Source organism: Pseudooceanicola aestuarii, assembly GCF_010614805.1.
In the GTDB taxonomy this organism is placed as follows: Bacteria; Pseudomonadota; Alphaproteobacteria; order Rhodobacterales; family Rhodobacteraceae; genus Pseudooceanicola; species Pseudooceanicola aestuarii.
This window is the reverse complement of sequence record NZ_JAAFZC010000001.1, coordinates 2,726,022-2,766,521: the sequence shown is the minus strand read 5'-3', so window position 1 is coordinate 2,766,521 and position 40,500 is coordinate 2,726,022. Positions and strand designations below refer to the sequence as shown.

At 66.2% G+C, this 40,500-nt stretch carries 34 protein-coding genes (1 of these 34 cut by a window edge); 25 read left to right on the top strand and 9 right to left on the bottom strand.

Going from position 1 to position 40,500, the window contains the following annotated elements:
• Nucleotides 1–2,122: BapA/Bap/LapF family prefix-like domain-containing protein (locus G5A46_RS19650; protein WP_204318735.1), on the bottom strand; the 2,122-nt coding region annotated here is incomplete at its 3' end.
• A gap of 471 nt (nucleotides 2,123–2,593) precedes the next feature.
• On the opposite strand from G5A46_RS19650, the gene G5A46_RS13050 reads away from it, so the two are divergent.
• Complete coding sequence (locus G5A46_RS13050; RefSeq protein WP_163849805.1) at nucleotides 2,594–4,423, top strand: ATP-binding response regulator; 1,830 nt, start codon at nucleotides 2,594–2,596, stop codon at nucleotides 4,421–4,423.
• A gap of 219 nt (nucleotides 4,424–4,642) precedes the next feature.
• Nucleotides 4,643–5,284 carry a response regulator transcription factor gene (locus tag G5A46_RS13045; RefSeq protein WP_163849804.1) on the top strand — a complete coding sequence of 214 codons (642 nt, stop codon included), beginning with the start codon at nucleotides 4,643–4,645 and terminating at the stop codon, nucleotides 5,282–5,284.
• Nucleotides 5,285–5,347: 63 nt separating this feature from the next.
• Here G5A46_RS13045 and G5A46_RS13040 read toward each other — a convergent pair whose 3' ends face one another.
• On the bottom strand, nucleotides 5,348–5,536 hold the full coding sequence (locus tag G5A46_RS13040; protein WP_163849803.1) for a hypothetical protein: 189 nt from the start codon (nucleotides 5,534–5,536) through the stop codon (nucleotides 5,348–5,350).
• A gap of 359 nt (nucleotides 5,537–5,895) precedes the next feature.
• Here G5A46_RS13040 and G5A46_RS13035 point away from each other — a divergent pair, with 359 nt between their 5' ends.
• The 17 genes from G5A46_RS13035 (at nucleotide 5,896) to G5A46_RS12955 (ending at nucleotide 26,812) form a co-directional block, all read left to right on the top strand.
• Entirely contained in the window at nucleotides 5,896–6,486 is a 591-nt protein-coding gene (locus G5A46_RS13035) for a hypothetical protein (protein ID WP_163849802.1), read from the top strand.
• 491 nt (nucleotides 6,487–6,977) lie between these two features.
• Nucleotides 6,978–8,018, top strand: coding sequence for an RcpC/CpaB family pilus assembly protein (locus tag G5A46_RS13030; protein ID WP_163849801.1), 1,041 nt, complete (start codon nucleotides 6,978–6,980; stop codon nucleotides 8,016–8,018).
• Entirely contained in the window at nucleotides 8,012–9,304 is a 1,293-nt protein-coding gene (locus tag G5A46_RS13025) for a CpaE/TadZ family protein (protein WP_163849800.1), read from the top strand. The genes G5A46_RS13030 and G5A46_RS13025 overlap by 7 nt, the downstream gene beginning before the upstream one ends.
• On the top strand, nucleotides 9,297–10,754 hold the full coding sequence (locus tag G5A46_RS13020) for a TadA family conjugal transfer-associated ATPase (RefSeq protein ID WP_163849799.1): 1,458 nt from the start codon (nucleotides 9,297–9,299) through the stop codon (nucleotides 10,752–10,754). The genes G5A46_RS13025 and G5A46_RS13020 overlap by 8 nt, the downstream gene beginning before the upstream one ends.
• On the top strand, nucleotides 10,755–11,801 hold the full coding sequence (locus G5A46_RS13015) for a type II secretion system F family protein (RefSeq protein WP_163849798.1): 1,047 nt from the start codon (nucleotides 10,755–10,757) through the stop codon (nucleotides 11,799–11,801). It abuts the gene before it with no gap.
• Nucleotides 11,802–11,811: 10 nt separating this feature from the next.
• Complete coding sequence (locus G5A46_RS13010; RefSeq protein WP_163849797.1) at nucleotides 11,812–12,723, top strand: type II secretion system F family protein; 912 nt, start codon at nucleotides 11,812–11,814, stop codon at nucleotides 12,721–12,723.
• 55 nt (nucleotides 12,724–12,778) lie between these two features.
• Nucleotides 12,779–15,157, top strand: coding sequence for a hybrid sensor histidine kinase/response regulator (locus G5A46_RS13005; protein WP_163849796.1), 2,379 nt, complete (start codon nucleotides 12,779–12,781; stop codon nucleotides 15,155–15,157).
• 483 nt (nucleotides 15,158–15,640) lie between these two features.
• A complete protein-coding gene (locus tag G5A46_RS13000) occupies nucleotides 15,641–16,228 on the top strand; it encodes a TetR/AcrR family transcriptional regulator (RefSeq protein ID WP_163849795.1) in 588 nt (195 codons plus the stop codon).
• A gap of 91 nt (nucleotides 16,229–16,319) precedes the next feature.
• Entirely contained in the window at nucleotides 16,320–17,300 is a 981-nt protein-coding gene (locus tag G5A46_RS12995; RefSeq protein ID WP_163849794.1) for a zinc-binding dehydrogenase, read from the top strand.
• Between the two features lie 605 nt (nucleotides 17,301–17,905).
• Nucleotides 17,906–18,598 (top strand): sugar transferase, encoded by a 693-nt coding sequence (locus tag G5A46_RS12990; protein WP_163849793.1) that lies wholly within the window; start codon nucleotides 17,906–17,908, stop codon nucleotides 18,596–18,598.
• An 85-nt stretch (nucleotides 18,599–18,683) separates the two neighbouring features.
• Entirely contained in the window at nucleotides 18,684–20,831 is a 2,148-nt protein-coding gene (locus G5A46_RS12985) for a GumC family protein (protein WP_239520810.1), read from the top strand.
• A gap of 230 nt (nucleotides 20,832–21,061) precedes the next feature.
• Nucleotides 21,062–22,579 (top strand): ABC transporter substrate-binding protein, encoded by a 1,518-nt coding sequence (locus G5A46_RS12980; protein WP_163849792.1) that lies wholly within the window; start codon nucleotides 21,062–21,064, stop codon nucleotides 22,577–22,579.
• Between the two features lie 62 nt (nucleotides 22,580–22,641).
• Nucleotides 22,642–23,595, top strand: a complete 954-nt coding sequence (locus G5A46_RS12975; protein ID WP_163849791.1) for an ABC transporter permease — start codon at nucleotides 22,642–22,644, stop codon at nucleotides 23,593–23,595.
• Entirely contained in the window at nucleotides 23,592–24,452 is an 861-nt protein-coding gene (locus tag G5A46_RS12970; RefSeq protein ID WP_163849790.1) for an ABC transporter permease, read from the top strand. Before G5A46_RS12975 ends, G5A46_RS12970 begins: the two co-directional genes overlap by 4 nt.
• Nucleotides 24,452–25,261 carry an ATP-binding cassette domain-containing protein gene (locus G5A46_RS12965; protein ID WP_163849789.1) on the top strand — a complete coding sequence of 270 codons (810 nt, stop codon included), beginning with the start codon at nucleotides 24,452–24,454 and terminating at the stop codon, nucleotides 25,259–25,261. Before G5A46_RS12970 ends, G5A46_RS12965 begins: the two co-directional genes overlap by 1 nt.
• The gene (locus tag G5A46_RS12960) at nucleotides 25,258–26,016 is read left to right on the top strand and encodes an ABC transporter ATP-binding protein (protein ID WP_163849788.1); all 759 of its coding nucleotides are present in this window, start codon (nucleotides 25,258–25,260) and stop codon (nucleotides 26,014–26,016) included. Before G5A46_RS12965 ends, G5A46_RS12960 begins: the two co-directional genes overlap by 4 nt.
• Before the next feature lie 7 nt (nucleotides 26,017–26,023).
• Nucleotides 26,024–26,812: a DUF1684 domain-containing protein gene (locus G5A46_RS12955; protein ID WP_163849787.1), complete on the top strand. Its 789-nt coding sequence runs from the start codon at nucleotides 26,024–26,026 to the stop codon at nucleotides 26,810–26,812.
• A gap of 387 nt (nucleotides 26,813–27,199) precedes the next feature.
• Here G5A46_RS12955 and G5A46_RS12950 read toward each other — a convergent pair whose 3' ends face one another.
• From G5A46_RS12950 to G5A46_RS12920, 7 genes are all read right to left on the bottom strand, one after another.
• The gene (locus G5A46_RS12950; protein ID WP_163849786.1) at nucleotides 27,200–28,324 is read right to left on the bottom strand and encodes a RuBisCO large subunit C-terminal-like domain-containing protein; all 1,125 of its coding nucleotides are present in this window, start codon (nucleotides 28,322–28,324) and stop codon (nucleotides 27,200–27,202) included.
• Nucleotides 28,325–28,335: 11 nt separating this feature from the next.
• On the bottom strand, nucleotides 28,336–29,340 hold the full coding sequence (locus tag G5A46_RS12945; RefSeq protein ID WP_163849785.1) for a transketolase family protein: 1,005 nt from the start codon (nucleotides 29,338–29,340) through the stop codon (nucleotides 28,336–28,338).
• Nucleotides 29,341–29,352: 12 nt separating this feature from the next.
• Nucleotides 29,353–30,279, bottom strand: coding sequence for a transketolase (locus G5A46_RS12940; protein ID WP_163849784.1), 927 nt, complete (start codon nucleotides 30,277–30,279; stop codon nucleotides 29,353–29,355).
• Nucleotides 30,280–30,373: 94 nt separating this feature from the next.
• The gene (locus G5A46_RS12935; protein WP_163849783.1) at nucleotides 30,374–30,817 is read right to left on the bottom strand and encodes an RbsD/FucU family protein; all 444 of its coding nucleotides are present in this window, start codon (nucleotides 30,815–30,817) and stop codon (nucleotides 30,374–30,376) included.
• 58 nt (nucleotides 30,818–30,875) lie between these two features.
• Nucleotides 30,876–31,916, bottom strand: coding sequence for a substrate-binding domain-containing protein (locus tag G5A46_RS12930; RefSeq protein ID WP_163849782.1), 1,041 nt, complete (start codon nucleotides 31,914–31,916; stop codon nucleotides 30,876–30,878).
• A gap of 28 nt (nucleotides 31,917–31,944) precedes the next feature.
• Nucleotides 31,945–32,958: an ABC transporter permease gene (locus G5A46_RS12925; protein WP_163849781.1), complete on the bottom strand. Its 1,014-nt coding sequence runs from the start codon at nucleotides 32,956–32,958 to the stop codon at nucleotides 31,945–31,947.
• The gene (locus G5A46_RS12920) at nucleotides 32,958–34,478 is read right to left on the bottom strand and encodes a sugar ABC transporter ATP-binding protein (protein ID WP_163849780.1); all 1,521 of its coding nucleotides are present in this window, start codon (nucleotides 34,476–34,478) and stop codon (nucleotides 32,958–32,960) included. The genes G5A46_RS12925 and G5A46_RS12920 overlap by 1 nt, the downstream gene beginning before the upstream one ends.
• 145 nt (nucleotides 34,479–34,623) lie before the next feature.
• Between G5A46_RS12920 and mtnK the strand changes: the two genes are divergently transcribed.
• From mtnK to G5A46_RS12890, 6 genes are all read left to right on the top strand, one after another.
• The gene (gene mtnK / locus G5A46_RS12915) at nucleotides 34,624–35,883 is read left to right on the top strand and encodes an S-methyl-5-thioribose kinase (RefSeq protein WP_163849779.1); all 1,260 of its coding nucleotides are present in this window, start codon (nucleotides 34,624–34,626) and stop codon (nucleotides 35,881–35,883) included.
• Nucleotides 35,880–36,989, top strand: coding sequence for an S-methyl-5-thioribose-1-phosphate isomerase (gene mtnA, locus G5A46_RS12910; RefSeq protein WP_163849778.1), 1,110 nt, complete (start codon nucleotides 35,880–35,882; stop codon nucleotides 36,987–36,989). The genes mtnK and mtnA overlap by 4 nt, the downstream gene beginning before the upstream one ends.
• A 13-nt stretch (nucleotides 36,990–37,002) precedes the next feature.
• The gene (locus G5A46_RS12905) at nucleotides 37,003–37,983 is read left to right on the top strand and encodes a sugar-binding transcriptional regulator (RefSeq protein ID WP_163849777.1); all 981 of its coding nucleotides are present in this window, start codon (nucleotides 37,003–37,005) and stop codon (nucleotides 37,981–37,983) included.
• Nucleotides 37,980–38,639 carry a class II aldolase/adducin family protein gene (locus G5A46_RS12900; RefSeq protein WP_163849776.1) on the top strand — a complete coding sequence of 220 codons (660 nt, stop codon included), beginning with the start codon at nucleotides 37,980–37,982 and terminating at the stop codon, nucleotides 38,637–38,639. The genes G5A46_RS12905 and G5A46_RS12900 overlap by 4 nt, the downstream gene beginning before the upstream one ends.
• Nucleotides 38,640–39,026: 387 nt before the next feature.
• Nucleotides 39,027–39,518, top strand: a complete 492-nt coding sequence (locus tag G5A46_RS12895) for a MarR family winged helix-turn-helix transcriptional regulator (RefSeq protein ID WP_163849775.1) — start codon at nucleotides 39,027–39,029, stop codon at nucleotides 39,516–39,518.
• Nucleotides 39,515–40,500, top strand: partial view of an efflux RND transporter periplasmic adaptor subunit gene (locus G5A46_RS12890; protein ID WP_239520801.1) — the 5' portion only. 76 nt of this gene lie beyond the right edge of the window; the window shows 986 of its 1,062 coding nt (coding positions 1–986); the start codon lies at nucleotides 39,515–39,517; its stop codon lies off the right edge, out of view. The genes G5A46_RS12895 and G5A46_RS12890 overlap by 4 nt, the downstream gene beginning before the upstream one ends.

Here is a 40,500-nt window from a genome sequence, read left to right as displayed (position 1 = left end):
CCTCGCCCCCGAGAACACCGCCCAGCAGACCGTCGTCACCAAGCAGACCACCGAGAAGGCCGTCGTCGCCAGTCACGCCGCCCAGCAGGCCATCCTCGCCCCCGAGGACGCCGCCCAGCAGACCGTCGTCACCGGTCAGACCACCGAGAAGGCCGTCGTCGCCAGTCACGCCGCCCAGCAGGCCGTCCTCGCCCCCGAGAACACCGCCCAGCAGACCGTCGTCACCAAGCAGACCACCGAGAAGGCCGTCGTCGCCAGTCACGCCGCCCAGCAGGCCATCCTCGCCACCGAGGACGCCGCCCAGCAGACCGTCGTCACCAAGCAGACCGGAGAGCAGGCCGCCATCACCGCCGAGCAAACCGCCGAGCAGGGCGTTTTCGCCGTCGACACTGCTGGTACCTTCGACGCCCAGCAATCCTTCGAGCGCCCCGTCAACCAGATCTTCCACAGCGCCCAGGACATCGCCCTGGCCCAGCTCATCGAGCGCGCCGTCAACACCGTCCAGCGCACCTTCCAGCAGGTCGTCGACCCCGTCCAACGCACCTTCGACGATGGCACCACTGCCCAGGACCGCGTCGGTCGCGCCGCCCAGAAGGTCATCCAGGGCACCGCCCAGATCACCCTGTTCCAGAGCGGCAAACCCGTCCTCAAGCCCTTCGGCCAGAGAGGCGCCCCCGGTGGACAGGCCACCGTCAAGCTGGCCCGCCAGGCCGTCGGCATTCGCGCCGTCGCTGACCAGCGCACCATCCACGACACCGCCCAGCAGCTGGCCGGTCCCGGTCAGAACCTCGCCATTTCCGGCGGATTCGGTGAAATCCTCGATGCCGGTGCTGACACCGTCCAGAAGCTCTTCCACCCCGGTTTCGACACCGTCGAGCAGACCGCCCTCGCCGTTCAGAATGCCGTCGACAGTCGCCAGCAGATCATCGACCGCACCCCCGATATCGCCGTCATTCAGGCTGTCGAGCGCTGCCCCGGCACCGCTTTCGGCCGTGCCACCTGCGCCTTCGGCCCCGTTCAGGGTCTCGTTGGTCAGGCTGGAGTCTTCGGGCTCCGAAGGAGTGGTCGGATCCGTGGGATCGGTTGGATCCGTGGGATCGGTCGGATCCGTGGGATCGGTCGGGTCAGTAGGGTCGGTCGGGTCCGTAGGATCGGTCGGGTCCGTGGGATCGGTCGGGTCCGTCGGGTCCGTGGGATCGGTCGGATCCGTGGGGTCGGTCGGGTCCGTCGGATCGGTCGGATCCGTGGGATCGGTCGGGTCAGTAGGGTCGGTCGGGTCCGTAGGATCGGTCGGGTCCGTGGGATCGGTCGGGTCCGTCGGGTCCGTGGGATCGGTCGGGTCCGTGGGATCGGTCGGATCCGTGGGATCGGTCGGATCCGTGGGATCGGTCGGGTCCGTAGGATCGGTCGGGTCCGTGGGGTCGGTCGGGTCCGTCGGATCAGTCGGGTCAGTAGGATCGGTCGGATCCGTGGGATCGGTCGGGTCCGTCGGATCAGTCGGATCCGTGGGGTCGGTCGGGTCCGTCGGATCAGTCGGGTCCGTAGGATCGGTCGGATCCGTGGGGTCGGTCGGGTCCGTGGGATCGGTCGGATCCGTGGGGTCGGTCGGATCCGTGGGATCGGTCGGGTCAGTTGGGTCGGTCGGGTCCGTGGGATCGGTCGGATCCGTGGGGTCGGTCGGGTCCGTCGGATCAGTCGGATCCGTAGGATCGGTCGGATCCGTGGGGTCGGTCGGGTCCGTGGGATCGGTCGGGTCCGTGGGATCGGTCGGGTCGTCATCCGAACCGCCGCCACCCAGGGCAGCCGCAACGGCACCGGCGCCGCCGACACCCAGAATGCCCAGCATCTCATCGTCTACGGCAAAGGCAGCCTCTTCACCCGCGACGGTTCCCGCCATCGATGTCTGCCCGGTCACACCGCTAGGGCCGCCATCGGCCAGAACCAGAGAACTTACCTCCCCCTCGGGCCCGGTGACGAAGAAATCGGTGATGCGGTATTCATCCCCGTTCTTCAGTCGCACGACAAGGTTATCGCCTTGCTTCACATATTGCAGAACGTCGTCCTGCATGGCCTCGATCCGAAAGACCGAGGGTTCCTCGGCAATGATTTCCGTAACGCTCATTTGTGCTGTCCTCCAACAAGTGTTCCTGCTCGCTTCCGGTCGCGGCCCCGTCGCGTCGCGCAGCGGGAAAACTTTCAGCGGGGCATAATCTACATTCGATACATACTTTCGATATTCAAGTATCTTACGTGAATCAAGTCAATTGCGCCGGCGCAAGACCGGTGAAAAATCGAAATCTTTCTTGCAAGCTGTTGTTTTTGAAAAGAAAGAGGTGTGCAGTGATTGTTATACCTGTCGTCGATCAGGCAACATTCACCGCATCGCTCGGGGATTGTTCACGAGTTCCGAAATTTCACCTCTGGGCAGAAACGGCTGAACAGCACCGCAAGCCGGGTCCGGACTGCTATCAAAGGACGGTGATTCGGATGGACCTCCCGCTGGGCGGCCTTAGATGATAGCCCTGCTGCCGAATGCCGCACCGCCTGACCGGTCGGGCGCACAGAGAATGGAACAGGAAAGCGAGCCCGCCAGATGGCACGACACGACAGCGACCCCGACACCGGCGGCCCCCGCAGCGCCACGCGCATGACGCTTTTGACCCGGCTGCTCAGTCGGCGGGGCGATCCCGTCCTGGTTCTGGACGAGACCGGCATGGCCCTGACCGGATCTGCGCCGGGGCTGGACCTGCTGCCCAGAGCCACGAAAATCGCCGCCGACCGACCCTGGTCCGAGCTGCGCGCCGCCTGCCCCGACGCGCCCGAAGCCCTGCGCCTGACTCTGCACATGGCAGACCAGCGGCTGGCCGCCCATCTGTCGCGCCTGGACACCACCGGGGGCAAAACGCTCTACCTGCTGGAACCGCGCGCTGAGCGCGTCAACCGCGTCAACCTTTTTGCCACCATCGCCCACGACCTGAAGACCGAGTTGCAGGGCATCATGGCGGCCAGCGACCTGCTGGCCACCGCTCCGACGACAGAGGCCCCGGCGCTGCGCGACACCATCCTGCGCGCCGCGCGGATCGCGCTGGAACAGGTGGATCAATGCCTGCAACTGGCCCGGATGGATCATGGCGAGGCCCACCAGCAGGCCACCTTGCTGGCGCCGGACCAGATCTTTCGCGACACGACCGAACGCCTGCGCCCGCTGGCCGCCGCCAATGGCAACCGCCTGCATTACCAGGGCGAGGTGCGGCCCACCCAGGTCATCGGCCAGACCCGGCTGGTCAATCCCATCCTTCTGAACCTGTTGGGAAATGCCATCAAGTTCACCCATAACGGCGATATCCGCATCTCTCTGCACGGCGCGCCCCTGCCCGGCGAGCGTCGGCGGTTTACCCTGGAGGTGCAGGACAATGGCGCCGGCATCGACGCGGGCGATCGGGCGCGCTTCCTCAATCTGTTCGACACCGGGTCCGAGGACGGCGCGGCCGCGAAGGGCACCGGCATCGGCACTTTCGTGGTCCGCGAGGCGGTCACCGCGATGGAAGGAGAGCTGAGCTTTCGCGACACGCCCGGCGGCGGCACGACCTTCACCGCCAGTTTCATCCTGCCCTTGCCGCAGACCCTGCCCGACGATCCCCACACCCTGCCCCGTCCCGAGGACACCGCCCCCGACCTGCTGGCCGGGCGCCGCATCCTGATCATCGAGGACAACGCCACCGTCGGAGCCTTGCTGCGCAGCACCCTGACGACGGCAGGCGCGCGGGTCGATCTGGCGGCCACCGGGCGCGCCGGGCTGGCGGCGCTGCGCGGCTCTGACCATGATATCGCGCTGATCGACATGAACCTGCCCGATCTGGACGGGATCAGCCTGGTCAGTCACCTGCCCGCCCCGCAGGACCGCGCCGCAACGCCGCGGCTGGTCGGGCTCAGTGCGAATACCAGCGGTGATTGGGATGCGGCCTGCCGTGCCGTGGGCATCACCGAATTGCTGCGCAAACCGATGCCCCCGGCGGAATTGCGGCGCCGCCTTGCGGGGCTTCTGGCCACCCCCCCGGTCCCTGCACCGCGCCCGGCCGCCCCCCTGGGCGAGGCCCATCGCCACCTGCACGAAGAAATGGGCGCCGATATGACCCGGCGCTATGTCACCGGCGCATTGGAGGAGGCCGAATCGCTGGTTGGCCGAATCGAGCAGGCCGGCCTGACGCCCGAGGGCCGGGCGGATCTGCACGCAGCCCTGGGATCGGCGGGGATGACCGGCCTGACACAAATCGAACAAGGGTTTCGGCGGCTGCAAGCGATCACGAAAGTGTGTCCGGAAAACAGCGATGCGGTAAGAATATCCCTAAAAATATTGCGAGATGCCGTCACAACCACTAGAAATTGTGCCCTAGGTGGCGAGAATGCCGGTATACAAGAGTAACAACCGTGGTTCCGCGGGGCGGGCCGGACGCCAATTAGCGTCGGACCCTCCATCCCGTCAAAGGCCCGGGCGCGGCAGGACGTCTCCTGTTTCCGCCCGGATTCGCGAAGGGTCGCCAAACGGGGAACCTTATTTGTTTGCCTCCGTTCAGCATTGATCCAGATCAACAACCAGCATTTGGGCTGCATGTAAAATGCCAGAAGAATAACGGGACATCGAATGACCAACGCCGCCCCTTCCCTGAACTCCCTGCGCGTCCTTGTCGCGGATGATCACGAGATGCTTCTCGAGATGATCGACATGCACCTGTCCGGCCAGCCGGATATGGAGGTAACGACCGCCAAGACACTGGGCGAGGCGCTGGACGAGGTCGCGTTGGCCGGCGGGTTTGACTTGGTTCTGCTTGATCTCAACATGCCCGGAATGAACGGCATGACCGGCCTGCCCAAGATGATGGCCGCCAACAAGGGCAAGCCCGTCGCCATTTTCACCGGCAATCCGCCCCTGCGCATCGTCGAGGAAATCGTGGAGGCCGGGGCCTCCGGCATCGTGCTGAAAACGACGCCCTTGCGGACGCTGGCCAACGCCATCCGTTTCATGGCGGCGGGCGATCAATACATCCCGCGCGAACTGACCTTCCGCCGGGCCGACGAGAAACCGCAGAACGATACCACCCTGTCGGTCAAGGAAATGGAAGTTCTGGGCTATTTGGCGGAAGGGCATTCCAATCGTGACATCGCCTCCGCTCTCAGCCTCGCGGAACCGACGATCAAGATGCATGTGCGCGCCATCTGCACCAAGCTGGGCGTGAAGAACCGCACCCAGGCCGTGGTCACGGCCAAGGATCTGGGTATCGCCTGACCCCTGCCGGGTGACCGCCGCACAGCCCGTGCGCCTTTGATGGGCAGGCGGGCCGCCCCCGGATCAAAGACGCCGGATCCTGCGCGCGTTGCGCCGACGACGGCGCAGGTGCAACACCCCAGCCAGCAGCAGCAGACCGCAAATCGCCGCCGCACTGGCAAGGGCGGCGATATGCAGCGGCAGGCTGACGGCCAGCAGAAACCCCCAGAGGATCAGGCCCAGCAGACCAGCCAGGCAGATCGCAAGCGTCATCTCCGCCTCCTTTCAACACCGGCGCGGCATGCAGGCATAGCCCATACTTTAGGATATATAGCAAGTCATCGGATAGAGAATCAGCCTGAACCTGTCAACGGAGCCACCGAAATGGCGCAGGAATTTGCCGAAACCTCCTAGCCCAGAGGGCAGTACAGGTCGCAAATCATGCAGAACGAATGGTCATAAAGCATTGTTATACAGAGTAATTTTGTGATTGCTCCCTGAGGGTTCCGCACGGAGCCCTCACTCCACGAAAACCGCTGGAATCTTTATATTGACCACCCATACTTTGGGATGTATCAATATCTCACAGAAGCGGCCATCCGGCGTGGCGGCCCGAGTGTGAAGGAAACGAAATGTCCATTTTCGAACGGAGCTTCGGCCTGAATTCCGCAAAGGTCATGACGCCGGCCCCTGGGGTCCCCGCTTCGGCAACCCCAGCTTTCCCCCCTCTGCAAGATGCGGAAATCGCGCGGGTCGACGCCTTGGCGGCCGAACTCGCGCAGGATCGCATCTTTCGGAACGGGCTCGCCCTGTACTGCGGGCCTGCCGACACCGAACTGGCCCGTTACCGTGAATGCGTGGCGCGCCTGGGCGGCAATCTCGTGGCGCTGACGGATGCCGAACCCCCGTTGGACTGGATCGAACGGCATGCGGATGCCTGTGACCTGGTCATCATCGACGCGGAATTCTACGGCGATCTCGAAGCCACGATCGACATCGCACTCTACCTGCGCCGGGCCGCACCCGGTTTGCCGATCATCATGATTTCAAGTGATGTCGGCGGCGATGACTTTACTGCTGAGCGTATGATGGCGTGTGACGCCACTCTTAAGTCCCCCTGCAATCGGGCACGTCTTGAACAAGCGTTCAGGGCCGCCTTGGACAATAACGCTCATTACTGTGAGGCACGTGGTGTTGCTGTCCCAAGGGCATCACGCGTCTAACTGAGGTGCCGCGAGCGCGTTCACCCTAATATCGCTCGCGGCACCATTTTTCTGATCCCTCCGGCACCGGGTCTCTCTCCCCGGTGTCAGCGGATCGGGCCATGAAGGGCGGGTGTTCTCCCTGATTCTTTCTTGCCCCTCTATCTGTCGTCAAGGATTTTGCGTCGATTTCGACCTATACCATATGAGTAGTTGCAATCATAAGATTAGCTCGTCTATCAAAAGACTAGTAAATTTTTGTCGCCGGGAAGACGGCGTGGTGACAGTGGAATGGGTCGTATTGACGTCCGCAGTTGTAATTCTGGCGACAACCGTCGGGGCCATTCTGCTGGAGGACGGTGAGGGCAGTCTTATTGATGCTGTCCGGGAGCTGATTTCCAGGGCGGCAACTTCCGCCGCGGACGATTTGAGCTGAGACACAGCAAGGCCCGCTGTCCCCCCCTGACGGATCACCCGCACGATGTCGTGCCCGGCCAGCTGAGAGAGGTGCCATGCGCCGCAATGTGATCACTTTTCTGGCCACCGGCCTGGTATTGACCGCGCTGTCGGGCGCAGGGACCTATGCGCTTTTGTCCAATATGAACGGGCGGTTGCAACAGGCCCAGACCCGGCTGGACGCCTATGGCCAGGCCCCTGATGTGCCCGTGCTGGTGGCTGATGTGGCCCCGGGCGCGCCCCTGACCCCGGATCTTTTCCGGATGGAAACGATCGCCGCCGAATACCTGCCCGCCAGCGTCATCCGCAATCTGGATCTGCTGGACGGCACCGCGCCCCGCGCCACCCGTGCGCTGACCGCCGGGGCGTTCCTGCTGGCCTCTGACCTCAGTATCGCGGCGGATCGCAACTGGGGCGAGGTGATGGTCCCCTTCGGCCAAAGCGCGCTGGCTCTCGCCCCGCATAACCTGGCCGATTTCGCGCCGTCGCTGACCCCGGGCGACCGGATCGACGTGTTCTGGCGGGGCCCGCAGGAGGCGGCGGAGACCCGCGTGATCGCAACCGCGATCCGCGTCGCCGGGCTGTCCCGGCCGGAGAGGTCAGGCGAGGCCCCCGATCCCGTGGACGGCGCGGGCAGCGCCACGGCTCAGCCCGTGGCGCTGGTCGTGACCGCCCCGTCGGAAACCATGGCCCGGCTGGTCGCCGCGCAGCAGGAGGGCGACATCTTCATCGCGCCGTCCAACCAGCCGCTGGACCTGAACGCCCCGACGATTCAGGCCACCCGCACACAGATCGACGCGATGCCTCATCTCCAGGCGCCGCGCCAATGGCAGCGTGTGACCACCCGGACCGCACCGGCGGAGGCACCGCTGGGCCTGCCCTCGCCGCCCTCGCTCCGGCGCGCAGACGTGGCCGCGCCCGACCTTGCTCCCGACCTGCGCTCCGACAGCCCCGACGCCCCCCAGCTGGAAGGGCGCGAGGGCACCGACACCCTGCGCGAATTCCTTCAAGCCTTGCCGGCCCGGCCGATTTCCGGCACCTGCCAGCTGACCGTCGTGCGGTCGGACCGGAAGTCCACCGTGGAAGTGCCATGCTGACCGACCCGGCGCTGCGGGTCTGCACCCTGGCCGACGGGGTCGAAACAACGCTGCTTCTGGCGGAGGCCCTGGCCCTGCTGCCCCCGCACCGCCGCGAGGATATCGGGATCGGGGACGATCAGCCCACGGGCGCGGACCTGCCCGAATACGACCTGGCCCTTGCCGCGCTGGCCCCCACCGACGCGCAGATGCGCCCCGAGGCCGAGGACACGCTGACCCGCCTGGCCGCCCGTGCCCGCCTGCTGGTGCTGCTGGCCGATCCGGTCACCGCCGGCGCGTTGTCCCTGCCCCCCGGCTGCAAGGTTCTCCCCCCCCAGGCGCTGGCCGGGTTGCCGGCGCTGGTGATGGCGGCGCAGGCACCGGCCGACGCGCCGGCCACCGGCGGTGACCGCGCCGATCCGGACCGCACCCGGCGCCGCGCCGCGCCGATCCGGGCGCTGGTCTCGCGGCTGAAACCCGGACGTGCGCCCGCCCCCGCCGCCGCGCCGCAGGGCGCACGCCTGGCCGATGTGCTGGCCCGCCCCGACAGCCTGATCGCGGTGCAGGGACTTTCGGGCGGGGTCGGCGCCACGACGCTGGCCGTCAACCTGGCGGTTCAACTGGCCGAGGCCCGCCCGCACGAAACCACCTGCCTGATCGACGCCAACCCCCAATTCGGCACCGTCGCGGCCTATCTCGACCTGGCGGAAAACCACCGCGTCACCGATGCCTACCTGAATCCGGGCGCGCTGGATGACGAATGTTTCGAACAATGCCTGACCCCGTGCGGTCCGAACCTGATCGTACTGCCCGCGCCGGACCAGATCCTGCCTCCCGACGCCTTGTCGGGGCCGGAGATGCGGCACTTGCTGCGGCTGGCCCGCACCGCCGCGACCCATGTGATCGTCGACATGCCGCACACGGTAACCGACTGGACCGGCGAGGTTTTCAGCACGGCTGAGGCGGTCCTGGCCGTCGCCACCCTGCAAATCAGCGCGGCGCGCAACGCCAGGGCCCTGCGCCAGCTTCTGGCCGAGAGCGGCGTGACCGGCCCACCGGTGCATTACATCCTGAATCGCGCCCCCCGCGAGCGTGACACGGATTGGCAAGACCGCCGCGAGGTGTTCGAGACTGGTCTGGGCACAACGCTGTCGCTGGTCCTGTCCGACGGCGGAGCCGAGGTCGCCCGCTGCGGCGATCTGGGCGCACCGGTGACCCGCCAGGCCCCGCGCAACCCGCTGTCGCGCGACCTGCGCCAACTGATCGACGCCGCGCGCCGCAGCACGGCACAACCCGCCCATGTTTGACAAGTTCCGCCAGTCCCGCGCCCAGCTGACAGGTCAGCCCGCGCCGCATGACGCCGCTGCCCCGCCCGCGCGCGCAGAGAATGCGGGGCCGCCCCCTCAGGCGGCACCGGCCGGCGCCGCCCCCGCGCAGGCAGCCCCCTCCGCCCCGGCGGAGCCACCCGCCAACGCGGGCAACGCCCGGCGCCGGGAGACGCTGACCCAGGTTCGGCGCGAGGTGCACGAAACCTTGTTGCGCACGCTCAACCTGTCAGCGCTGCAAAACGCCTCCGAGGCCGATATCCGCCAGGAAATCGCCGATATCGTCAAGGAAATCGCGCCCAGCCAATCCATCGTCCTGTCGCGCAGCGACCGGGACGAGATCGTCGACCATCTCTACTACGAGGTCATGGGCTTTGGGCCGCTGGATCTGTTGATCAAGGACGACACGATCTCCGACATCCTGATCAACGGCCCCGAAAAGATCTATGTCGAGAAGGACGGCGTGCTGCGCAAGACCGACATCCAGTTCACCGACGAGGCCCATCTGCGCCGCATCCTGAGCAAGATCGTCTCGCTTGTCGGGCGGCGGGTCGACGAGATGAACCCCTATGTCGATGCGCGCCTGCCAGACGGCTCGCGCATCAACGCCATGATCGCACCGGTGGCGGTGGACGGCACGCTGGTGTCGATCCGAAAGTTCCGCCGCGACAGCCTGACCCTGGACCAGCTGGTGGCCTTTGGCGCGCTGTCGGACAACATGGCGCGCTACCTGCGGGCGGCGGTGGCCTGCCGCTTGAACATCGTGATTTCCGGCGGCACCGGCTCGGGGAAAACGACCCTGCTGAACGCCCTGTCCGCCCATATCAGCCCGCGCGAGCGCATCCTGACGGTCGAGGATACGGCGGAATTGCAGCTGCAACAGGACCACGTCGGCCGCATGGAAAGCCGCCCGCCCAATATCGAGGGCAAGGGCGAGGTCACGCAGCGCGACTGCCTGCGCAACGCGCTGCGGATGCGCCCCGACCGGATCATTGTCGGGGAGACCCGTGGCGACGAGGTGATCGACATGTTGCAGGCGATGAACACCGGGCACGACGGGTCGATGACCACCGTTCACTCCAACTCTGCCCGCGATGCCGCCAGCCGGCTGGAGAACATGGTGGCGCTGGCCGGGATCGACATTCCGCTGCCGGCACTGCGGCGGCAGATCGCCTCCGCCGTCAACCTGATCGTGCAGGTCAGCCGATTGCAGGACGGCACGCGGCGGCTGGTCTCCATTACCGAGGTCACCGGCTGCGAAGGCGATATCATCTCCATGCAGGAGCTGTTTGCCTTCGAACACCAGGGCGTCGACCCCGATGGCCGGGTAGAGGGGCAATTCGCACCCAGTGGCGTGCGGTCGCATTATTCCGACCGGTTCCGCCGCTGGGGCAGCGAATTGCCCGCCGATATCTATGGGGGGCCGGTCTGAATGGGCCCGCTGGCCGCCCTGCCGCTGTTGATGTGCCTGGGCGCGGGCTGCATGGTCTATGCGCTGGTCCTGCACCTGCGGCAGGGCGCGGCAGATCGGCGGCGGCGCATCCTGGAACGTTATGCCGCGGCCGGCCTGCCCCGGCCACAGACCAGCAAGGCCGGGCGGACCACGGCGGATAGCACGCCCATCCCTCCCCCCCGCGAAGGGCCCGGCAGCGCCGCCACGGCCCGCGCGGCGGGTGGCGGCCTGCGGCACCGGCGCCCGGCCCTGCGGTTTCTCAGCCAATTGAACGGCGGCACGGGCCTGGTCCGGTGGCAGGACCTCCGGGAGGTGCCGCGACTGCTGAAACGTCGTGATGCGCTCCTTCTGCTGTGCGGGGGGACGGCGATCGCCGTGACCCTCGCCGTGGTTATCGACCTGCCGGTCGGGGTGACGGCCCTGGCCGGGGCCGGGCTGGGACTGGCGATCTTTCGCATCCTGCACCATGTCCGGCGCCAGCGTGAACTGACCACCATCGCGGAGGACGTGCCCGATGCGCTGGAAAGCATCGTGCGCGCCCTTCGCGTCGGATCGCCCATCAACAAGGCCCTGGCCATGGTCGCGGAAGCCGGGGATGGCCCCATCTCCCGCGAGTTCGGCGAGACGGCCCATGCGATCAGCTATGGTCAGGACGTCGTGACCGCCCTGCATGACCTGGCCGCGCGCTGCGCCAACCATGATCTTCTGTTTCTCGCCACCGCCGTGGCCATCCAGAACAACAGCGGCGGCAACCTCGCCCAGGTGATCGAGCGGCTGTCCCGAATCTGCCGCAGCCGCCAGCAGCTGGATCGCAAGGTCAGCGCCATCACGTCCGAGGCCAAGTGGTCCGGCAATTTCCTGTCGGTCTTTCCCGGTCTCGCCGGCCTCTGCCTGCTGATGTTGAACCCCAATTATTTCGATGAGGTTTACGGCACCCCGATTTTTCTGCCCATGATCACGTTGGTCGGCGCGCTATTGCTCGCCAACCTGGTGTTCATGCGCCGCCTCGTCCGCCTGAAACACTGAGATCGTCGCCATGTCGCCCCTGGACAGCACCATGCCCGCCCTCCTGTCATTGACCACCGCCATCGGCATGGCCTGCCTGATGGTGGGGCTGTGGCTGGCCTTGCGCCGGATCCTGGCCGGGCCGGTAGTCGCCCGGCAGGCCGGTCTGCGCCATGCAACGCCGGGGCCGTCGCGCTGGCGCGACCTGGTGGGCGGGCTGATGCAATCGCGCTCCGAAGAGGCCCGCGCGGCACAACGCAAGATGCTGATGCAGGCCGGGCTGGACGGGCCCAACGCCCTGTTCTATCTGGCCCTGGCCAAGCTGGTGCTGGCCCTGCTCCTGGCCCTGATCTGCGCCGTGGTGATGACGCTGGACTGGGTACAGCTGCGCCTGTCACCGACGCGCCAGGGGGTGGTGATTCTGCTGGTGGCGGTGATCGGCTTCATTCTGCCGTCGATTCTGGTGCGCAATGCCGCCGACCGTTACATCGACCGGATCGCCCGCGCCCTGCCCGATGCGCTGGACCTGATGCTGGTCTGCGTGGAGGCCGGGCAATCGCTGGATCAGGCGCTGGTGCGGGTAGCGCGCGCGATGCATGGCATTCACCCGGACCTGGCCGAACGTTTCGCCGCCACCGCCGAGGCGCTGAAAGCCGGCGAAGATCGGCGCGCCGCCTTCGACCGGCTGGCCTGGTCCACCGACAATGCCGATCTGAAATCCTTTGCCGCCGTGGTGCTGCAAGCCTCTGCCATGGGCACCCCGGTGGCCGAGACGTTCCGCGTCTATTCCGCCGATCAACGCGATCGCCGGTATCGCCGGGTGGAGGAACAGGCCAACATGCTGCCCACCAAGATGACGCTGGGCACCATGGTGCTGACCGTGCCGCCGCTGCTCCTGTTGCTGCTGACACCGGCGATGTATCGCATCCTGAATTCTTTCTGACATGGACCGCATTGGCGCCCCCCAGCGGACAGGCCCCGGATCGCCGGGGTCAGCCGTGCCCGCCCGCAGCGTTGCCTCGGCGATCTGCCTGCTGTGGTTCTGTGCGGCGGGCGGCTGGTTCGGCGCTGGCCGGGCGCTGCCTCTCATTCCCGCAGAGGCCCCGGCCCTGACGCTGATCCTTGCCGCCGGGCTGTCGTTGGGCTGGCGCGGCGGCCTCTGGTCACGGCTGCCGCGCCTGGTGCAGATCCTGATTGCGGGCGCGGCCGGAACGGCGGCGCTGCTGGGCGCGGGATTGCAAAGCCCCCTGCCGCTGATGCCCCTGGCGGCGCTGACCCTTGCGCTGGCGGCAGAGGGCGCGCGGACGATCGCCGCCTCTCTCCCCGGCCGGGCGCGGCGTCCGGTGTCGGGCCTGGCACCGGCGGCGGAGATGGCGGCCCAGCTGGCGGTTCTGCTGACCCTCGCCCGCTGGATCGACGCGCCGTTGCCGGGATCGCCGGGCGGTGTGGCGCGGGCGGTGGTGCTGATCGGATTGGCCCAATTGTTGCTGAGATTGGGATTGCGCGCCCAGACGGCCACCCTGCCCCGGCCCGGATGGCTGCTGGCGATCGCAGTGCTGGCGATCCTGGCGGTCACGCTCCTTTCGGGCGGGTGGCCGAATTTTCCGGGTGCACTGTTGTTGCCGCTTGCCGGAGGGCTGATCCTGCTGGGCCTGGGGCTGCGTGGCGCCTGGCCCGCCGCCACCGCGCTGGCGGGGATCGCGGGGCTGTCGCCAGCTCTGGCCGGGGCGGTCCCGGTCCTGCCCCCCGGCCCGACGCTCTTGCTGGCCGGCATTGCTATCGTGTTGATCCTGCTGGAGGATCAGGCCCGCACCGGGGCCGATATCTACCGTGACGCAGCGCGCCTTGCCCACCTGCGCGACCGGCTGGACGATTTGGACACCGGGTCCGACGGCGCCGCGCTGACCGGCGGACGGCTGGTCCATGTCGACGTGGCCCAGCGACGGGTCTGCCTGCCCGCCGGCGGACGGCAGGTCAGCTTTGCCCAGCTTTTCGCCGAGACGCCATCGGCGCAATTGCTTGACCTGCTGGATCGGCTGCACGGCGACGCCGCCGATCCTGCTCCAGACGCGCCGCTGGAGCTGCCCTTGCGCGGCGGCCTGCTGTCGGGGGCGCAGGATGCGCCCGCCACCCCGCACCGGCTGATCATCCTTGAGCGGAGCAGCCAGGGCGCCTGGATCGGCCTGCAACAGATCGCGGAACTCGCCGTGCAGAAGTCCCGCGCGGACCGTTTGGAAACCCTGCTGACCGGCACCCTGCTGCGCGAGGAACGCCTTCTGTCCGTCGCGTCGCATGAATTGCGCACGCCTGCCTCCGTCCTCGACATGCTGGCCGAAGAGCTTGAGGACGGCACCCCCTGGTCCGACGTCGCCGACACCTTCGGGCAAAGCCTGCGCCGCATCCTGTCGATCCTCGACGATCTGCGCCTGCAAGGTGGTCCGCAGGAGATGCAGGGCGGCCAACCCGATTTCACCCTGCGCGAACTGGCCCTGCACCTGGACGACACATTCCGCGCCGCCGCCCGCGCCAACGGCATCACCCTGCGCCTGTCCCTGTCGCCGCGCACCGACACGCTGATCCGCTCCGACTACGCGCGGGCCTATGTCGCGTTGTCGAAGCTGCTGCACAATGCGATCGTGCATTCCAAGGCCACCGAAGTGGTGCTGAGCGCCTTTCTCACCCGCAGCAGCGGCACCGCCTGTAGCGTCACATGGGAGCTGCGCGACAATGGCACCGGCATCCCCGCCGACCGCGCGCCGGGGCTGTTCGCGCCTTTCGACACGCTGGGCACCGGCCGGGGCACCGAACAGCCGGGCCTGGGCCTGTTCACCGCGCGCAAGGCCTTGCGCATGATGGGCGGCGACGTGGTATTGAAAACCGCCAGCGCCCCGTCCGAGCAAGGCGGCGGCTGCACCTTTGTCGCCACTCACCCGGCGCAGCTGGCACAGGCGGAAAAATACCGCACCTACCCGCAGGAGGACCCGATGGACGGACATTCGAAACCCTATCCCGACCGCACGATCCTGCTGGTGGAAGACAACCAGATCGTCGGCGAAATCACCGCCACGCGGCTGAACCGTCTGGTGGGCAAGACGGTCTGGGCCACCTCCGGGACGGAGGCCCTGGAGGCCTGGCGCGCCGACCCGCCCGATCTGATCCTGGTCGACCAGCTTTTACCCGGCCTGCTGGGCTCGGAGCTCATCACCCGCATCCGGGCGGCCGATGGCGAGGTGCCCATCGTGGGCGTCACCGCCTCCGCCATGGGGACCGAATGCTTGCAGCTAGAGCGTGCGGGGGCGAATTACGCCGTGGAGAAGCCGCTGTCCTTTGTGCAATTGAAGAAGATCACCAGCGAATTCTTCCCCGACCCCGAATAGCGGCCAACCGCCCCTGTTGGTGGCCGAGCCTCGGGCCCATCCCTTCTTTCCATTCGTTTCATCTGCTTTGCGTTTCATCCGCCGCCGGGCCTGCCCCCTGCCCCTGCTGCAATACTGGGTCGGGCCTGACCGGGCTGGGCCGGCAACGGATCATGCGCATTGATGTTGCGGCAAGATAACGCGACGGCCGCGCTCAAGCCGGCAGTCACAACCCGCCGTCGCGGCTATTCCTCCCCCCTCCCTCCGGGTGCATCGTCCCGGCCGTGCCTCCCGGTCCTTCGTCCCGCGCCTCGGCCTCCTCTCTCTCCGTTCCCGCCACCTGCCTGATCGCACCTCACCACGGCGCCATCCCGCGTCAGGGAAGCGCGCACCAAGATCTTTTCCCATCTTCGCGCGCCTGCGCACAGATCCCGCGCCGGCCGTGCGCGCTGTCTGAGGCGCGAAACCTAGACGATCGGTCTAAAGGTACCTACCTCCAGCTACATGAACGAACCGGCCAAATCAGATCTCACCCGCCGCCGCATCCTGTCCGCAGGGCGATCCCTGGTGATTACCCACGGGTTCGGCAGCCTGGGCCTGTCCCGGATCCTGTCCGAAAGCGGCGTGCCCAAGGGCTCCTTCTACTATTACTTCACCTCCAAGGAGGCTTTCGGCCTGGCTATGCTCAGCGATTATGTCGCTGACTACCTCGAACGTTTCGATGCCCTCGCCGACAGCCCGGAGAGTGCCGGGGATCGGCTTCTGCGGTTCTGGTCCGCCTGGATCACGGCCGAGGACGGAGGCATCGCCAGCCAATGCCTGGTGGTCAAGCTGGGCGCCGAGGTCGCGGACCTCTCTGACGGGATGCGCCGCATCCTTGACGACGGCGTCGGCCAGTTGGTTCATCGTATCGCAGCCCTTCTGCGCGAAGGGGCCGATGACGGCTCCCTCCGTCAGGTGGACGATCCCGAGACCGCCGCCCAGATGCTGTACGCCCGGTGGCTGGGGGCTGCGATCCTGTCGAAACTGGCACGGAACGACCAGGCGCTGCACAACGCCCTGAAGGAGACGCGGCAAACGTTTTGCCCCTGATCCGCCAATCGCCCTGACCATGATGTCGTGACGAAGCACTCTCCTTGTCATCGTTGCGGCACCGATTCTCACATGAAAAAGGAAACAAATCATGAAATCCGCCCTGCACGACAAATTCGGCGAACCAACCGATGTTCTGACCCTGCGCGACACAGATCGCCCGACCCCCGGCCCGAACGAGGCGCTGGTGCGCATGGTGCTGTCACCGATCCACAATCATGATCTTTGGACAATTCGCGGCAATTACGGCTACAAACCGCCCCTGCCCGGTGCCATCGCCGGGTCCGAGGCCCTGGGCATCGTCGAGGCCGTGGGCCCCGCAGCCGACGCCACCCTGGTTGGCAAACGCGTTTCCGTCGCCGGTGTGCACGGCACCTGGGCGGAGTTCTTCACCGCCCCTGCCGACGGCCTCCTGCCGCTGCCCGATGCGATCTCAGACGTGGCCGGCGCCCAGCTGATTGCCATGCCCTTCAGCGCGATCTCGCTGCTGGAAACGTTGCAGGCGCGCAAAGGCGACTGGATCATTCAGACCGCGGCCAACGGAGCTGTGGGGAAAATCATGGCAATTCTCGCCAAATCCCGCGGAATCAACCTGTTGAACCTGGTGCGGCGCCCTGATGCGGTGGCGGAGCTGGAAGGGCTGGGCATGGACAATGTCCTTTCCACCTCGGAGCCTGATTGGCTGGACGCCGCGCGCGCCATTCTGGGTGAGGCTGGCGCCACCTCCGCCATCGATTCTGTCGGCGGCGCGATCTCCGGTGACCTGGTCAGCCTGCTGGGCCGCGACGGCGAACTGGTCGTCTTCGGCACCGCAACGGGCGCCCCGATGACCTTGTCCTCCGGCGACCTGATCATGAAGCATATCTCGGTCAAGGGGTTCTGGGGGTCTCGCGTGTCCGCCGACATGGCCGCCGAGGACCGCAAGCGCCTGCTGACCGAACTGGTAACGCTGGTCGCCACCGGCGAGATGGAGCTGACAGACGGCGGCACATTCCCTCTGTCCGACGTAACCCAGGCGCTCACCTCCGCCCTGACCCCCGGTCGCAGCGGCAAGATCATGTTGCGCCCCTGAGCGGCGCTCTCCCCCCGGCGCATAAGACCGCCGGGGGCGAAGCCATATGGCAAAGTAGCTCCAATTGCGCAGAAGAGTCCGGTGGCGGAATCTGGAATTCCTTTCCAGATTCCGCCACATATCATTTCCGAAAATCGGTCTACCCATCGGAGGAATGAATTTCCGAATGTATCGAAACACATTCTCCGAAAATGGGCCGGCCAATATGAATGGATCACGGTACGGCTGTCCGTGATCTTTCGTGGCCCGACCTGGAGAGACCGACCGAACAGTTGAAAACACCAGCGTCACCAGCGTGTTTTCCAGGAAATCGTGAATGTGACATTTCGATGACCGGGTCGCGAGAGTTTTGCAATTTCCCACTACTGTGCTCCAAATTCCCGGCCCGCCGCAATCTTGGGCGCCCCGGAGGTCACATTGGCAAGATATCGCCTAATTCAGGACTGTGCCGTTGCCAAACCCACCGGTAATGACGCATCTGAAACATGGGGATTGCAACCGATTTTCATACTTTACTCACAAAGCGCTCTCTCCTAGGAATACTTTAAGTGTCGTCACGCTGCCAGTCGACATGGTCATGACACAGATGCTCGGGGATATCCGGTATGACCCAAATCAGTACGCGCTGGCGGTCCGAGGCGCGGGCGGCGGAACAGACTTGCGCCAAGGATGCCTTGCCCCGGCTGGCCCGCGCGCCTGTGCCTGCCGTGGCGGCCCGTCCGGGCGTAGTGAAACGCGCGGCGGATATTGCGCTGTCGCTGCTGCTTCTGCCTCTGCTGGCTCTGGTGTCGCTTTGCCTTCTGGCCCTCAACCCGATGTTCAATCCCGGAAGGCTACTCTTTCTTCAGATCCGCATGGGCCATCGTTGCGAGCCCTTCGTGATCTACAAGTTTCGCACCATGACCGATGTCGCCGAGATCCGGCGCAGCGCCGATGATCCGCTTGAGGTCGACCGGATCACCCGGCTGGGCAGCCTGCTTCGCAAGACCCGGCTGGATGAACTGCCGCAGATCATCAACATTCTGATAGGGCAGATGTCCTTTATCGGGCCACGCCCGGACAGCTATGATCACGCTATGGTCTACCTCGACAAGATCCCCGGCTACCGGCGCCGCCATGATGCGGTTCCCGGCATCACCGGTCTGGCCCAGACCGAAGTCGGCTACGTACAGGGCATCGCGGCAACCCGTCGCAAGGTTGCGGCGGATGTGTTCTACATCCGTAACTCCGGTTCCCGGATGGAGATGTGGATCCTGTGGCGCACTTGCGTCACGGTTGTGATGGGTCGCGGAAAGTGACCTTTCGGCCAGTTCGGATCCGCGACTTGCCTTGATCGGTCCAGTGTGAAATGTCCCAGATCGTGAACAGACAAGTACGGTGGTCATGCGCGTGAAAGATGATGTCCGGCCCGGCATGGGTGGCGCCCACGAACGTATCGAAGATGACGAGATCGATCTTCTGGAAATCGTCCGGACGTTGTGGCGCGGCAAGCTTCTTATCCTCTTGGCGATGCTGGCCGCTCTGACAGTTGGCGCAACTTATGCGGTCGTTCTGGCAGTGCCGAAATACGCCACCTCCACCACATTGATGCTGGAAGCCCGGGGCGATCAGATCGTGGATCTGCAAAGCGTCGTCTCCGGCGTCTCCGCCGAGACGGAAAGCATGAACACGGAGCTGGAGGTGATCACCTCCCGTGGCCTGATCGCCAAGCTGGTGCGCGCGCTGGACCTGACCATGGATCCGGAATTCAATCCTTCGCTGCGGCCAGAGCCGGCGATCTCTTTGGGTAAGATCATCGCTGCCACCAAACGCCTTGTGGGAGTGCCGGTCACTTCGGAAGATGCGCCGAGCGAACTGAATATCTTCAACAATACCGTGGCCAGGGTTCGACAGGCCGTGACGCCCAGCGTCCAGCGCAACACCTATGTTTTCACCATCCGGGTCGAAAGTTGGTCGCCGCAGAAATCGGTGTTGATCGCCAACACCTTGGCGGAACTCTATATCGAAGATCAGGTCGACGTGAAATTCCGCAAGACCGAACAGGCGGCCAGTTGGCTCTCCGATCGGGTCGTCCAGCTGGAACAGGAGCTGAAGGACAAGGAAGAGGCGATCAGCCAGATGCGCGGCTCGTCGGAATTCGTCGATCCCTCGGGTCTGACCGCTCGCAACCTACAGCTGAGCGAAGCGCGGCAACGGGCGTCCAACCAGGTGGCCGAACGCGCCCGAAGCGAAGCGCGGCTGGACAGCCTGCGCTCTGCCCGCGCGGCCAATGATCTGGAGGCGATGCTGGAGGCCGCCGATGATATCGGGCTGCGCCGCATCGCCGAACGCGCCCAGGGTGACGCCGTGCTGACCGAAGGCTCCGCCTTCCTGCAACGCTACGACCAGATCGTCGACCGCGCCGAAATCGACCTGCAACGCGCCAGCAGCCAGGCCGAGGCGTTGGCCGGTGCCGTCGACCGCCTGCAAGAGGATTTCGCCCGTCAATCCGACAAGCTGACCGAGTTGCAGCAGCTGGAGCGGGATCTTCAGGCCACCACGGTCCTCTACGAGACCTTCCTGACCCGGCTGAAGGAAACCACCGTTCAGCAGGGCATCCAGGGCGCCGATGCGCGGGTTCTGTCGGAATCCGTCAATGGCCGGAAGGTTGCGCCGCGCACCGGCAGGGTCCTTGCCATGTCCGGGGTTCTCGGACTGATGATCGGTGCCGGGATCGTACTGCTGTACGAGATGACGCGCCGGGGCTTCCGCAGCACGGACGAGCTGGAGGCCGCAACCGGCTACCCCGTGCTGGGCCAGGTGCCCAAGATCGCGCTGAAGGCCCGGCGCAACCTGATCAACTACCTGCGGACCAAGCCGACCTCCGCCGCAGCGGAGGCGGTGCGCAACCTGCGAACGTCCATCCTGCTGTCGGATCTCGACAATCCGCCGCAGGTCATCATGTCAACGTCCTCCGTCCCGGGTGAGGGCAAGACGACACAGGCGGTCAGCCTGGCGCAGAACCTTTCGGGTCTGGGCAAGAAAGTCCTGCTTTTCGAAGGGGACGTGCGCCGCCGTACCTTGAACGAATATTTCACCACCGAGGCCACAGCCGGTTTCATTTCCGTGCTCAGCGGTGATGTGGATTTCCGCGACGCCATCCAGCGATCCGATGAGCTGGGCGCCGATGTCCTGCTGGGGCAGAAGTCGAATGTGAACGCCGCCGATCTCTTTGCCTCCGACAGGTTCCGCGAGTTCCTTGAGTTCCTGCGGAAGCATTACGACTACATCATCATCGACACCCCGCCCGTCCTGGTGGTGCCTGATGCCCGGGTCATCGGCCAGCATGTCGATGCGATCATCTATTCCGTCGCATGGGACCGGACCAGTCGCAACCAGGTCACTGACGGGCTGCGCGCGCTGAGTTCCGTCAACTTGCGGGTCGCGGGCACCGTGCTGGCGCAGATCGACGCCAAGGGCATGAAGCGTTACGGCTATGGCGGCCGCTATGGCGCCTATTCGCAATATGGCAACCGGTATTACGACAATTAGGCTGCCGCCCCATCCCATGGCCAGCCGGCGATCCTGAGGATGACCGACATGCCGCGTACCCGGTTTGATCTTGTGCAGGCGCGGCCGACATGAGACTAACCTTGCGTCGCACCTGATCCTCGGGTTCCCTGCCCCGCCGTATTGGCCGGCGCGAACCGGGCCCGAGGGCCGTGTGCCTGCGCGGGTGCGCGGGTGCGGTGCAGTCCAAGAAACCGAACAGGGATTTTCCGATGACACCCATTGCTTCCCCGCTGCGCGGCGCCTCCCGCAGGTCCGCTGTCACCCTTGCCGCCACATCTGTCCTCGCGCTGTCGGCCGCGGCCGGATTTGCCCAGGATTTCAACCCCGAAGCGGTGGTGAACATCGGCTCTCTCTACGAGCCGCAGAACCTGGACAACACCGCCGGCGCGGGCCAGGGCATCAACGAGGCGTTCAACGGCAATGTCTACGAGGGGCTTTTCGTCCTGACCGACGCCGGTGATGTCGAACCCCGCCTGGTTGAAGATTACACCATCTCCGAGGATGGTCTGACCTATACCTTCACCCTGAAGGACGGCGTGACCTTCCATTCCGGCGATCCGCTGACCGCCGCCGATGTCAAATCCTCGATCGAGCGGGTAACGGCCGAGAATTCCGCCAGCTCGCGCAAGCGGACGCTGGCGGTGATCGACGCGATCGAGACGCCGGACGACCGGACCGTGGTGATCACGCTGAAATCGCCCTCCATCTCGCTGCCCTACAACCTATCCTACGTCTGGATCGTCAACGATGCGGCCACGGATATCAGCGCCTCCGAAGACGGCACCGGCCCCTATGTGCTTCAGGAATGGCGTCGCGGCTCCGCGCTGGCAATGGTCCCGTTCGAAGGCTACTGGGGCCCCGCCCCCAGCAACGGCGGCGTGATGTTCCAGTATTTCACCGATGCCACGGCGCAGAACAACGCGCTGCTGACCGGCGCGGTGGATATCATTACCTCGATCCAAAGCCCGGACGCCCTGGGCCAGTTCGCCGACAATCCCGATTTCACCGTTTCCGAAGGCGCCTCCACCACCAAGGAGCTGATGGCCTACAACGACCGGATCGAACCGTTCAACGATCCCATGGTCCGCTCCGCCCTGGCGCGGGCGGTGGACAACGAGAAACTGTTGAACGCCATCTGGGGGGATTACGGCACGCTCATCGGCTCTTTCGTGCCGCCCACCGATCCCTGGTACATCGACCTGACCGAGGTGAACGCCTACGACCCCGAAAGCGCCAAGACCATGCTGGCCGATGCGGGCTATGCCGACGGCTTCTCCTTTACGCTGGACACGCCCGATTACGACCCGCATCCCGTGGTTGCGCAATTCGTGCAGAACGAACTGGCCAAGGTCGGCGTGGAGGTGAAGATCAACATCATCACCGCCAACGAATGGTACACCAAGATCTACAAGGCCCAGGATTTCGAGGCGACGCTGCAAGAGCACGTCAACCACCGCGATATCGTCTTCTACGGCAACCCCGATTTCTACTGGGGCTATGATAACGCGGAAGTCACGCGCCTGATCGCGGATTCGGAGAATGTGTCCTCCATGGAGGAACAGACCGAGATGCTGGCCCAGGCCAACCGCATCATTGCCGAGGACGCGGCCAGCATGTGGCTGTATCTTTATCCGCAGATCGTTGTGTCCACTTCCAACGTCTCGGGCTACCCGCTGAACGGGCTGAACTCCCAGTTCTTCGTCGCGGACATCAAGAAAGCCGATTGATCGGCTGACCGCGCGGCCACCCACAGGGTTGGCCGCGCGCACCAGGACGGGGCATTTCCATCATGCTGGGTTATCTCCTGCGGCGTCTGGTCATCCTGGCGCTGTCTTTGTTCATCGCGGCCGTTGTGCTGTTCGTGCTGCTGCGCCTGTTGCCGGGGGATCCGGCGGCGGCGCTGGTGGGTGTCGGCGCCACGCCTGAACAGATCGCGGCGGCACAGGCGCAACTGGGATCCGACCAGCCGCTGGGTGTGCAGTTCGTCAGCTACCTGGGCGATCTGGCGCGGTTCGACCTGGGCCAGTCCTTTGTGTCCCGCGCGCCGGTGATCGACGAGATCGGGCGCCGGCTGGGCGTCACCCTGCCCCTGGCGCTGGCGGCCTTCGTGCTGGCGCTGATGATCGCCATTCCGCTGGGCATCCTGGCCGCCGTGCGCGCCGATGGCTGGCTGGGGCTGCTGCTGTCGGTGGTCTCGCAGGTGGGGATCGCGGTGCCGGTCTTCTGGCTGGGCATCCTGCTGGTCTATCAATTCGCACTGACCCTGCGCTGGCTGCCCTCGGGCGGGTTTCCCCTGCGCGGCTATGCCGATCCGGCCCGCGCGCTGGAAAGCATGGTTCTGCCGGTGCTGACCATCGCCATCATCATGGCCGCCTCGTTGATGCGTTATGTCCGGGCGGCGATGCTGGAGGTTCTGAAATCCGATTTCCTGCGCACCGCGCGTGCCCTGGGCGAAAGCCACACCGCCGCGCTGCTGCGCCACGGTATCCGCAACGCGGCGGTGCCGGTGGTGTCGGTCTTCGCGATCGAGCTGTCGACCACCTTCCTGGGCGCCGTTGTGGTGGAGCAGGTGTTTTCCCTTCCCGGCATGGGGTCGATGCTGTTGCTGGGCATCCAGCAGCGGGATTATCCGAATATTCAGGGGGTGCTGATCGTGACGACCCTGCTGGTGCTGCTGACCGGTTTCCTGTCCGACATCCTGCAACGGCTGCTGGACCCACGCCTGCGGGAGGGCAAGCGATGAGCACCCCGAGCGACACCTCCCCGCCCGCTTCTGCCCCGCGCCGTCCGCGCGGCAAGCCGGTGCATTGGCTGGGCCGGATCCTGGTCGGCGTGATCGTCCTGGCGGGGCTGCTGTCGTTCTTCTGGACGCCCTATGCGCTGTCCGACATGGCCGGCAGCCGGCTGGAACCGCCAAGCGCCAGCCATTGGGCGGGCACCGACCGGCTGGGCCGGGATCTGTTCACCCAGCTGATGATCGGGGCGCGGATCGCGCTGGTCGTGGGCTGCGGCGCGGTGGCCATCGGCGGCACCATCGGCATCGTCACCGGCCTGCTTGCGGCTTTTGCCACGCGCTTTGTCGATGATGCGCTGGCCGCGCTGTTCGATATCCTGATCGCCTTTCCCACGCTGCTGATCGCCATGCTGGTTGTCGCCGCCCGGGAAGAGGCCAGCCTTTCCACCGCCATCCTGGCCCTGGGGATCGGGCTGTCGCCCATCGTGGGCCGGGTGACGCGGATCCTGACGAAACGTGTGCTGGGCCAGGATTACATCACCGCCGCGCGGGTCTCGGGCACGGGCTGGGGGGCCATCGTCTTCTGGCACGTGCTGCCCAATATCGCCCCCTTCCTGGCGGTGAATCTGGCGCTGCAATTCGGCCTTGCCGTGATGGCGGAGGCCTCGCTCTCCTACCTCGGGCTGGGGGCGCCGCCGCCCAATGCCTCCTGGGGGCGCATGTTGCAGGAGGCGCAGGGCACCGTCTACACCGCGCCCTGGGGCGCGCTGCTGCCGGGGCTGGCGCTGTTTGCGCTGGTGATCGGGGTCAACCTGATGGCCGACAGCCTGCGCGACCGCTTCGATCCGACGCAAAGGGGGGCATGATGGCCGATCTGCTGACCATCGACGGGCTGACCCTGGCCACCGCCAACAAGGTGCTGGTGCACGATCTGTCCCTCTCCATCGCGCCCGGCGAACGCTTTGGCCTGATCGGGGAAAGCGGCTCGGGCAAATCTCTGACCTCTCTGGCGGTGACGGGGCTGCTGCCCGGTGCGATCCGCGCCACAGGGGCGATCACTCTGGACGGCACCCCGATCCTGACCGCGTCAGAGCGGCAGAGGAACCGCCTGCGCGGCGCCGCCGTCGCCACCGTCTTTCAGGAGCCGCTGACCGCGCTGGACCCGCTGATGCCGCTGGGCCGCCAGATCGCCGCGCCCCTGCGCCGCCGCCTGCGGCGCGAGGGGGCCGATGCCGGGCGGTCGGCGGTGCGGGCCGGGGTGCGGGCGCTGATGGAACAGGTGCGCCTGCCCGATCCCGACAGGCTGGTCGCGGCCTACCCGCACCAGGTTTCGGGCGGGCAGCGCCAGCGCGTGGCCATCGCCATGGCCCTGGCCTGCCGCCCCAAACTGCTGATCGCAGACGAGCCGACGACCGCGCTGGACGTCACCACCCAGGCGGAGATCGTGGCCCTGATCAACCAGCTGGTGGCCGAGCTGGGGCTGGCGCTTCTGTTCATCTCCCACGATCTGGCCGTGGTGGGTCAGGTGGCCGAACGGGTGCTGGTGCTGCGCCATGGCCGCGCAGTGGAGGAAGGTCCGGCCCATCAGGTGCTGACCGCCCCGCAACAGCCCTACACGCGGGAGCTGCTGACCGCAGCGCGCCGCTTTGACACCGCGCTGGAGGGAGGGGAATGACCATGATGTCGCTTCGCAATGTCGGTTTCTCCTACGGTGGGCCGCGACCGGTGCTGGACGACATCACCTTTGATGTGCCGCGGGGCGCCAATGTCGGGCTGATCGGCGAAAGCGGATCGGGCAAATCCACCCTGCTGCGCCTGATGCTGGGGCTGGACAGCCCCCAGAAGGGCGAGATCCTGTTCGACGGCCAGCCGTTGGCCGCGCGCGACCGGCGTTTCATGCGTGATTATCGCCGGCGGGTGCAGGCGGTGTTCCAGGACCCCTATTCCTCTCTCAACCCCGCGCATCGCATTCTGCGGATCGTGACTGAACCGCTGCGCTCGCTGAAGATCGACGGAGATCACCACCAGATGGCGGCCGAGGCGATCACCGCCGTGGGCATGGAGGCCGACAGCCTGCATCGCTATCCGCACCAGTTCTCCGGCGGGCAGCGCCAGCGGATCGCCATTGCGCGCGCCATCGTCGCCCGGCCCGACCTGCTGCTGGCGGACGAGGCGGTCAGCGCGCTGGACCTGTCCACCCGCGTGCGCGTGGTGAACCTGTTCGACCGCATCGCCAGCGACATGACCATGGTCTTTGTCTCCCACGACATGGGCGTCGTCGCCGCCCTGTGCGACCGGATGGTCGTTCTGGACCGGGGCCGCATCGTCGAGGCAGGGCCGACCGCGCAGATCCTGCGCGACCCGCAGCACGCCTATACCCGATCGCTGCTCTCCAGCATTCCCCGCCTTCCGGCGGCTCAATCCACATGAGGTTTCCATGAGCGTTTCCCCCGATTTCCAGACCGCCCACGACGCCTGGCGCGCCACCCGCATGGCCAAGCTGACGGCCCCGGACGGCTGGCTGAACCTTCAGGGCCGCTGGTGGATCGCGCCGGGCCAGACCCTGACCATCGGCAACGGTGCGGATTGCGACGCGCGGCTGGCGGAGGGCCCCGCCCTGCTGGGCCGGCTGGACCTGACCGGGCTGGAGACCGCCCGGTTCACCGCCGCCGACGGCACCGTGCAGGAGCTGGACCGCGCCACCGGCGGGTTCAGCTGGTCCGCCGACCGCTTCCTGCTGGAGATCACGGCGCTGAACGACCTGCGGTCACTGCGCATCCGCGACACCGGATCAGAGGCCCCGGCACAACGTGGGCCGATCCCCTTCTTCCCGTTGAACCCGGAACTGCGCCTCACCGCGCGGTGGGCGCCCCTTCCCGCGCCGATCAGCCTGACGGTAGACACGATGATCGGCATTCCCACCAAGGTGCCGGTGACCCACAGCGCCACGCTGACGGTGGGCGGGCACGAGATGCAGCTGTTGCCCACTTATGGCAGTGCCGATCGCCCGCAATTCGTGATCCGCGATCTGACCTCGATGGACGACACCTATGCGCATTCGCGGTTCATCTTCGGCGAGGACGTGACGGCAGACAGCGTCGTGATCGATTTCAACCGGGCGGTGAACCCGCCTTGCGCCTTCACCAGACATGCCGTCTGCCCCCTGCCCCCGCGGGAGAACCTGTTCCCCCTGCGGATCGAGGCCGGAGAGCGGCGGCTGGGCTGACCCCGGAGCGATCATTTCAGGACGACATGACAGCGGGCGCGTCCAGACAGGCCGCGCCCGTTCTGCTGTCCATGCGGAGCTGTATCGGGGGTAATGTTTCGCGGACCTGCCGGGCATGTCCGAAGCGAACCGGCATACCGAGAACGAAGGAGCGCTGACTAGGCCGGCGGATGGGCACCGGCGGACAGGACGGGCATCGGCATGGGAACCGGGGATCGACAGGCAGCCCTGCCGCAAGGAGCGCGCAAAGCCCGAAAGCAGGAGGCCCTGACCTGCGGCCTGCGCCGCGCCGGGAAAACCTCAAATGCCCCCCGCCACGGCCGACCGCCGCGCCGGGGGGGCTCCCAACCGCAGAGGCCCTCTCCCCTGCGGTCAAGGCATCAGGCGTCAGCCGTCCAGCGCGCTTCGCATTTCCCGGATGGCATCGCCGATCCGGTCACCGTAGCGCAGCAGGCTTCCGCCCAGAAGATAAACGCAATCCTCACCGTAGAGACGCATCATGTCGGGCAGCCGGTCCAGGCTCATCCCGCCGCCGGGGCTGGGCAGGATCGCCGCCCCCGGTCCCGGACCACGGCAGGCCTGCACGATCTCCTCGCATTGTGCGAGGGAGAACCCGAAGCGCCCGCCATGGTTCGGAAAGACCGAGATATCCGCCCCCGCCAGCCGCATCAGGGTGCCGAACAGCATCCCATGCGCATAGCCGTGATCAGGCGAAAGCACATAGGGGCCCAGATGGCTGGGATGGGCCATGATCGGCAGGGTGAAATCGGGATCCCGCGCCAGCCGGTTCATCGCATCGAAGCCGTAAAGACCGGGGATCAGCAGCACGCCATGGGCGCCCGCCTCCTGCGCATGCAGGGCCATCTCGCGCACCTGATCGCCATGGCCACCAAGGTTCGCGAAATAGAGCGATCTTGTCGCCTCTCCTGCATCGGCGCGTTCGGCATTGGCACGGTTCACCGCCTCGGCACATTGCCGGACTCGTTCGGCAAAGGGCGCGGCATCCTGGTTGGCCAGGCCGTGATCCTCCTTGACGATGTCGGCCCCCGCCCGCGCGGTCAGGTAACACAGCCGCGCCAGCGTCTCTGCGCTGGAGCCCTGCGGCTTGATCACCGGGCAGACGTAGCCGCCGCTGTCCCGCCCGGTCAGGCGGCGCAGCCCCGCGACGCCGAATTGCGCACCGGGAAAGCGATCCAGCACATCGGCATTGGGGGTGATCGACAGCGCCTTCACCCCGGCAAGGATGGAGGCATTGCCCAGCACCACGTTCAGGAATTGCGGCAATTCCCGGCCCACCGCGTCGATGTGATAGGCCACGCGCGCGCGAAAGACGTGATCGTCCTGCTGCACGACCTCCTCCACCCGGCCCAGCACCACATCCTCGACATAGCCGCTGGGCACCACGTCGCGGGGGATTTCCACCGTGTCTTCCAGCGCGATGTTGGCGGCGCGGCTTTCCGCATCCGCCATGTCATCCGCCACGATCCGGTAGGTGACGGAAAAGCGATCCATCGACGCCTCCATCACAGGGCCTCGGCCTTCACCAGGGAATGCACATCCTCGACCCGGGCGGCGTCCAGATCATCTTCGGAGATGCCGAAATCCTGCCCCATCAGATCCTCGATCCCACGCACCAGCGCCAGTGCGTCCAGCCCGTAATAGCGCATCAGATAGGGGCGCGATCCGCCGTGGGCATAGGTGTCCTTCAGCCCCAGCCGGACCAGACGTTTGCCCACGCCCGCATCGGCCATCGTCTCGGCCACCAGCGAACCGATGCCGCCTTCGGTCACGTGGTTTTCCAGCGTCACGACACCGCCCCTGACCGAACCGATGTGGTCCAGCAGCTGCTTGTGATCGAAGGGCTTGATCGTGTGCAGATGGATGTGCCGGATGGACAGGCCGGCCTTGGACAGGGCGGACCGGGCGCGCATCGCCTCCTCCGTGGTGATGCCCGAGGTCACGACCAGGATGTCGTCCCCTTCGGACAGCACCCGCATCTCCCCCACCTTGATCGGCGTGTCGAACAGGCGCGGCACGGACCCGCGCAGCACACGGCACCAGACCGGACCGTCAATGCTGTCGGCGGCTTCGCAGATGCTTTCCACCTCGGTCGCGTCGCCGGTTTCCAGGATGGACATGTTGGGGATCGACCGCATGACCGAGATATCCTCGATCGACTGGTGCGTCATGCCGCCGGGGGTGGTGATGCCGGGCAGGAAGCCCATCAGCCGTACCTTGCGCCGTGGATAGGCGACCGAGGCCATCAGCTGATCGTAGGGCCGGCGATACATGAACACGCCGAAAGTGTGGATGAAGGGCCGGAACCCGGCCAGACCCAGCCCCCCGGCAAAGCTCATCATGTTCTGTTCGGCCATCCCCATGGAGATGAACTGATCCGGATGCCGGTCGCGGAAACCGTCGATCTCGCAGGAGGAGGTCAGATCGGCCGACAGGCACAGGATGTCGGGATTGCCGGCGGCGAATTTCTCGAAGGCCGAGGCATAGGGGCGGGAAACCATTTCAACCATGTCGCGGGCTCCTCAATGGGCGTAGTCGATGGGATCGACGCCAAGATCGGCGGCGATGGAGGTGTTGAAGCGCGCGCGCTCGTCCTCGGACTTGAAGCGCACGTAATGCAGCCGGGGGAACCGCTCCTCCAGGATCGACATCGTGTGGAAGGGCGAGGTGCGCGCCAGGATGATCAGTGGCCGGCCTTCATGCGTTTCCTTGGCCGCATCGCGGATGGCGGACAGGTCATGGCCGTCAACCTCGACGCAGCGGGCGCCGAAATTCTCGAACTTGGTGCGGATGTCGCCGACTTCCATCACCGAATCCATGGCGCCGTCACATTGCTGATCGTTGACGTCCATGATGGCATACAGGTTGTCGATCCCGTGATGCGCACAGGCCTGCACGGCCTCCCAGGTCTGACCCTCCTGGACCTCGCCGTCGGACATGAAGACCCAGGTGCGCCCCGGTTCGCCGCGCCGCTTGCGGCCATAGGCCAGGCCCGCGCCGGTAGACAGGCCGATGCCCAGGGTGCCGTTGTGCACCTCCATGCCCGGCGAATGTTCCGCGCCGATCATCTCGACGCTGGAGCCGTCCTTGTTGAACATCTCCAGCCCCTCGGGTGCCATGCGCCCGGTTTCGATCAGCGTGGCATAGGCGACCAGCGCGTAATGCGCGGGCGCGATGAACAGCCTGTCGAACTCCGGGGCGAAGGGGCCGTTGTAGCCCGCGCCGGTGTGGTAATCGGGATTATCGGCCGAGGGCACACCCTCGAACGGTTTGGGCACGGCGGGCAGCGTGGGCGCGCCCAGCTTCAGCTCCTCGTGATACAGCCAGGCCAGCTGTTCAGCCGCCGAACAGGCCTGGCTGAGATAGCCGCCGTTGTTCCGCATCGCGTGTTCGAACACGCGCCGCCGAATACCGAGCGCCACGTCCTCCGTCGTCTTGTCATTGCGCATCGCAACACTCCGTTGTTTCCCGCCGCCAGTCGGGGCGCGGGGGATTGCCGTTGGTCCGGGCCCGCGCGGCACGCCGCCGGGCAGGTTCAGGGGATCAGAAGACGACCCCCTTTTTCAGGATGAAGCAGCCAAAGGGCCGGGTTTCCGCCGTCTGCACCACGGCAAAGGCGGTTTTCGCGTGATCGTAGAACCGGGGGCGGGGGCAATTGGTCAGCTGTCCGCCCTCGGGCAGGCGGGGGCGCAGGACCGCCCAGGCCTGGTGGTGAACCTCGCCCATCTCCTGCGCGTCGCCGTCGATTTCCATCCGCAGCGCGGCGAAATCGCCGAACCCGTCGAGGGGCAGCAGGCCGGTGATGACGTCGATGGCCTGCACCGCATCAAGCCCGGCCAGCGGGATGGGGCGGTCCACCACGCAATGGCGCGCGGTGCTGTCGGCGGCAAAATTGGCATCGGCGATGACCAGATCGTCGCCATGCCCCATCCGGGCGAGACAATGCAGAAGGGTCGGGGTGATCCGTCCGTCGATACCGTTCAGCATTGTGTCGCGTCTCCTGTCAGAAGCGGCCCGCCCCCGCGTGGGGACGGACCCGTGAAGCTTAGCGTGCCGGAAGCGGCATCCACTCGGCCATGGCGACGTCGGCATGTTGGAACTGCGGCATCTTGGCGCCCAGCTCTTCCATGTTCTTGACGTCGTTCTCGTTCAGGAAATCCTGGGTGATCAGCGTCGGCGGCACGACGATGCTTTCGCCCGGCATTTCACCCGCCAGCATCAGCGCCAGCGCCCGGACGGAGACTTCGCCCACCACGGAGGGGTTGGTGGCAACGGTGGCCACCCAGGCGCTGTCCGGCTCCCGCATGGCCGAGATGTCGGCAGTGGAGACATCGGCGGAATAGATGTCGATGTCCTGGGTCAGCCCGGCCTCGTCCACGGCAATCTTGACGCCCTTGGCGAATTCGTCGAACGGCGCGAACATGACGTTGATCATCGGATTGGCCTGAAGGACGGACCGCGCCTGGTTGGCGACCGAATTGGCGATCGGGTTGTCCAGCGTGCCGAATTGCGCGGCTTCGGTGATGTCGGGGTTGGCTTCCTTCACCTCTTTCCAGGCGACGTCACGACGGTCCAGTGGCGCGATGCCGGGGACGTAGACATAGCCGGCGGTAAAGCCGTTGCCATGATCCTCGATCGCCTGGTCCAGCGCCAGCTTGGCCAGCAGGTAGTCGGATTGCTCCACCTGGGGGATGGCGTCGTTTTCGACATCGACGTCAAAGGCCACGACCTTGATGCCCGCATCCACCGCGCGCTGTGCGGCCGGCTTCATGGATTCGGTCAGCCCGTGCTGGATAATGATCCCGTCCACGCCCAGGGCGATGGCCTGATCGACCATATCGGCCTGAAGCGCGGCATCCTGGCGGCTGTCCAGCACCCGCAGATCCACGCCGATGGCGGCGGCCTGCTGTTCCACGCCAGACAGGTAGGATTGGAAGAAATCGCCGGTGGAGAGATAGCGCACCAGCGCGATCTTCACCTCGCCCGCATTGTCGAACGGCGCGGGCATGTCCGCAGCCGCGACCGGAACGGCCGACAGCGCGATGGCGGCAGCGCCGGTGAATTTCAGAAAGTTGCGTCTGAACATGTTGGGTCCTCCCTTGGTTCCCCTGAGATCACTTGCCCGTCGCGCCACGGCGCGAGGACAGGTAGAACGTGAAGACAAGCGCGATGACCAGCACCGCCCCCTTCACGAAATCCTGCGTGTAATAGGGCGCGTTCATCATCGTCAGACCCTGCAACAGGATCCCCACGAACAGCGCGCCCGTCGCGGTGCCGAAGGCATTGGGCCGCGCAGCGCCCAGCACGGCAAAGCCGATCAGCGCGGCGGCCACGCTGTCCAGCAGCAGGTTGGTCCCCGAGGCGATATCGCCCCGGCCCAGCCGTGCGGCCAGCAGCATCCCCCCGATGGAGGCCATGACCCCCGAGATCATGTAGGCCATGACCTTGTAGCGGTTGACCGGCGCCCCCACGAGGCCCGCCGCCCGCTCGTTCGAGCCGATGGCATACATCAGCCGCCCCTGCCGCGTGAACCCCAGGAACAGCCAGACGCCCAGGGCGATCAGCAGGAAGATCACCACCGGAACGGGCAGCAGGTTCTCCAGGAAGAAATCCATCCGGTGCCGGCCCAGCCACAGGAACGCGGGCGAGAACGTGCCCTCGGCGTTGGATCCGTCGGGCAGCGACATGCCGGTGGCGATGGAATTGCCCTGCGTCGGGATCCGTTGCAGGCCGATCAGCAGGAACATCATCCCCAGCGTCGCCAGCAGGTCGGGCACCCGGAACTTCACGATCAACAGCCCGTTGACCAGCCCCACGGCCGCGCCCATCAGAAGGCACAGCAGGATCGCCATGCCCGCCGACATTTCCAGCACCACCATGACATAGGCCGACAGCATCAAGGCCGAGGTCGCGACCGCGCCGATGGACAGGTCGAACCCGTCCACCACCAGCGTGCAGGTCACGCCAAGCGCCAGGATCCCGGTGATCGCCACGGATTGCAGGATGAACACCGCCGAGCGTGGCGAGGCAAAGCCATTGCTGTTCAGGCTGAAGTAGACGACAAGCGCCGCCAACAGGATCAGGAAGCCATACTTGATGGCGAAATTCAGCAGCCGTTCGTTGCCCATTATCGTCCCTCTGCCCCGACGCTCTGCCCCGCCGGTCCCGAAACCTGGGAGACCAGCGCGGCAAGGTCGATGTTCTGATTGATATGTTCTCCGGCGATCGCGCCTTCGTTCAGCACGATGATGCGGTCGGCGATTTCCAGCGCCTCGTCGATTTCGGCGACGAAGACGATCGTGGCCCGGCCCTTGGCCGAGTTGCGGATATGGCGGCCGATGTCGCGGCGTGCGCCGATGTCCACGCCCTGGAACGGCTCGTCCAGCAACAGCACCCGTGCCGGCTCGATCAGCCAGCGACCGATCATCACCTTCTGCTGGTTGCCCCCAGACAGGGTCAGGATGCTGTCGGTGCCGCCCTGGCAGACGATGCCGATGCGGGCGATCATCTCGTCCGTGACGCGCGCCTGCCGACGCGGGGTCAGAAAGGACAGACGGCTGAACGCGCCCAGAAACGGCAGCGTCATGTTGTCGGCAATGTCGAAATCAGGGATCACCGCGTTGGAGCCGCGATCCTTGGGCGACATGAAGACGCCCCGTCCCACCGCCTCGCGCGCGGATCCGGGGGCATAGGCGGCTCCGTCGATCTGCATGGTGCCCGCCACCGGCTGCGCCAGGCCAAAGAGGATCTCCGCCAGCCGCGTCTTGCCGCTGCCCAGCAGCCCGGTGATCGCCACAACCTCGCCATCGCGGGCGGTCAGATCGATGGCCGCGCTGTCGACCTTCAGCTTCAGCCCCGTCAACTCCAACACCGGGGTTGTGCCGGGCTGCGGATCGATGTCCACATCGGTCATCCGGTGGCCCAGCATGGCCGAGACCGCGCCTTCGTAATCCAGCGGCGCCTCGGAAAACAGGCCGGAGATCGCGCCGTCGCGCATGCACACGATCCGGTCCGCCACGCGGCGGATATCGGACATGCGGTGCGAAATGTAGAGGATCGCGACCCCCTGCTCCCGCAGACGGTCAATCAGCTGGAACAGCCGCTCCGCCTCCGTCGCGGAAAGGGAGGAGGTCGGCTCGTCCAGGATCAGGATGCGCGGGGCGCGGGCCATGGCGCGGGCGATGGCGATCATCTGGCGATCCGCCACGTCCAGATCGGCAACGCGGGTGCGCACATCCATGGTCAGGCCCATGCCCTCGGCCACGCGGGTGGCCTCCCGGCGCAAGGCGCGGTCACGCACGAACAGCCGTGCACCCGACCCTGTCAGACGGTCCAGGGTCAGGTTGGTCGCCACGTCCAGATCGGGGATCACGCCGTCGTTGATGTTCTGGTGCACCGTCACGACGCCCTTGCCGATGGCATCGGCGGCATCCACGGGCTCATAGGGCTGGCCGCCCAGCTCGATCGTGCCGGCGTCGCGGCCGTGATAGCCGCACAGCACCTTGACCAGCGTGGACTTGCCCGCGCCATTGGCCCCCATCAGGACGGTCACCTCTCCCGGGTGCAGGTCCAGATCGATTCCGCGCAGAACATGATTCTGGCCGAACGATTTCTTCAGATCCCTGATTTTACAGGCTGTATCCGTCATTCCCCCTCCGGGCCCCCTCCAGGTATCGCGGCCCGAAACAGGGGCTGCGACGCCCTATATTCCGCCCCGACTGTCGTTTGTCAATTGGATTGACTATTGTAGAACGTGATGGAATGTTCGCGAAAAACCGGAGGAGAATCGTCGCATGACAGCCAAGGATGCGTATGAACCGCTGACGGCCGAAACGCTGGGCGCGCGGCTCGCGGGGATCGACCTGCTGGCCGGAAAGGTCGGTCCCGATCCCACGCAATGGGACGTGCAGGAGGTCGGCGACGGCAATCTGAACCTTGTGTTCATCGTCAAGGGGCCGCAGGGCGCTGCCATCGTCAAACAGGCCCTGCCCTACGTGCGGCTGGTGGGCGACAGCTGGCCGCTGCCGCTGTACCGCGCCTTCTACGAATACCACGCCCTGACGCGGGAGGCCGCGCGCGATCCCGGCGCCGTACCCGAGGTCTGGCATTTCGACGAGACGCAGGCGCTGGTGGTGATGGAATTCCTGTCCCCGCATCGCATCCTGCGCCAGAAGCTGATCGCCGGCGAACGCGTCGACGGGCTGGCCGAACGGCTGGGCCTGTTCTGCGCCCGCACCGGCTTTCGCGGGTCGGAACTGTCGATGAAAAGCGCGGACAAGAAGGCCGATGTGGGCCTCTTCTCCGGCAATGTGGAAATCCCCGCCATCACCGAGGGGCTGGTCTTCACCGATCCCTATTTCGAGGCAGAGCTGAACAACCACACCCCCGGTCTTGACCCGGTGATCAAGATCCTGCGCGACGATCCGGCGCTGAAGGCGCGGGCGCAGCGGATGCTGCTGAAATTCTCCGCCAATACCGAAACGCTGCTCCATGGCGACCTGCACAGCGGCTCTGTCATGGCGACCGAGGATGACGTGCGCGTCATCGACCCCGAATTCGCGCAATACGGCCCGCTGGGCTTTGACATCGGGATGCTGACGGCGAATTACCTGATGGCCTATTTCAGCCAGCCGGGCCATCGCGGCGATGATCTGGCCGCCTATCAGGATTGGCTGCTTGAGGTGATCGAGGGCACCTTTGCTGCCTATGAGGCCGAATTCACCCGCCTGTGGGACAACGAGCGGACAGGGATGCTCTACCCCGCTGCCCTGTTCGAGGATCAGGGCCACAGCTCGGCCGCCGCGCGCACCGAACTGCTGGCCGAGATCTGGCAGGATGCGGTGTCCATCTGCGGGATCGAGATGCACCGCCGCTGCCTTTCTCTCGCGCATAACGCCGATTTCGAAGAGATCGCCGACCCCGCCATTCGCGCCCCGCTGGAGGCGCGCAACCTGATGATGGGGCGCGATCTGATCCTGAACGCGGCCAAGATCGACAGCCCGCGCGCCCTGACGGACCTGGCGCGCCAGCATAACGGAAAGGACGTGCTATGAAGGTCAACGGAACCCCCTATCGTTCCCTGTGGTGGGACGCGGACAAGGGCGCGTTGCAGATCATCGACCAGCGCTGGCTGCCGCATGAGTTCCGCATCCAGCAGGTTGACACGCTGGAAGATTACGCCACCGCCATCGTCGAGATGCGAGTGCGGGGCGCACCGCTGATCGGCGCGACGGCGGCCTATGGCATGGCGTTGGCCATGGCGCAGGACGCTTCGGATGCCAATCTGGACCGGGCCTGGGATTTCCTGCACGAAACGCGGCCCACGGCGATCAACCTGAAATGGGCGCTCGACCGCTGCCGCGCCGCCCTGCGCCCGGTGGCCGAGAGCGACCGCGCCGCCACGGCCCTGACCCTGGCGCACGAGATCGCCGACGAGGATGTGGAGATCAACCGCCGCATCGGGCAGCACGGGCTGGAGATCATCCGCAAGATCGCCGCCGCCAAACCGGCCGGCGAACCTGTGCGCATCCTGACCCATTGCAACGCCGGCTGGCTGGCCACTGTCGATTTCGGCACCGCCACCAGCCCGATGTACCAGGCCCATGACGCCGGCATTCCGCTGCATGTCTGGGTGGACGAGACCCGGCCGCGCAACCAGGGCGCCCTGACCTCGTGGGAGCTGGGCAGCCACGGCATTTCCCACACCTATATCGTGGACAATGCCGGCGGGCACCTGATGCAGCACGGGCAGGTCGATCTGGTGATCGTGGGCACAGACCGCACCACCCGGCGCGGCGATGTCTGCAACAAGATCGGCACCTACCTCAAGGCGCTGGCAGCCAAGGACAACGGCGTGCCTTTCTATGTCGCCCTGCCCTCGCCCACCATCGATTGGACCGTCACCGACGGCGTGGCGGAGATCCCGATCGAGGAACGCAACGCCACCGAGACGACCCATATCCAGGGCATCGGACCGGACGGGAAATTCGCCAGTGTCCGCGTCTCTCCCGAGGGCACGCCCGGCGGCAACCCCGCCTTCGACGTCACGCCCAACCGTCTGGTGACCGGGCTGATCACCGAACGCGGGGTCTGCGAGGCCACGCCTGAAGGTCTGGCCGCGCTGTTCCCCGACATGGCCGGCGCGACGGCGGCGGAGTGATCGGGTGAGCCCGATGTCCACCTCGCGCGGGCGTCCGGTCTCGGACCCGGACGGCCGCGCCGCGCGGCAGGACGAGGCCATCGTCGAAGCCGCCTGGTGCTATTATCACGAAGGGCTCAACCAGAACGACATCGCGCAGCGGCTGGGGGTCAGCCGCGCCTCGGTGGTGAATTATCTGGCCGAGGCGCGGCGCCGCCACTACGTTCGGATTTCGCTGGATACCGCGATCTTTCGAACCAGCGCGCTGGCCAACCGCCTGAAGGCCGCCTTTGATCTCGACGACGCGCTGGTGGTGCCCGCAGGCGATCCCGATCGCGCCGTCACACGCGTCACCCGCGCCGCCGCCGACTGGTTGCCCGAACTGCTGGAACCCGGCGACCGGCTGGGCGTCGCCTGGGGCGAGACGATCTACAACCTGGCGGAGGCCGCGCCGCAGGTCGCTGTCGATGACCTGACCGTGGTGCAATTGCTGGGCTCCCGCCCCGCCTCCCTCGGCTTCGCCGCCGAGGCCTGTTCGGCCACGCTGGCGCTGCGCTTCAGCGCGCTGTGCATCAACCTGCATGTGCCGCTGCTGCTGTCGGATCGCGACCTCTGCACCCGATTGAAAGCCGAACCGGTGGTCGCCGAACAGCTGCGCGCCGTGGCCGAATGCAACAAGGTCGTCTTTGCCGCCGGCACCTGCACTGATGACAGCCATATCGTGCGCACCGGCCTGCTGGATGCCGCGGGCCTGGCACCGTTGCGCGCACGCGGCGCCACCGGCGTGATCTGCGGGCGGCTGATCGACGCGCAGGGGCAGCCCATGGTCTCGGGCAACGAGGATCGCCTGATCGGCGTCACGCTGGACCAGATGGCGGCGAAGTCCACCGCCCTTCTGGTGGCCGCCGGAGCCGATCGCGTCGCCGCCACCCGCGCCGCCCTGCGCGGCGGCTATGCCACCCACCTTGCCACCAGCTCCGATATCGCTGCCCAACTTCTGGATGATCCCGCGTGACCACCGCCTATGCCGATACCACCGCCACCCGCCAAGAGATCATCGACGCCTGTCGCTGGATGAACGCGCGCGGCATCAATCAGGGCACCTCGGGGAACATCTCCGTCCGGGTGGCCGACAGCCTGTTGATCACCCCCTCCGGCGTGCCCTATGACGTGATGACCCCCGACATGATCGTGCGTTTGCCGACCGAGGGCGCGGCGCAACCGCAGGGCGATCTGACTCCCTCCTCCGAATGGCGGTTCCACCAATCGGTGATGGCCGCGCGGCCCGACATGCATGTCACGGTCCATGCCCACCCCGCCCATGCCACCGCCGTGGCGATGCAGAACCGTGCCATTCCGGCCTGCCATTACATGGTGGCGGCCTTTGGCGGCGGGGATGTCCCGCTGGCCCCTTATGCGCTGTTCGGCAGTTCCGAGCTGGCCGCATATGTCGCCACCGCCATGGCCGACCGCCACGGCTGCCTGATGGCCGGGCATGGCGCCACCGTCGTCGGCGAAAGCATCGCGCGCGCCCTGTGGCGGATGGAAGAACTGGAGAACCTCGCCCGCGTCTTCCTGCTGTCGCAGACCGGCGGCGCGCCGGTGATCCTGACCGACGCGCAGGTGGCGGAGGTCGTCACCGCCTTTGCCGGCTACGGTCCGCGAAAGTAGCCCGCCCCCGCCGCCAGACGGCACCTGAGCCAGCGCGGCGGACAGCGCGATCGTGCCGCCGGACACTCTGAGCGGCCGGGCGACCCCGGGGCCCGGCCGCCGGGCAACGGGCGGCATCCGGCCGGGGCACTCAGCCCCCCTGTCGGGGCTGTCGCGCAGGGTCACGTCGCAGGGCCACGGCGCGGGGCCAGGATCGGCCATTCCACCCTTCCCCTTGCTTGATTTTCAGGTTTTCCACCGGTTCTGTGCACAGGCGGCAAGATAGGTGTGCGCTTTTGAACGCTGCACTGCGGCAGAATTCGTGGAATAATCAGTTTCATGCATTGAATATTTCAGTTTCCGAAGTATATCGCCATTTCCCCCCCGATCCGGAGACCGGAAACCGACATGGCGACTGCCCCCACCAACTTCGTGGCTGACCTGCCCGATGGCCTCCCTGCCGAGCTGTATGCCCTGATGGGCATCTTCCTGACGTTCTGGAAGACGGAAGAACGGGTCGAAGCCATCGAGGTGCAGCCCCCCCTGACCAAGAACGAGCGCATGATGCTGTTTTTCCTGGGCACACAGCACCGCATGGGGCAGCTGGCGACGGACATGCAGATGCTGCCCTCGGCGGTCACCGCGCTGGCCGACACCCTGCAGAGCAAGGGGCTGGTCGCACGCGTCCGTGATCCCGACGACCGCCGGGCCTGGCGCCTGGACCTGACCCGGGAAGGCCACGAGGTACGTTGCGCGCTGATGACCTCGGCCTGCCGGATCTTTCAAGAGGTCGCCGGGCTGTCGGCCAAGGAAACGGAAACAATCGCGGCGCTGATGCGCAAGGTCGCCCGCAATATCAAGGCCAGCGGCCTGCCCGAAGGAGCAAAGAAATGCGAATGAACAGAAAACTGGCGCTGGCCGCCGTGACCGCTCTGGTGCCGCTGATGGCCAGCCCCTTGCCCGGCTGGACCCAGACGCCGCTGAAACCGGTCAAGACGTTGGTAGCCGACAGCAGCGCCGACAAGGTGTCGCGGCAGTTCTTCGGCCAGGTGGTGGCCCGCCAGACCGTTGACCTGGCCTTTCAGGTCGGCGGCCAGCTGGTGCGCTTTCCGGTGATCGAGGGCGCCACCCTGTCGGAGGGCGACCTGGTCGCCCAGCTGGATCTTGAGACCTTCCAGCTTTCGCTGGATCAGGCGACGCTGCAACGCGACCAGGCGCAGCGGACGCTGGACCGGCTCAAACGGCTGGAGGGGCGGACCACCAGCCAGGTCAGCGTCGATGACGCCACGACCCAGTTGCAACTGGCCGAAGTCGCGGTGCGCAACGCTGAATATGCCCTGAAACACGCCACCCTGTCGGCCCCGTTCGACGCGCTGGTCGCCGCGCGGGAGGTGGCGAACTTTACCACAATCAGCGCCGGCACCCCGGTGGTGCGGCTGCATGACATGTCTGAAATCCGGATCGAGGTCGACATCCCCGAGGTTCTGCTTCTGCGCAGCAGCACCCAGGAAAAGGCCGACCTGAACATCGAGGCGCGGTTCCCCTTCTTCAACGAGGTCTTTCCCCTGGAGATGCGCGAATTCAACGCCGAAACGACGCGCGTCGGGCAATCGTTCCGCGTGACCCTGGCCATGGACCCGCCGGAAGATGTGGAGATCCTGCCCGGCGCCTCTGCCACCGTCACCGTGGCGCTGGACGCGCCGCATGAAAACGCCATCCGCGTGCCCAAACCCGCCGTCTTCATCGAACCCGACGGCACCACGGCGGTGATGGAATTCACCCCCGGCGACGGCGAGGAAGGCACCCTGACCAAGCGCAGCGTCAAGGTCGCGCCCGCCCCCGATGGCAGCCTGCTGGTGACCGAGGGCCTGACCCGCGGCAC

Bases quoted from the DNA above. Each gene is read 5' to 3' on its own strand.
- G5A46_RS12895 (WP_163849775.1), top strand. From the start codon at position 39,027: ATGGCGACTGCCCCCACCAACTTCGTGGCTGACCTGCCCGATGGCCTC.
- G5A46_RS12935 (WP_163849783.1), bottom strand. From the start codon at position 30,817: ATGCTGAACGGTATCGACGGACGGATCACCCCGACCCTTCTGCATTGT.
- G5A46_RS12905 (WP_163849777.1), top strand. From the start codon at position 37,003: ATGTCCACCTCGCGCGGGCGTCCGGTCTCGGACCCGGACGGCCGCGCC.
- G5A46_RS13025 (WP_163849800.1), top strand. From the start codon at position 8,012: ATGCTGACCGACCCGGCGCTGCGGGTCTGCACCCTGGCCGACGGGGTC.
- G5A46_RS12985 (WP_239520810.1), top strand. From the start codon at position 18,684: ATGCGCGTGAAAGATGATGTCCGGCCCGGCATGGGTGGCGCCCACGAA.
- G5A46_RS12970 (WP_163849790.1), top strand. From the start codon at position 23,592: ATGAGCACCCCGAGCGACACCTCCCCGCCCGCTTCTGCCCCGCGCCGT.
- mtnK (WP_163849779.1), top strand. From the start codon at position 34,624: ATGACAGCCAAGGATGCGTATGAACCGCTGACGGCCGAAACGCTGGGC.
- G5A46_RS12995 (WP_163849794.1), top strand. From the start codon at position 16,320: ATGAAATCCGCCCTGCACGACAAATTCGGCGAACCAACCGATGTTCTG.
- G5A46_RS12940 (WP_163849784.1), bottom strand. From the start codon at position 30,279: ATGCGCAATGACAAGACGACGGAGGACGTGGCGCTCGGTATTCGGCGG.
- G5A46_RS12965 (WP_163849789.1), top strand. From the start codon at position 24,452: ATGGCCGATCTGCTGACCATCGACGGGCTGACCCTGGCCACCGCCAAC.
- G5A46_RS12990 (WP_163849793.1), top strand. From the start codon at position 17,906: ATGACCCAAATCAGTACGCGCTGGCGGTCCGAGGCGCGGGCGGCGGAA.
- G5A46_RS12960 (WP_163849788.1), top strand. From the start codon at position 25,258: ATGACCATGATGTCGCTTCGCAATGTCGGTTTCTCCTACGGTGGGCCG.
- G5A46_RS12950 (WP_163849786.1), bottom strand. From the start codon at position 28,324: ATGGATCGCTTTTCCGTCACCTACCGGATCGTGGCGGATGACATGGCG.
- G5A46_RS12920 (WP_163849780.1), bottom strand. From the start codon at position 34,478: ATGACGGATACAGCCTGTAAAATCAGGGATCTGAAGAAATCGTTCGGC.
- G5A46_RS12980 (WP_163849792.1), top strand. From the start codon at position 21,062: ATGACACCCATTGCTTCCCCGCTGCGCGGCGCCTCCCGCAGGTCCGCT.
- G5A46_RS13020 (WP_163849799.1), top strand. From the start codon at position 9,297: ATGTTTGACAAGTTCCGCCAGTCCCGCGCCCAGCTGACAGGTCAGCCC.
- G5A46_RS12975 (WP_163849791.1), top strand. From the start codon at position 22,642: ATGCTGGGTTATCTCCTGCGGCGTCTGGTCATCCTGGCGCTGTCTTTG.
- G5A46_RS13045 (WP_163849804.1), top strand. From the start codon at position 4,643: ATGACCAACGCCGCCCCTTCCCTGAACTCCCTGCGCGTCCTTGTCGCG.
- G5A46_RS12930 (WP_163849782.1), bottom strand. From the start codon at position 31,916: ATGTTCAGACGCAACTTTCTGAAATTCACCGGCGCTGCCGCCATCGCG.
- G5A46_RS13035 (WP_163849802.1), top strand. From the start codon at position 5,896: ATGTCCATTTTCGAACGGAGCTTCGGCCTGAATTCCGCAAAGGTCATG.
- G5A46_RS13010 (WP_163849797.1), top strand. From the start codon at position 11,812: ATGTCGCCCCTGGACAGCACCATGCCCGCCCTCCTGTCATTGACCACC.
- G5A46_RS13040 (WP_163849803.1), bottom strand. From the start codon at position 5,536: ATGACGCTTGCGATCTGCCTGGCTGGTCTGCTGGGCCTGATCCTCTGG.
- G5A46_RS12925 (WP_163849781.1), bottom strand. From the start codon at position 32,958: ATGGGCAACGAACGGCTGCTGAATTTCGCCATCAAGTATGGCTTCCTG.
- G5A46_RS13000 (WP_163849795.1), top strand. From the start codon at position 15,641: ATGAACGAACCGGCCAAATCAGATCTCACCCGCCGCCGCATCCTGTCC.
- G5A46_RS12945 (WP_163849785.1), bottom strand. From the start codon at position 29,340: ATGGTTGAAATGGTTTCCCGCCCCTATGCCTCGGCCTTCGAGAAATTC.
- G5A46_RS13050 (WP_163849805.1), top strand. From the start codon at position 2,594: ATGGCACGACACGACAGCGACCCCGACACCGGCGGCCCCCGCAGCGCC.
- G5A46_RS12955 (WP_163849787.1), top strand. From the start codon at position 26,024: ATGAGCGTTTCCCCCGATTTCCAGACCGCCCACGACGCCTGGCGCGCC.
- mtnA (WP_163849778.1), top strand. From the start codon at position 35,880: ATGAAGGTCAACGGAACCCCCTATCGTTCCCTGTGGTGGGACGCGGAC.
- G5A46_RS13030 (WP_163849801.1), top strand. From the start codon at position 6,978: ATGCGCCGCAATGTGATCACTTTTCTGGCCACCGGCCTGGTATTGACC.
- G5A46_RS13015 (WP_163849798.1), top strand. From the start codon at position 10,755: ATGGGCCCGCTGGCCGCCCTGCCGCTGTTGATGTGCCTGGGCGCGGGC.